Origin of the sequence: Butyrivibrio sp. AE3009, from assembly GCF_000420845.1 — a bacterium.
Classification (GTDB): Bacteria; Bacillota; Clostridia; order Lachnospirales; family Lachnospiraceae; genus Butyrivibrio.
In genome coordinates, this window is sequence record NZ_ATVS01000002.1 from 173,015 (window position 1) to 227,349 (window position 54,335).

The following is a 54,335-nucleotide window of genomic DNA, read 5'->3' on the forward strand; positions in this document are numbered from 1 at the left end:
CCTTTGGCAGATGATCAAGGACAAGCTGATCCTTCCATATGTTGATCTTAAGACTGAGTATTATGACCTTGGACTTAAGCACAGAGATGACACCGATGATCAGGTTACTGTTGACAGTGCCAATGCCACACTTAAGTACGGCGTTGCAGTTAAGTGTGCTACAATAACTCCCAACAATGAGAGAGTTGAAGAGTACAAGCTCAAGAAGATGTGGAAGAGCCCTAACGGCACAATCAGAGCAATTCTTGACGGAACAGTATTCAGAACTCCTATTATGGTCAAGGGAATCGAACCTAACGTCAAGACCTGGGAAGCACCCATCACTCTTGCAAGACATGCCTACGGCGACGTATACAAGAATGTTGAGATAAGAGTACCCGGACCCGGCAAGGCAGAGCTGGTATTTACCGGAGCAGACGGAACCGAGATCCGTGAGACTATTCATGAATTCGACGAGCCCGGAATCATACAGGGTGTTCACAACAAGGATTCATCCATCAGAAGCTTTGCAAGAGCCTGCTTTAAGTATGCACTTGCTGAGAAAAAAGAGTTATGGCTTGGAACCAAGGATACCATCAGTAAGACCTACGACAGAAGATTTAGAGAAATCTTCGATGAGATTTTTGAGACAGAGTTTAAGGCTGATTTCGAGAAGGCAGGAATAACATATTTTTACACACTTATAGATGATGCCGTTGCCAGAGTAATGAAGTCTAAAGGCGGTTTTATCTGGGCTTGTAAGAACTATGACGGCGATGTTATGAGTGATATGGTTTCTTCAGCCTTTGGCTCACTTGCTATGATGACTTCCGTGCTTGTTTCTCCTACAGGTGTATATGAGTACGAGGCTGCTCACGGAACAGTTCAGAGACATTATTACAAGTACCTCAAGGGAGAACCCACATCCACCAATCCTGTTGCAACAATTTTTGCCTGGACAGGAGCCCTCAGAAAAAGAGGAGAGCTGGACAATCTGGCTGACCTGTCAGCATTTGCCGATAAGCTTGAGAGAGCAACACTTTCAGTTATCGAATCAGGCCGCATGACAGGAGACCTTGCGCTTATCACAACTCTTCCTAACCCTCAGAAGCTTGGCTCAGAGGAATTCCTTGATGCCATTGCAGAGGCTTACGAGGCACTCTGATAGTTAGAAACGATCAGAAGATAAAAATAACAGTGCAGAGACCGTATTACCGGCGAACCTGCACTGTTTTTTTATTGTTCGTTATTGTTTAATCCATGTCGGAAGAGATGCTTTCCCATTCATCGTAGAGGGTTGAGAGCTTCTCTGAAATCTCTGTCTGCTCGTCGCTGAGCTTACGGAGCTTGGCCAGATCTGTTCCGATGGAAGGATCTGCGAGAGCTTCGTTTATTTCAGAATCACGCTGCTCTAATTTGGCAATTTCATCCTCACATTTCTTAAGAGCTGCTTCCAGCTTTCTCTTTTTGGCCTGGGCCTCCTTCTGGACCTTCCAGTCCTGGGCGCCGCCGGAGGGCGCTGAAGAAACTGTTGAAGCTGCTGTGGTAGGAGATGAAGTTGTAGCTGCCATGCCCTGGTATTTGTAGCTTGTATCGGTGACAAGGTCTTTGCCGGCAGCAGCGGGGCTTGCAACTGAACCTACGCCTTCGCCGAAGAGTCTTGCATTCTGTTCATCCACATGCTCCAGATAATAGTCGTAGTTGCCGATATAGTTAACCAGCCTTCCGTGGGTAAGATCCAGAATACGTGTGGCGGTTTTGTTGATGAAGTAGCGGTCATGGCTTACATACAGTACTGTGCCTTCATAGCCTGAGACAGCCGATTCCAGAATCTCCTTGCTGGTGATGTCAAGGTGGTTGGTGGGCTCGTCCAGGATAAGGAAGTTGGCGTCAGAGAGCATGAGCTTGGCAAGGCTGACACGTCCCTTCTCACCGCCGGATAGATCTCCGATTCTCTTAAATACATCGTCTCCGGTAAAGAGGAAGGCTGCGAGTGTGTTTCTAATCTCGGTGTTATTTAAGGATGGATAGTCATCCGATATCTCATCGAAAAGAGTCTTCTCATCGTGGAGTACATGGTGTTCCTGATCGTAGTAGCCGATGTGAACCCTGGTTCCCAGCTCAATTTCGCCGGCATCCATTCTTTCAACACCGTTAAGGATCTTGAGAATAGTGGTTTTGCCGGTTCCGTTGTCGCCGATGATGGCAACGTGCTCGCCCTTTTTGATGCTGAAATCAAGTCCGGAGAACAGATGCTCATTGCCAAAGGACTTGGTAAGACCTGTTACCTCCAGCACATCATTGCCGCTTTCGCAATTCGGCTTAAGGGATATTTTCATACGGTCGTCAATATCTATGGGTTTATCGAGAACGTCGATCTTAGCCAGCATTTTTTCGCGGGATTCAGCTCTTTTTATGGATTTCTCCCTGTTGAAGGATTTGAGCTTGGTGATGACCTCCTCCTGATGCTTGATCTCCTGTTGCTGCTTTAAGTAGGCATTCCACTCATTCGCGCGAAGCTGCTCTTTTTTGGCTGCGTAAGCAGAGTAGTTGCCTATAAAGGAGGTGACTTTTTTGTTCTCTACTTCGATGACCTTGTCTGCAATCTTATCAAGGAAATATCTGTCATGGGATACGATAAGTACTGCACCCTTGTAGTTAAGAAGATAGTTCTCCAGCCATCTGATGGAATTCATATCAAGGTGGTTGGTGGGCTCATCCAGGATGATAAGATCAGGACTCTGTAAAAGGAGCTTACCGAGGGCAACTCGCGTTTTCTGACCTCCCGAGAGAGTTGAGATGCTCTTGTCAAATTCCTCGTCGGTAAATCCGAGACCTCTGGCGACGCCGGTTATCTCGCTTTTCCAGGCGTAACCTGACAGCCTCTGGAACTCATCGTGCATTCTTGCGTAATTCTCCATGTGCTTTTCAAGTTCTTCTCCGGAGAGGATATCCATCATGGTCTCGGCATCTCTGATGTTCTGCTCAAGGTCGATGACATGCCTCTTGACCTCCTTGAGCTCTTCGTAGATGGTGTTGTCGGAATCGATGTTCTGATTCTGGGCAAGATATCCGTAGGTAAGCCCCTTGGAAAAAGTTACCTCGCCCTCATCCGGCGCAAGATCGCCAATAAGAATCTTGATGAGTGTGGTCTTACCGGCACCGTTGATACCGACTATGGCGGTTTTCTCGCCGGCTTCTATATGAAAAGATGCGTTTCTTAAGATGTCTTTGCCATCAAAGGATTTAGTTATATTAACTGCTGAAAGTATCATTTTATATCTCCGTTTTATACCCAATATCAATTTCACATTTTAGCATGAGAGGGAAAATATGTAAAAGCTTATTGACCGAAAAGATTAGCGTATATATAATAAATACGGCGTTTGTCTTTATTTTACTATGAATAATGAAGGAGTCAGTTTTGAAACGTTTATATATTCCGTTTGCGTGGGAACTGCTATTTATTATTGCAACGATACTATTGCCTAAGCAGGCTTTTCATTTATATTTTGTTTTTTACTCGGGTTTACTTATCTATTTTTATTATTTTTACAAGCAGTTTTCCTTCCGCAAGTTAGGTAAGAACATGACCAGATTCGTAAGATTCTGGCTTCCGGTGGCGGCCACCTTCTGTGGTCTTGTGCTCGCCAATTATATCAAGAATAATTTAATTCAGGCCAATTTACCGCTGGTTAAGGACGGAACCGTCAGCATCATAACCCATAATGATATTTTGCCGACTGTGTTCTATGCCATCATGATGATAGTCATGAAGCCGGTGGCAGAGGAACTGTTTTTCAGGAAAGCGATCATCAAATTCGGCAGCGATAAGAGGGTATTTGTTATGTGCATAGTGAGCCTTCTTTTATGTGCTGTTACAAGGGCACACGGCCTTTTGGGGATAGGCGAGTGGGTGCTCATGGCGCTGCCGGTGACAATAGCCTATGTGATCAGCAGGAACATCTACATTTCCGTTATGGCACATGTGGCATTTGAGTTCTATGACAATATTTATTCAGTTGTATATGCTATCGGAAGGATTCTTAACAGATGATCATCCGACTTGTATATAGAAACCATTAACGCACAGCGAGGAGAAAAAAGTATGTTGGAGAAGCTATTCAAACTCAAGGAGCACAACACTACAGTCAAAAGAGAGATCCTTGCAGGTCTCACCACATTCCTTACCATGGCCTATATTCTGGCTGTTAACCCTAACATTTTGGGAACCGTCATGAACAGGAATGGTGTATTTGTTGCAACAGCACTGGCATCAGCCATTGCAACCTTTATCATGGCATTTCTTGCCAATTATCCTATCGGACTTTCAGCAGGCCTTGGACTTAACGCTTATTTTGCTTATACAGTCTGCCTCGGAGAGCTGGCTAATGAGGCTGAGCCTTTTAGAATCGCTCTTACAGCAGTTTTTGTTGAAGGTATTATTTTCATCCTTCTTTCATTCTTCAAATTCCGTGAACAGATCATCAATAGCATTCCTCAGAACCTGAAATTCGGTATCTCTGCAGGTATCGGACTTTTCATCGCATTTATCGGAATGCAGAACGCAGGCATCATTGTAAACAGCGATGCTACACTGGTTGATCTCGGAAGCTTCAGAAATCTTGACGTTGTTCTTGCACTTATCGGTGTTATCGTTATCGCAGCACTGGTTCACTATAACGTTAAGGGTGCTGTTCTTATCGGTATCCTTGCAATCTGGATCGTTGGTATGATCCTTCAGGCCTGCGGCATTTATGTTCCTGCTGAGGGAACAAGCCTTTTCCCTTCCTTCGAGGGTGGCCTTGCATTTGATGGCATCAAAGAAACAGCCTTCAAGCTTGATTTTGGATGGGCTGCTTCACATATCATTCAGTTCCTTGCCATCACCTTCAGTTTCCTCTATGTAGATCTGTTTGATACAGTCGGAACAGTAGTAGGTGTTGCCGACAAGGCAGGACTTCTTGATGAGAAGGGCAACCTTCCCAGAGTTGGTAAGGTATTCCTTGCAGATGCTGTTGGTACTACAGCAGGTTCACTTCTTGGTACATCAACAATCACCAGCTTCGTTGAGTCAAGCGCAGGCGTAGCTGCAGGCGGAAGAACAGGACTTACAGCCCTTACAACAGGCGTTATGTTCCTTGTATCCCTGATCCTTAGCCCTATCTTCCTTGCTATACCTTCATTCGCTACATCTCCTGCACTTATCTATGTAGGAATGCTGATGCTTATGAGCATCGGTAAGGTTAAGTTTGACGGAGACATTGCTGATTCTGTAGGTGCATATCTTGCAGTAGTTATGATGCCTCTTGCATATTCAATCGCTACAGGTATCATGTTTGCGGTTATCGCATGGGTTATTCTTAAGGTTGTTACCAAGAAGGCCAAGGATATTTCACCTGTAATGTGGGTAGTATTTGTATTGTTTGCACTGAGAATTGTAGCACTGGTTACTAATTTCCAGTAATCGGTATTACATATATGTAACCATAATTGCCGGCCTGCAGTCATAATATGTGGGCCGGCATAGTTTTTTAAAAGGAGAATATTATGAATAACAATGGTCAGTTTTTTCAGGGGAATTTTAACAACATTCCCAATGGAGGGGGCGGTAAAGGCTCCGCAGCAAAGGGTGTCAAAAGAGGCATCATTATCGGAGCTATCGTTCTCTTTTTACTGCTTTGTCTGGGACAGAGCTTCTATCAGGTAAAAGAGCAGGAGCAGGCAATCCTTACCATGTTCGGTAAGGTAATAAGGGTCGATACCGCAGGACTTTATTTTAAGGTTCCTTTTATCCAGAAGGCTCATCTAGTTGATATGACAACCCATGGCATAGGAATCGGATATGTCATCAAGGACGGTCAGAACATCACGATTGATGATGAGGGAGTTATGATCACCTCCGATTTCAATTTTGTTGATATTGATTTCTACCTTGAGTACAAGGTAAGCGATCCGGTGGCTGCTTTTTATAACACCGAGAATCCGGCAGAGGTCATGAAGAATATGGCTCTTGCCAATATCAGAAATACAGTGGTTAATTACACGGTTGATGATGTTATAACCACAGCCAAGGGACAGATTCAGTCCGAGGTTAAGGAGAAGCTTCAGAAGGAGCTTGCGGACAACAACATAGGCATAACTGTTGTGAACCTGTCAGTTCAGGATGCAGAGCCGCCAACACAGGAAATCGTTCAGGCCTTCAAGTCTGTTGAGACTGCCAAGCAGGGCAAGGAGACAGCTGTTAACAATGCCAAGAAGTATAAGAGTGAGGAGCTTCCCAAGGCAGAGGCAGAGGCTGATAAGATCGTTCAGGACGCAGAGGCTTCCAAGCAGGCAAGAATCGCAGAAGCCGAGGGTCAGGTAGCCCGTTTTAATGAGATGTATGAGCAGTACAAGCTTCAGCCCTATATCACCAAGAAGAGACTTTTCTATGAGACCATGGAGGATGTACTTCCTGATCTCAAGGTTATAATCACTGACGGAAACACAGAGCAGATGCTGCCTCTGGATAGTTTTAACAATTAAGGGAGGCTGAGTATACTATGAAAAAGAATGGAATTATCAAAGCAATTATCATAATAGCTGTAATAGCGGTGATCGGAGTTATCTCCTCCGCAGGTTACGTTGTACATCAGAACGAGTATGTTACCGTAAGAAGATTCGGTAAGATCATAGCCATCGCCACTGAGCCCGGTCTTCACTTCAAGACTCCTTTCGTGGACGATACACAGTCAATCAGTGCCAAGATAGTACTGTATGATATTCCTGCATCTGATGTTATTACCAAGGACAAGAAGTCAATGATCACTGACACTTATGTCCTTTGGAAGGTATCAGAGCCTCTTAAGTATGTGCAGACTCTTAATGCCATCAGCGACAGGGCAGAGGAGAGAATTGAGGCTTCTGTGTACAATGCTACCAAGAATGCCATCTCTTCCATGACTCAGGATGAAGTTATTGAGGCAAGAGGAGAGCAGCTTACATCTCTTATCACTCAGGAAGCCAACTCTGATATGTCAGGCTATGGAATTACCATTGTACAGGCTCAGATCAAGTCTCTGGATCTTCCGGATGACAACAAGCAGGCTGTATATGAGCGTATGATCTCAGAGAGAAATAATATCGCAGCAGCTTATACCGCTGAGGGTGAAGCTGAGGCCCAGAAGATTCACAATGAGACAGATAAGCAGGTAAGGATCATCACAGCTAAGGCTGAGAAGGATGCTGCAGTTCTTGAAGCTGAGGGTGAATCTGCTTATATGGCTACACTTGCCAAGGCCTATGATACAGAGGAAAAGGCTGAGTTCTATAGTTTTATCCGCGGACTTGATACACTTAAGCAGTCACTTAAGGGAGAGAAGACGATAATACTCGACAAGAACTCAGAGCTTGCAAAGATATTGTATGGAAATTTCTGATATTTATAATGATTTTCAAGAATTTATGTGATTAACAGACAGGCGTCAGCGGGCAATAAGGTCCCTACTGATGCCTGTCTGCTTTTGATTTATCTGTCTTTTTAAAGTCTATGTTGATTTTTGTCTCCAAATGGTGTATTTTTTATAATATAGCTGATTATTTATGGTTCTTAAACAAATGCATTTATGCAGTCGTTTATTATTCCCACTTGTGCTAACAGAACATAGTAGAGAGAAACATAGCTTAAACATATATGCAACAGTGCCTTTAGGCGCAGAATGGAGTTATTTTGAGAGAGAGATATGAAACACTGAAACTAACTGACCTCAGGGAGATTGCCAAGAAGAGAGGCATCAAGGGAGCCACCGCCCTCAAGAAGTCTGAGATCATCGACCTGATGTGTGAGCTTGACCAGAAGGAAGCAGAGCAAAGTGCCGCTGCCAAGAAGGAAGAGCAGCCCAAGGAAGCTACAGAGGAGAAGAAGTCTCTTAAGAAAAAGAAGGTTATCGTTACCACTTCCGGAACGAATAAGTCTGATAAGAAGGAGATGGCAAGACCTGCAAGACCGGAGGGGAGATCCGAGAACAGATCAGATAACAGATCAGATAACAGATCAGATAACAGATCAGATAACAGATCCGAGAACAGATCAGATAGCAGATCTGAAAGCAGATCAGATAGCAGATCCGAAAACAGACCTGAGGGAAGACCCGAGGGAAGATTCGATAAATCACAGGAGACAGTACAGAAGACTGAAGATGTTAAGAAAGCTGAATCCGCTGATTTTGAGGATGAGGCAGACGGAGATAACGCAGACGGAATTCTTGAGGTAATGCAGGACGGTTATGGTTTCATCAGATGCGAGAACTACCTTCCGGGTGAAAATGATGTCTATGTGGCACCCAGCCTTATCAGGAAGTTCAACCTTAAGACCGGTGATATCCTTAAGGGAAGATGCAGAGCCAAGAAGGAGACAGATAAGTTTGCTGCTCTTTCCAGACTTGATACGGTTAACGGTTACAAGCCCGAAGTTGCCATGGGAAGATGGAACTTCGAGAATATGACACCTATTTTCCCTAATTCAAGGATCAGACTCGAGCAGCCCGGCTGCAGCGTTGCTATGAGAATCATGGATCTTATCAGCCCCATCGGTAAGGGCCAGAGAGGTATGATCGTATCACCTCCCAAGGCAGGTAAGACAACACTTCTTAAGGAAGTTGCCAAGTCAATCCTTAAGAATAACAGCAATATTCACCTTATCATCCTTCTTATTGATGAGCGTCCCGAGGAAGTTACGGATATCAAGGAAGAGGTAGAGGGACCTAACGCAGAGGTTATCTATTCAACCTTCGATGAGCTTCCCGAGCATCACAAGAGAGTTGCCGAGATGGTTATGGAGAGAGCCAAGAGACTTGTTGAGCACGGTCAGGATGTAGTTATCCTTCTTGACTCCATCACAAGACTTACAAGAGCCTACAACATCGTTGTCCCTCCTTCAGGAAGAACACTTTCCGGTGGTCTTGATCCTGCAGCCCTTCATATGCCTAAGAGATTCTTTGGTGCAGCCAGAAACATGAGAGAGGGCGGCAGCCTTACAATCCTTGCCACAGCTCTTATTGAGACAGGCTCCAAGATGGATGACGTTATCTACGAGGAGTTCAAGGGAACAGGTAACATGGAAATGGTTTTGGACAGAAAGCTCCAGGAGAAGAGAATTTTCCCTGCTATCAATATCCCCAAGTCCTCCACCAGAAGAGAAGATCTTCTTCTTTCCGCAGAGGAGCTTGCAGCTATCAACAACCTGCGTAAGGGCTTTAACGGCATGAAGGCAGATGATGCTGTAGACCAGTGCATCAATCTCTTCTCCAAGACAAGAAATAACGTTGAATTTGTCAGAATGGTAGAGAAGCAGGTTCGCTTCTGATACAGTATCAGTGATATAACAATAGAAAACGATTTGTGAACATCAAAAGACCAAGGCAATCACATCACTACATGTGACATGCCTTGGTCTTTTGATATCATTACATATTTCGAAGATCCAGAAGGTTGGCAATCTCTTCAGCTTCCTTGGCCTGACGTTCCTCCCTGCGCTTCTGCCTAAGAGTCTTCTCGGCGGAGACATGTTCAAGACGCTCCGGTGCGAAGGGATTCTCATCGGTGATCCTGACGGCGCCGGACTTATTCCTGGCGGGAATTGTCTGAGCGGCCAGATCCTGCTCAACATGCTCTATCTGCTGGCTCTCGCTGATCTCAGGATTAAGATCTGTGCCGGGAGATTCTCCGAGGGGAGTGTATTTCTCCCTGCGCTTGGTGGTAAGAAGGCTGATGAGATCCACGTTGAGATTGGAGATTGCACAGCCCACGGCGGTCTTGTCCTGAACCATGAAATGCCTTACCACGATGGTGCTGACCTCATAGCTGTGAAGGGTGGCGCCATAGCGGAACCTGATATCCAGCCTGTCGCCTATCCTTAGCTGTACCGATCTGTCCACGATGACGGATATTCCTCGCATGGAAAGGTCGTGAACGATACAGTTATAAAGAGTCTTAGTGTTGCCGTTAACGGACAGAAGCCCCAGCTTTTCAATATAGAAGCGTTCTGATTTTCTGGAATTCTCCGGTTCAAGTTTGGAGGAACATCTGATGAGATGGAAATTGCCGTAACGGGTTTTGACCGGAGTTATGGTGGTTGACATGAATTTGTAGATTCGCCCGTCTCTTTTGTTGCGGATTTCAATCTGAGAGGGTTCCAGGAACTGCATGTATTTGCCAAAATACTCCATGGGCTTTACCAGAAGGCCTGCCGACACACCAAAAATAGCCTCAGTCATAAGTACAAGGCTGTGGCCGTTTATCGAAGCATGGATTTTGACTTCCGAGCCGTTGGAAATATCGTTTACATTCATGCAGGATACCTTTTGAATTGTAACATTGTATCAATTCTATGATATAATATCCTGATAAAAAAGGAAACACAAAATGTAGTATTTAAACTGCATTATATAACAAAAAAATACATTAAATAGTGATTGGAGCAGCCATGATAAAAGAAAATCTTGAATTTGTGGAAGAAAACATACAAAAGGCCTGTGACAAGGCAGGAAGGAACAGAAGCGAGGTTACCCTTATTGCTGTCAGCAAGACCAAGCCCGTTGAGGCTTTAAGAGAGGCTATGGAATGCGGAATAAGGGTCTTTGGAGAGAACAAGGTTCAGGAGATGAGGGACAAGCATGCTGAGATCACCGAGGATCTTGACTGGCACATGATCGGTCATCTTCAGGCCAACAAGGTTAAGTATCTGCCGGGGATGGCCTGCATGATCCACTCCGTTGACAACATCAAGCTGGCGGAGGAGATTGAGAAGCAATTTGCCAAGCACGATCTTAAGATAGATGTTCTTCTTGAAGTTAATATGGCTCATGAGGATACCAAGTTCGGACTTGCTCCGGAAGAGGTTATTCCTTTTGTGAAGGAAATAAGCTCTCTTTCGCATCTTAATATCCGAGGACTTATGACAATAGCACCTTATACCGATGATCCGGAGAGTAACAGAGTATACTTCAAGGGACTGAGAGAGTTAAGAGACAGTATCAATGAGCAGAAACTCCTTCCTGCTCCGATGGACACACTGTCAATGGGTATGACAGGCGATTATATGATAGCCATAGAGGAAGGTGCCACCTTCGTAAGAGTTGGAACAGGAATCTTCGGTGAGAGGGATTATTCCAAAAAAATGTAATGTAAAAACACAGAATCTTAAATAAATATAAACGAATTTACACTAATAAGGCCAGATAGTATAATTATTCTATATCGGGAAGAATATAGGAATAGGAAGTCTGAGCATGCAAAGAACGGAACTGTTGTCAAAAAAGGTCTCTATTGAAGACCTAAATCACCTGATAGATACCGGCCATGTTTTTGTGACTCCCTTTGGTCTTAACAGGCAATGCTACATTGTGGTTAATCACAAACCCTTTATGGTTATAGCTACAGACGTTTCCATAAGGGGTGTGCAGCTTAGCGGAGCCTGGTACACCTGGGAGGATCTGGATGCCATGGGCGGTGTTTATGATTCGGAATTTGAGGCTCTTAAGGCTATAGCCGGCGGAGCATAACATAATAGCATTATTACGAGGATGTAAGACGAAAGCCGTGACGGCCTTCGTCTTATTGCATTCATGGGAAATTATAAAGAATGTATAAACTCTTTGCAGATAATGATAATTTTAGCCTGTTTCATGTTAAAATAAATGTTACGCACGATTATTTGGAGGAGTAGTTTTGGGGTACGTTAATTTCTATATTGAAGCACACATAGCATGTATACTTTTGATCGGTCTTATCGGAATCAAGATTGCCAAAGGCGTCAATAAGCAGTTTACACAGATGATATTGGGGAATATCGTCGTTGTTCTGATTGCGTATTACTGCGCAGAGATTTTCTGGGCCCTGGTGGATGTGGGCTATCTGGGAGAATCCAAGTCACTTTTGTACTTATCCAATTTGTTTACTTATCTGCTTTTGAGTGTTGGCGCGTATTTATGGTATATTCTCTCGGAAGCGATTCAGAACGATAAGTCTGTGGAAAACGACATCACCAGGCTTATTCTCAGCATACCGGTATGGATATCCGGAATCCTGTGTGTCTCCGCTTACAGGACAGGTCTTGTTTATTATATTGATGAAAACGGCAAACTGGTGGGGGGTAAGCTCTATCTGATCCTTGTTATCGTTCCCTTCAGCTATATGATAGCGGCTTCAGTCAAGGCTTTTTACAGAGCCTTCAACAAGGATAAATATGCTGACAGAAATATATATTTCATGATCGGTATGTTTCCGCTCACACCTATCGTAATGGGAGCGCTTCAGGCCAAGTACTGGAGAATCCCCATGGTATGTTACGGAACAGTTGTGGCGGTCTACTATGTTTACATTACTATGCTGGATAATCTCATATCTCTTGATCCTCTTACCCAGATCAACAACAGACATCAGATGTTCAAATATCTGGCTCAGAAGATGAGAAATGAAGAACCCGGCATGTCTCTTTTTGTACTGATGGTGGATATTGATGATTTCAGAAATATCAATGAGACCTATGGGCGACTTGAGGGTGACAGAGCCCTTGTAAGAGTTGCCAATTCCATTAAGAGTGCCTGTCAGGGTCCAAGAAACAGATTTTTTGTATCAAGATATGGTGGAGACGAATTCGTGGTAATTGCACAGATGGCCTACAAGGCTGAGGCTGTCTGGCTCTCAGATCAGATCAAGAACAATATCAAGAGAATGACACAGGATCTGGGACTTAGCTACAATATCACCGTTAGCGTTGGAATTGCCCAGTATGACTACGCTGCTCCGATCTCTCTTAAGGCATTTATATCAAGAGCTGATCTTGATCTGTACAATCAGGCAGCGAAGGAGTGACAACAGAATATGCAGAGTTTAAACGTGGTCTAGAACAAAGAGCTGACCACGTTTATTATTATTCCGGCAAGTATAAATGCTGCGAGTATGGATATTGCATAAATGAATTTCATTCTGGCCATTGTATTTCCCCCGTATATGTACTCTTTATCTAATCATACTATATATTTTTCTTGTATGAGAAAAGAATTTTGTATGGAATATATTGTATAATTAATTTGGTGCGTGTTGAGGCAAATTGACTATAAAGGGATAAAAAATGAAGGTAAAGATGATAACCTCTCCGACCATGGAGCTATACAAAAACATGATAATGCCGGATGTCTATCAGGCTATCGAAAATGGTGCGCCCATGACTGCGATAGGTCTTAGTAAGGACAATATTGCTGTAGGTGCGCTGGTAGGTGCGATAACAAACGGAGATGTATTTGAGGTACAATCGCTATACGTTGACGAGAAGTACAGAAGGCAAGGAGGCGGAACCATGCTGGTTAAGGCTCTGCAGTCTCTTTTGGAGAAGAGGGAGCTTCCGGCTGTGCTGTCCTGTCTTGAAGGTTATGATGAGAGCGATGCGTTAATGTCGTTTATGGAGTCCATAGGAGCCGCCCGGGATACTGAGCTGGAAGGAATCTATCGTGGCCGGCTGAGATCTTTCTGGGAATCGGGACTTTTTAGCAGGGATTACAACAATCCCGATATTAAGAGGTTTACGCAGCTAAGTGATACGGAATTGGATGATGTCACGAAGATCATTTCAAGGTTTGAGGTTCCGATAGAAGGCGACTTTCTTCAGTCCGGGGGGATACTTAAGAAAGCCAGTCTGGCTGCAACCAAAAATGGAACTGTGCAAGGCATAATGCTATATTGTTCCGATGGCAGCAGTGAGCCAATTATCCTTGTTTCCAAAATTGAGGATGCTTCAGTTCTGGCGGGGCTTATAAATACCGGACTGATTGTCTGCGAGGAGGTTCTGGGGGCAGATGCCTATGTCAGAATACCGGTCTGGGCCGAACGTTATCACAGATTGCTTGAAAACATAGATGGAATGACGAACCTGCAACATAACTATATATTCTAAAATCATTTTTCTTATATGAGGGGGAAAAATGGATACTAAGAATCTATACGAGAAGAGTCTAAGCAAAAAGGTAACAGAGGTAAATAAGGGCGGTATCAATACCGGTGCCGACCAGAGTCAGGAACTTCTTAAAAACATCATGACAGTTCCGAAGCTCCGGGAGTCTAATAATAAGACTCTTGAAAAAAAGTCAAACAAGATAAGCGAAGATGTAAGCAAGGACGCTTTTTTAAGTGGTCTTCTCAAGAAAAACGAAGATCTGTTTCAAGAAGGATTGAGCATTTTGGGGGAAGAGGATGAAAAAGACTTAAGTCTTGATGAGTCCCTTTCCGGAATTGATAAGGAAATCTTAGCACCGCTTCATGACAAGACTACGAGATTTAAGAGATATACGGACTATCCTTCACTTGTTCAGAAGGATAAGATCAAGGTGGGAAATTTACTTAATAATGCCGGCACCGTGGTTAAAAAGGGCGCTTTTGATGACCAGATGCTGGAGACCGGCAGGCAGTTCATTCAAAAGATCAACCAGCATTTCGGCATTGATAGCAATCCCACAGGTACAGAGAAGAAGTTCTTCCGGGAGATAGGATCAAAGGAGACCGTAGATTTTCTGTATGTTGACGGAAAACCTATTAAGAAATACGTTTCAGATGAATACGGCTACAAGGGTTCTGGAAACAAACAGCAGGAGAAGCAGATTCTGGGAGCCTATGCGGCCATGATAGCTGCAAGGCAGAACCATGCCATTACCCTGGTGCGCCCTGTTATCATCAACGGCGTAGCTGAGGTGGACATACAGAATGTTGGTACTTACACCGGCGGGAATCTTAGCCGCTCTGATAAGGTTAAGGCCATCGGCTATGGATTAAAAGGAAATGAGTACGTAAAGTATTGCGAGAGTGCCTTCAGAATTGATATGAGAGCCAAGGCCGGAAGGGCTCTTAGGCGTGCCACCGGCAAAAATGTGCAGGGGCTTGATAAGCTTTTGCAGCTTAAGACTAATCTTGAGGAAGCCGGAAGGGGCTCCCATGAGGACTACAACGCATTTTTGAGAGCCTTTAACAATTATTTTAAGGCGGTTGAATTCATAGGTCTGAATCCTGACAATATGGAAGTTGACGCCAAAGACCTTAAGAAATTGCATAAGCTCAGCGAAAAAGTCACCTCCACTGCTATAGACTATCTCAAGGGAAAGAAGATGAATCTTCCCAGACACCTGGCTGTCAGGGACATCAGAGACCTTGTATCTACTCATTCAGGCACTATGTGGGGCTACCTGCGTGACGGAATAAAAGACAATGGCACCATATCCCTTAAGGACATTTTGGACAAAGAGCAGGACGGCTTTGCTATCTACGGAATGCAGCAGGAGATCGATAACCTGAAGGAAAATAAAAAAGCCGGTGATAAAAACGAATATCAGAGGCTTGAAGGCACCGTAAAGATGGAGACCGGGCAAAAGAGCCGAATGAACGTCAAGACAGCTCTTTTAGCGGATGTAAGTGTAAATGACACCTATAAAAAGCTGGTGAAAGCGCAGAATGACAACAATGTCGGGGATGAGGTAAGAACCCAGTATGCAAGACAGTTTCTGCAGATGGCTGCAACCTGTATGGTACATAGTGAAACCTATGGACAGCAGCTGCGAGACAGATATGCAGAAGATGCCGGAAGTGAAGATAAGCTGATCTTCAGAACAGCTCAGGATCAGGTCTTCAAGGCCTTTAGCAGTGAATTTAAGAATATTCCTGCCCTTAAGAGCGCTCTTGATTTCATGAAGGAGCAGTATAACTCGCAGGTGGCTATGGAGATGACTTATGCTACAAATACAGTCGGTAACAATATCACCTTTGAGGAGTTCAAAAAGTACGGCGGTTCTGCGGAGCATACCTATGTAACGGAGAAGGAAGCTGCAGAGATAGTCGCTACCAGCAGCGGTTTTCTATGTACCAAGAAGGTTCAGGGTAAGGACGGAATTGTTGAACTTAGACCGTCACTTCCTGAATTTGCAGTACTTGATAAGGGTAACCCCATCGAGAAGCCCGTTCCCTTAAGGAAGACCATGAAGACAGTATTTAAGGCTATAGCCTATTTCGCAATGGATGAAAACGGTCAGATGAAGCTGGATGTGGGCAAAAAAGAGGAGGAAAACCTGATCTATTGGCTGGACAGGCTTTTTACCTTGGAACAAAAAAGATCTGATAAAGAGAAATTTGAACTTACCTGTGATGAGGTTCTGTTCGATGCTGTGAAGACTATGCTGACTGCGGAATACAGGCGCAAAGGCAGAAGGCATGCTGAGCATTATGCCCATAATGATGCAGTTGATATTGTCGAGGACTTTAAAAAGATCTATCTGGGTAATGAGGACAATATGGTTAGCTCTCCGGATGTAGGAGTTTTGGGACTTGCTGTTGGCGCAGACGTTATGAAGAAGATCAATGTAGATGAATTCTTTAACGACCCGAAAGTACAAAGCATTAAGGTTGCGGGGCAGCCCATAACAAAAGCTGAATATGAAGAGATCATCAATGAGATGAAGAAGGAGGTGACTCAGGCAGAAGCCGAGTTTAAACAGATAAGGGATATGGATCTTGATGATGAGGAGATGCCATGTTTTTCGTCCTGTTTTGATAATGTGCACTATCAGAAGGACTTATATTACAGCCATGTGGGAAGGCAGCCCAGACAGAGTTTTCTGTATAAATTAAACGCCCTGGCCAAGGCAGATCCCAATGGGCTTCTTGATGCGATGTTAAGTCACCTGGACTATATGCTTGATAGCTCAGGAAAAGAGCAGGAGGTTAAGGACGCAGATCGCCAAAAGCTTATGCAGCTGGATCAGCAGAGAAAGAAAAACGGCTCCCTTACACCGAAAGAGATTGAATCGCTTAAGGAAACATACAGGGAATATTCCAAATATGATGCTCATAAAGGAGCAAATCTCGGAACAACAGGCAAGACAACTTATACCATTGAGACCTATGCCTGCACACCCGATAAGCTATATCAGTCACCCTATACCTTCAAGGCCCGCATCGGAAGATACAATTCAAACAAGGCCCAGCAGAAATTAGATGGTGATACCAACGAAATAATGCATGACGGAATGGAAGCATTTTATAACAAAGATAACGGATTAGTTCATTGTGAGAGCAGAAAAAATGCGTTGAGATGTCTTGTCAAAGAAGCTATCAGGACTAAGTATGTTGTTAAGGAAATAAACAAGCAGATCTAAGGAATATGTAGATATTAGAAAAGCAGATTGGAGGGGCGTATGCAGATTTATGTAGCGGGTAATGTACTAAGAAGCGGAGACGGATCTATCAAGCATCCCTTTAAGACTATTCAGGAGGCTGCGAATATTGCAACCCCCGGTGATACTGTTTTTGTGGCACCGGGTATTTACAGGGAACATGTCAGACCCATGAACTCCGGCACTGAGGATAAGAGAATAACCTATGTCAGCACCGCAAGAGGCGAGGCTGTTATTACCGGTGCTGAGGAACTTACCGGGTGGGAAGCCTTTGAGAACCTGTACAGAGTAAGGATTCCGGACAGCTTTTTTGGGAGCTTCAACCCTTATGCAGAGGCAGTAAGCGGCGACTGGTGCTGGATGAAAAATAGTCCCGCACACCTGGGGGAACTGTACCTTGATGGCAAGTCCATGTATGAAGTTCAAGATATTCCGTCCTGTATGCATCCCGAGAAGAGCAAAAAATCCTGGGATCCTGAATTTAGCGTGTATACATGGTTTACAGCAAGGGAGAATGGTGAGACTATTATTTATGCTAACTTCCAGGGCAAGGACCCCAATAGGGAAAATGTGGAGCTCTCTGTCAGGAAGGCATGCTTTTTCCCTGAAAAATCAGGAATAAACTATATCACTGTGTCCGGCTTTTGCATCAGACAGGCTGCAACTCAGTGGGCGCCTCCAACTGCATACCAGGAGGGAATGATAGGTCCTAACTGGGCCAAGGGCTGGATAATCGAGGACTGTGATATCTATGAGTCCAAGTGCAGCGGAATTTCCCTTGGAAAATACTATCAGAGAGGCAGTAACAACAAGTGGACCACCACCTTCGTCAAGGATGGAACCCAGACCCAGAGGGACGCCGTATGTCAGGCTGTCAATGAGGGCTGGAGCAAGGAGACGGTGGGCTCTCATATTGTAAGGCGCTGCGATATCCATGACTGCGGTCAGACCGGAATCGTGGGCCATATGGGCGGTGCTTTCTCAATCATTGAGGATAACCACATACATCACATCAACAACAAACATGATCTGGCAGGAGCGGAGATAGGCGGTATCAAGCTCCATGCTGCAATTGATACAATCATAAGGCGCAATCACATTGACCATTGCACAAGAGGAATCTGGCTGGACTGGGAGGCCCAGGGTACGAGAGTAAGTCAGAACTTTTTGCATGACAACGTGCCGCCCAAGGGGACTCTTATCGACAACGGACTGTCCCTTGGTGAGGATATATTTGTGGAGGTATCCCACGGGCCTACGCTTATTGACCACAACCTTATGTTGTCGGACATTGCGGGCAGGATCAGTACACAGGGTATAGCCTTTGTTCACAACCTGATCGCAGGCTCCTTTAGCTATGTGGGACAGGGGTGCGATAACGGCGGCAAGAAATTTGCCAGCGACAGATATACGCCCTATCATTTGACTCACTCTACCAAGATTGCGGGCTTTATGACCATACTTCACGGAGATGCCAGATTCTACAACAATATTTTTGTGCAAAAGACCGTGAGACAGGACCTGGTGGATTTTTGCGTGGAGAACAGAACAGATACCATGGACAGAAACAATTTCATCTGCGGTACAGTGCCCTACAACAGTTTTCCGTCACCTTCTGAGTATTTTAAGGGATTTGACGGGCTTAATGTTGAGGAACACTGTCCAAGAGATGTATACTATGACAGACTGCCTGTTTATTTTGGCGGCAATGCATATTTTAACGGCGCAAGATGCTGCACAGGTGAGACCGCTCATGTGGACAATGACCATAAGATCAGCTTCTATGTGGACGAGAACGAAGGCAGATACACACTTCACACCAATCTCTATGAGTTCCTGCCAAGGAACTTCACAATACCGGTGAATACCCAGCTCCTGGGCCTTGCCTTTGAACCGGAGCAGAGATTTGAGAACCCCGACGGCTCCGAGATATCCTTTGACACGGATTACTTCGGAAGAAAAAGAGGGAGATATCCCGTTGCCGGACCTTTTGAGGAGTGCGGAAGTGACAGATTTACGGTGCAGACTCCGGGCTTTGGCTCTTTTCTTGTAAACAATGCGCCAAAGGGCAGGATTGAGAAAAAGGGAGATAACAAGTCCGATGCGGGCTTCGAGGAAGCAGACGAAGTCTATGAAGAGATCAGGGATGAAGAACCTGCGGACAGCATTTTTGGCGAAGAACTGAAACAGGCCTCAGCACCCAATTTCACAATAGATGAGGATGATTTTGAGAAAAAGGATCTGGTGAGCGAAGTAAATGCAAACATACTTCTCACCGGCTGCGATAATGTGGGCATCAAATTCCCCTTTGAGGATGAGCTTTTTATCGTCAGTGACATGTTCGTCAAGGGCAATGAAGTATGGCTCTATGACAGCATCAATGAAAAGCTGGTGGAGCTGGACTGCGAATACGGTATCTACAGAAACCTGAAAAAATGGTCTGTGGGAGCCATGCAGTCAATTGACGTATCTGACGATCCCAACTGCGAGGGCTTCGTAAGAACTGCCGGGACACTTCTGTGTATCTTAAGTAAGAGCCTGGCTCACGACCCGGCAGACACCTGCGCAACCATTCAGGACAAGGTTAATGCAGGCATTGAACCTAAGGGTATTAAAATGCGTTTTACGCCCAGATACCTTAAGTTCATAAGGAATAAGAAATTCATATCCCTTGAGGATGTAATATATCGAATGAGTAAAGGTGCCATGGACATAGTTACGGAGCGCCTTGAACATCTATAAACTTAAGTGAGGAAGATATTTTTTAATGGCAGCAAGTACAAACTGGTATGAACTTGATAATGCGGCAAAGATAATACCCGCATCGGCGAAGGGGGCCAACACCAGAGTTTTCAGACTCTCCTGCGAACTCAAGGAGAATGTGGATCTGGAGACTCTGCAGAAAGCTCTGGATGAGACCATAGAGGAGTTTCCGTTTTTTAACTGCGTACTTCACAGAGGAATCTTCTGGTATTATCTGGAGGAGAGTAACCTAAGGGCAGTGGTGGAGGAGGAACATACTCCCGCCTGTATGCCGCTGTATATCCCGGGACATAAGAACCTGCTATACAGAGTAAATTTCTATAAAAAGAGAATAAATCTTGAGATGTTCCATGTGCTGGCGGACGGAACAGGAGCCTTCATGTTCTTTAAGAGCATGGTGACCAGGTATCTTCAGCTTCGTCACAATCTTGATGAGAACATCAAACCCACGGATGACTTCTCCGTCGAGGAAAAAACGGGAGATGCTTTCGGGGATTATTACAGCAAGCAAAAGGGGCTTAAGCAGCTCAAGGAAATGTCATCCACCAAGGCCTATCAGGTCAGCGGTGAGCTGGATGATTACCTGCTTCCACATCTTGTGGAGGGCTGCGTTTCCGCAGGTAAATTCCTGGAACTGGCTCACAGTTACAACACCACAGTTGGTGTTCTGTGTGTGGCAATCTATATCAAAGCCGTTATTCAGGGCATGAACAGACTCCAGAAGAGAAGACATGTGGTTGTGAGCGTGCCGGTTAATCTCAGACAGTATTTTAACAGCGGAACCACCAGGAACTTTTTTGGCGTAATCAATATTGATTACGATCCGGCGGACTACAACGGCGAGCTGGAGAGCATCATAACTCCCGTTGCCAGAGACTTCAAGGAGAAACTTTCCTCCGACAGCATAGAGAAGACTATGAATTCCTATGCCGCTCTGGAGCACAATTTCGGAATCAAGATGATACCCCTTCCCCTTAAGGATATCGGTATCGGTTTCTTTGACAGATCGGCGAAAAAAGGAGTTACCAGTTCCATGTCCAACCTTGGTCAGATCAAGATGCCCAAGGAGGTGGAGGATTATATCGAGGGTTTCTCAGCCTTCATGACAGCCTCCTCCCAGCAGGTATGCGTATGTTCTTTCAAGGACAGAATGGTATTTGGAGAGGTTTCGCCCTATAAGACCCACAAGATCATGCTCAATTTCTTCAGATGCCTTACGGAGCTGGGAGTTGAGGTGGTTCTTAGCAGTAACGACTATGACGAGGAGTAAGTTAGTATGCAGTATTGTCCCAAATGTAAGGTTAATATAAGAGGAAACAAGAGGTGCTGTCCACTGTGTCAGGGCCAGCTCAAGGACTCGGAACTTCAGATGGAGCCTCCTTTTCCCAGGATAAAAATGAATAAGGTCAGCAATATCACTTTTATGAAGATGTGCACCTTTCTTTTCATAGCGCTGGAGATCATTTTTGAAACCATTAATATTATGACCCACAGAGAGCACTCCTTTATCGGAGTTGTAATGCTGGGATTAGTGGCAGGCTGGGTTACGATCATAACCACCTTGTATCTTAGGAACAACCTTCTTAAGGTTATAACCTGGGAGGTATTTGTTGCTATTGTTGTTGATATTTATATCGATATGAAAACGGGGTTCCTGGGTTGGAGCCTTGTGTGGATGGTGCCCGGAACTCTGATAGGGCTGGCGATCGCCACAATAATCATAGCCAAGGTGCTTAAACTCAGGCTTGATGAGTACGCACTGTACATCGTATTTGATATTCTGATGTCTCTTATCCAGATAATATTCATCAGAAACGGAATGAACAAATTTCCATGGCCTGCGGGCATCAGCATTATGATCTATCTGATCCTGGGGGTTGCCATGGTGATTTTCAGATTCAGGGATCTGAAGAATGCATCACAAAAAATGTTTAACATGTAAGGTTGACCTATGAGCATAAAAAACCGACTCACCAAAAGGAATTTCAAAAGAGGAATTGTTTTTGCCGAGGGGCTTGGAGATTTTGTGGAGAGCAGGCTGGGGAAAGCTGTGGAAGAGGGGCGATTCAAAGCCCATGATCTTCCGGAGGAGCCTGAGAAGCTGACCTGGTACAGAGTGCCTCTTGAAAAGGGCCTTTCCGGGGATGGCTCGGAATATTATATCTATGTAAAGCTTGGGGACCCGGATAAGCTTTGCATCTTTTTCTCGGGGGGAGGAGTTGCGTGGAATGAGTACACCGCCGCAAGGCCTGTTACAGGCGGCAAGGTGGCGGCAGGACTTCCCAATTATTATTGGAATAACCTAAGACCCTTTACCCAGATCATGAACATCAACGTGGGAATCACGGATGTCTTTACGGATAAGAATCCCTTTAAGGAATGGAGCTTTGTGGTAATAACCTATGCCACAGGGGATTTTCATATCGGAAACAACGACTATCCCTACAAGACCGAGGACGGCAGGGATGAGGTTCTTCATTTTCACGGTTATGTGAACTTTCTGCAGAGCATGCAGGTGGCAAAAAAGCTGTTTCCTAAGCCGGATACCCTTCTTATAGCCGGTAATTCCGCCGGAGCCTTCGCTGTACCGGCTCTTGCGGGAGAAGTGGTGGAGGACTACTATCCAAAGGCACGAAACATCACGCTTTTTTCCGACAGCGGACAGCTCCTATACAAGAATTGGAGGAAGACCGCCAAGAACATCTGGATGAGCAAAGAGTCCCTCTGGAAGTCTATCCACGGGGACAATATTACCCTGGAATGGTACAAGGACCTCTACAGCAGGTTCGGAGACAGGTTCAGGTATCTGTATTCCAGCTCCAGTCATGATTATCTTCTGAGCGCCTATTATAACGATATTGTACACAAAAAGTACAAGACCGATGCAGATGTTCAGGAAGAATATTATCAGCAGCTTAAGGTCATGGTGGCAGAGCTCAAGGCCATCACTCCGGCCTTTGGAATATTCATAAATGACTGGAGGATTCCCCTGATAACCATGGGGGGAACGGTTCATACCAGCGTCAGGGAGCCCCATTTTCTTCTTTTTAACCAGGATGGGATAACCCAGGCTGCATGGCTCCATGATGCAGTGGAGGGCAAGGTATATGACGTCGGGATGGATCTTCTTAAAAAAGATAAGACTAAAGGAAACACGAAATAACCGTAATATGGAATAACGTAAACAATAGAATATTGGTAAAACGGAGGTTATATGGCTTACACAGCGGATTGGAACTCATTATCAGGATACAGAGTACCACAGTGGTATCAGGATGCGAGATTCGGAATATTCATCCATTTCGGAATCTACAGCGTCCCTGCTTATGCCAATGAGTGGTATTCAAGAAACATGTATATTCAGGGAACCAGGGAGTTTGAGCATCATGTCAAGATCTATGGTCCCCACAAGGATTTTGGCTACAAGGATTTTATTCCCATGTTCAAGGCGGAGAAGTTTAACGCCGATGAGTGGGCAGAGCTTTTTGCCAAGGCGGGAGCAAAATATGTAGTTCCCGTTGCGGAGCACCACGACGGCTTCCAGATGTACAAGAGCAGCATCTCCAAGTGGAATGCCTATGAGATGGGGCCCAAGGTGGATTATCTCGGGGAGCTTAAAAAGAGTGTTGAGAAGAAGGGCATGAGAATAGGTGCTTCCTCCCACAGGATCGAGCACTGGTTCTTCATGAGTCATGGTAAAGAGTTTGACAGTGACATCACCGAGGATATCGGACCTGACAGCCTCTATTGGCCTGCAATGAAGGAGCCTGAGGATCATTACAATCTCTATGCGGAGCCTGCACCCACAGCAGAGTTTATGGAGGATTGGTTTAACAGGACCAAGGAGATCATTGATAACTATCATCCGGAGGTTCTCTATTTTGACTGGTGGATACAGGAAGCCTGCATGAAGCCTTACCTTCAGAGAATGGCAGCATATTATTACAATGAGATGGAAAAAATCGGAAAGTGCGGCGTTATCAACTACAAGCACGATGCCTTTGCCTTTGGATGTGCCGTTCCTGATGTGGAAAGAGGACAGCTCCCCACAGCCCAGCCCTATGTATGGCAGACTGACACGGCAATAGGAAGACATTCCTGGTGCTATACTACCGACAATGAATATAAGGACGCAGAGGAGATTGTATTTAACCTGGTAGATGCAGTATCCAAGAACGGCAATCTGCTCCTTAACGTTGGACCAAAGCCTGACGGAACCATATCCGAAGAGGATAAGAAGACCCTTCTGGGAGTGGGAGAGTGGCTCTCTAAGAATGGAGAAGCTATCTACGGCAGCAGATGCTATAAGTTCACCTGCGAAGGCCCCACCAAGACAGAAGGCGGTCAGTTTACCGATAAGAAAAAGCCCGAGTATACTCCCGAGGACTTCAGATTCACACAAAATAACGGCTGCATCTATGCAACAGCCCTTAAGTGCGCTGACAACGGTGAGTATCTCATTAAGAGCTTTGAGACAGAAAAAAACGCCGCTAACAGCGGCGGGTTCTCCGGAATCATTAATAAAGTTACAGTACTGGGAGATGGATCGGAAACAGTGTTCAAGAGAGATGAAGCCGGGCTTCATATCAAAACAGAGTATAGGAGCGATCTCCCGGTAGTATTCAAGATTGAAGTTCTGTAAAAGGAACAGATATCAATCAGTCAACAAAACATTCCTCGATGCGGGCTTCGTATTCTTCACGGAGCTCCTCGGGGATATCGTATTCATCAAGTGCCTCGGCTACGGACCAGTGTTCATTGGCCATAGAACGAAGAATGTTGCGAATTACATGAGAATCCAAAGCTTCTAAAGTAGCAGCGTTATTCATAATTTCATACCCTCCACACAATACATTAAAAACACTAAATAACGTTAACAAAATTTATGTTTTTAACTACAATATATTGTAGTATTAATTTTTTTTGATACAAGTATTGACATTTATTTTGAAATAATTTTTGTAGAAAATGCACAGAAAATGAGAGGAAATTGGTGCAAATGGTGGTTCTTGCAATTGTGCTTTCTATATGTGGACTTCTGACATCTTTTGGAGTTATCGGAATAATTCCGTCAATAATTGCATTTGGTCTGAGTACTTTTCTTTTTGTGCGGGAAAAGTCTATAAATGCTGCCAGAGCCATGGCAATTTCCGCTGTGGGTATTATTCTTCCCTTTATCATGTATTTCAACAGCTATGGGCTGGGACTTCCCAGGGTAAAGGATGAGAGACTTAATTTCCTCACCCAGATAATCTACGACAATTATTCAAATATGGGCTTTGATATGGATTTCCTTCTGAAGGAAAACGGTCTTTTTGCTGAAGGCATTTTTGAAAAGAGTAACAGAGGCCTCGACGGAGATGAGATCTATTATGTTTCAGATGGCGCGTCTGTTGATTCACTGGCAGAGGCCAAGGAAACAGCCAGAAAGGATGCAGCTCAGGTGGCAAGTACTGAGGACTATGGTTATGCATCAGGTGATGGAAGCCTGGACGAGAGTTCAGAAGGAAGCTCCGGTAAAAAGGGCATACTTAACGAGGTGTTCTTTGCAGATGTGGATCCGGACAGTATCTTTGAGAGCATAGACAGCAATGGTGATAAGAACAGCGGCTACGGAGCCGACAGGGTAGGACCCTCCGATGATACTATTCCCTCCTATGGCGGCCTTCCCATGGGAACAATGCTTCTTGGACAGTACTTCAGAGAGGATGATCATAACTGTAATCCAATTTTGGTCTTGCAGAATAAGACTGATGAGGAGTATCGTTATGAATGCCGGTTTATTGCCAGGGACGAGGAGGGCGATGAACTGGCAGTTTCCGAAAAGACTGTTGAAGTTGTAAAAGAAGGGGCCAAGTTCATATTTGAGGGAAGGTTCGACAAGGCAGAGCTAGCCGGTAAGCTTCCCGATATGTATGAGTTCTCAGTGACGAGAAGAGCACCCTATGAGAAGGATATGTCCGAACAGGTGGCGGTATCTTCCAGGGTTGAAGGGGGCACGACAGTGCTTACCGCCAACAACGTAAGTGATAAAAAAGTCAAGGTGGATGCCTATGTTCTGTTTTTTGACGGAAATGAGCTGGTGGACTGTATCTGGATGATTCCCCAGAATAACGGCTTAGTCTCCATAGAGCCCGGAAGCGCCGCATCCATTAAGGGCGATGCCTATTACAGATTTGACAGGATTGAAACATACTATACCGCCTATGAGGCAGTGGGAGAATGAAGCGATGGACAAAGCCCGTAAGATGGACTACAGAAAGTACGAGATATATGATTTTGACAACAGCAGCGCCTTCAATATGTCCTCCGGTTACAAGGAGAGAAGTTATAAGACTCATTGGCACTCCTATGGGGAGATCATTCTGGTGGGCCCCGGAGACACCAACGTGTTTAAGGTCAATCAGAGTACCTACAAACTGGTGGAAGGGGATTTTGTGATCGCCTGGCCCATGGAGATGCATGCCATAGTGGATGCGGACAGGAAAGATTCCCTTGTGATGCAGTTCAGTAATGCCTTCCTGAATACTCTTTTTGACCTTCAGAGGATAATGCATATCTACAGAAATCTGCATGTTATCTGTATCAACACACATCCTGAACTGGCTGAGAAACTCAGGAAGGTCACAATGCAGATGCGAGACATCTTTTTCTCAGGCGGAGCCAACAGGGAGCTTAAGTGCTGTATGCTTCTTATGGAGTTTATGCTGATTCTGGATGAGCACAGAGAGGAGTTGTCGCCGGAGCTTAACCTTAATTCCCAGAATGCCTATGAAGATGACGTCATGAGACGCATGATGATGGTCACGGATTACATCAAAAATAACCTGACGGCAGATGATCTGTCTCAGGGAGCAATGGCCGAAATGGCAGGTATAAGCAGGGATTATTTCTCAAGGATATTCAAGAATATTACCGGGATGAACTACAGCAAGTGGCTCAATATGATCAGAATGGAGAAGGCCACGGAGCTGCTATCCCATAACAATATGACTCTTACTGAGGTGGCAATGTACTCCGGATTTAAGAGCATTCCCAGTTTCAACAGAGTTTTTCATGATGAGAAGGGAATGGCCCCGGGAGAGTACAGGACGCTGTTTGTGGAGGATAAATGATCATTCGCCCTCGGGCTTGGAGCTGTCCACCACCATGCCGATGGATTCCATGGCAACTTCATAGAGGCTTGCAAGCTGCTTGGCGCCTTCATCGTCTTTTTCCGCAAGTCTTCTGTACTGGGTGGTAAAATAGCTTTTTGCCTGTTCGATGGTAGCTTTGGTTATTATATGACCATTGCAGTACATTGCTCCGGTCTCGGCATTGTATTTGCCTGAGCTGAAGCTCTTTTTCTGAGCATCACCCATACCCATGGATTTGGCAAGTGACTGGATAAGATCTTCTCTTCCTTGTGGCATAACTACCTCCAACGTTGTTAACAGTTTTGTATATATACTAATAACATTATAACGTATATCAGGGCTTTTGTACCAGAATTTTGGCAATTGGCAAATAAATTATACGCAATTAAATTTTGCAATTGTAATTTAAACCGATATGGATTATACTCCAAAGAAGAATGGAGGTACGATTATGGCATTTTCAATATTTGTTTTGATAATCGGATTAGTATATATTGCAATACTTGAGCTGTCCAAGAACATTATTGCCGGCTGGATCGTGGCTATTCTGGCAATGGCAGCCATGATAATAGGCAGGGCATATCTTATTAAGAAGGACAGGTATGACAAAAAGACCCCCTTTATCCTGTGGGCATGCTTCATACTTGTGCTTATCGTGAATCTCAAAGTGACAGAGCCTCCCATTAAGAGAGTCCCTGCCGTCGATAACAAAAATCCCGATGTGACAGACGTAATAACAATAGATCAGGGGGATCTGACCGGGGTATATAACGCCGATCACTCCGTTAAGGTATATGCAGGTATTCCCTACGCTGCAGCTCCCGTTGGCGACTTAAGATTCAGGGAACCCCAGGCTCCCGAGAGCTGGGAGGGAGTAAGAGCCTTCGACCATTTCGGACCTATGGCAATGCAGAAAAGAGACTCGGAACTATATAGTTCTTTATCCCATATCGTTGGCTGGAATGAATACAATTTCAGATTCGGAGATGAGTACAGAGAGGAAGTCAGTGAGGACTGTCTGTATCTCAATGTCTTTTCCCCGGAGAACAGGCAAGAGGATGAGCTTCTTCCTGTAATAATCTATATTCATGGAGGTTCACTTACCACAGGTACGCCCTCTTATTCAGAGTACAGAGGTGAGGACCTGGCTAAAAGAGGAGTGGTATTTGTTAACTTCGCTTATCGACTCGGTGTTTTTGGCTACTATACCGCCGACGATCTCAAGGCGGAGTCTCCAAACGGGACAACAGGTAACTACGGACTTCTTGATCAGATAGCAGCTCTTCAGTGGGTATATGACAATATCGAAGCCTTTGGCGGAGACAAGGATAGAATAACAATTGCCGGAGAATCAGCCGGTTCTTCAAGTGTGAATGCGCTGTGTGTTTCGCCTTTGTCTGAAGGGCTTTTCCAATATGCCATAGCAGAGTCCAGCGGTATTTCCATGAAGGTGCCTTTCCATACCTTCAGAAGCTATGAGGATGCAGTTGAGACGGGAAATAAGGTGAGAGAGGAATTTAACGCAGCTTCTTCCCAGGATCTTCGAAACATCCCCGCAGAGGAACTTGTTAAGACAGCAACCCATAACGGCTCCATGACAGTTGACGGCTACGCCATAACAGAGCAGCCCTATCTGACATATCTTAAGGGTGAAAATCATGAGAAGGCTCTTTTACACGGCTTCAATGTTAAGGAGTCTGATGCCTTTATGCTGGGTACAAAGGCAACTAAGGAGAACTATGTTGAACTCCTGGCAGAGGATATCGAGGACTACGCCAAGGAGATGGCACAGGTGGTTCCCTATGATACACCTCAGAGAGACCACCACTACATTGTTGATGCCATGGGAGAAGCCAAGGGAGCCCTTAACGTGGCCTACAGCGCCATGTGGTTCTCATATTCCCACCATGTCTGGAACAGATGGATGGTGGAGCAGGGGCGCCCAAGCTATGAATATTACTTCACCAAGACCAACAGGTCCCTATCCAATTATCACGCCGGCGAGCTTCCCTATGCCTACGGCAATCTCTGGAGACATCCCGGCCTCTACGATGAGGAGGATTACAAGCTCTCTGAGATAATGCAGAGCTACTGGGTGAACTTTGCCAAGACCGGCAATCCCAATGGAGATGGGCTTCCTGAATGGGAGATGAGAGATGAGGATCAGACTAAGGTGCTTCAGTTGGATACGGAGATTAAGATGGTAGATGATCCCAATGAAGCTATATATGAGGTAATTGATAAGTTCCAGGATAGTAAATAATGAAATTCATCAAAGATGAATTCATAGTGAGTATAGAAAAATTTGGAGAGAATTGGTACTACATGGAGGCGCGTTACTAAAGAGATGTACAAAAATGAAGAGTAGAATTTGTTAGATATGTACAAAAATTGTAAAGAAAAGCGGAAACTATTCTATATCCATTGCGTTTTTATAAGCAAAAGTATATTATAGTGTCATGAAATTAATGATGAGACTTGAGAAGAGAGTGTACAGGTGCACGGGAGAGAATCCCGATGTATTCGTGCGCTCAATTTTTATGCAAAAAACTGCATAAAAATTGAAAATATTATATGCACACTCGCACGATAGGAAGATGTTGCTTGTCGCAACCGTGCTCGGTGCATGAATTTCGCAAGCAAAATTCAAATATATTTGTGCGATAGGAATAATATATGACCAACCGAGAATTCATTGAAAAAGTGGAAGCCTGCCCCATAATCGCGGCGGTGAAGGACGACGAAGGACTGGAAGCGGCCCTTAGGGAGGAAGTGGAGATCATCTTTGTTTTGTATGGAGATATCGTTACCATTCCTGGGATCGTGGACAGGATAAAGGCAGTGGATAAGGTGGCAATGGTCCATGTGGATCTACTTACCGGTCTTAATAATTCCAAGGACGTTTGCACCGACTTTATCAAGAACAACACCAAGGCAGACGGCATCATAACCACCAAGAGCGGGCTGATCCAGCATGCCAAGGAGCTGGGCCTTAATACGGTGCTGAGGTATTTCATCCTGGACAGCATGGCGCTTACAAACATAGAGAAGCAGGCTGCCAATAAAACCATAAGACCCGATCTCATCGAATTTCTGCCGGGAATAGTACTTCCCAAGATGATCAAACGCATCAACAGAGTCAGCAGAGTTCCCATAATCGCAGGGGGACTGATCTCAGACAAAGAAGATGTAATGAATGCCCTGGACGCAGGAGCAATCGCCATTTCCTCCACCAACGAGGAAGTATGGCAGCTGTGAACTGCAGGGCAGACAGACAATAAATAAGCTAAGCAATGGTTTCCAAGCAAACCGTTCATATAAAAGGAGAAGTGAGTATGGCAAAATACGTAATGGCCTTGGATTCAGGCACAACCAGCAACAGATGTATTCTGTTCAATGAAAAGGGAGAGATGTGTTCTGTGGCTCAGAAGGAGTTCACACAGTTTTTTCCTCAGCCCGGATGGGTTGAGCACGACGCCAGTGAGATATGGCAGGTGCAGCTGTCGGTGGCAAGGGAGGCAATGAGCAAGATCGGCGCCACCTACGAGGATATAGCCAGCATCGGAATTACCAACCAGCGAGAGACCGTGATCGTCTGGGACAGAAAGACAGGACAGCCCATATCCCACGCCATAGTATGGCAGTGCAGACGTACAGCGGACTTTGCTGAGGAGATGAAGGCCAAAGTCCCCGGAATCGTTGAGAAGTTCCAGCAAAAGACAGGACTTAAATTCGATCCTTACTTCTCAGGAACCAAGATCAGATGGCTTCTGGATAACGTTGAAGGCGCAAGAGAAAGAGCGGAAAAAGGCGAGCTCTGCTTTGGAACCGTTGATTCCTGGCTTATATACAAGCTCACCAAAGGCGCCGTTCATATTACAGATTATTCCAACGCATCTAGAACTCTTTTGTTCAATATAAATACCCTGGAATGGGATGAAGAGTTATGCGAAATTCTTGATATACCCATGAACATGCTTCCTGAGGTTAAACCCTCCAGCTGCGTATACGGTGAGACCGATGAGGAGTTCTTCGGAGGCCCCATCAAGATCGCAGGAGCGGCAGGAGACCAGCAGGCAGCCCTCTTCGGACAGACCTGCTTTAACGAAGGAGATGCCAAGAACACCTATGGTACAGGGTGCTTTATGCTGATGAATACCGGTGACAAGCCGATCTTTTCCAAGAATGATTTGCTGACCACCATCGCCTGGGGCATCAACGGCAAAGTTACCTACGCCCTTGAGGGGTCGGTATATGTGGCAGGAGCCGCAATTCAGTGGCTTAGAGACGAGCTTAGAGCTATCGACTCAGCTCCCGATTCTGAATATTTTGCCACAAGAGTTGATGACACCAACGGCTGCTACGTGGTTCCCGCATTTACAGGCCTTGGCGCACCCTACTGGGATCCTTACGCAAGAGGAGCAATCGTGGGACTTACACGAGGCGTTAACAAGTACCACATCATAAGGGCAACACTGGAGTCACTGGCATTCCAGACCTACGATGTGCTTCACGCCATGGAACTTGATACAGGCAAGAAACTCACCTCCCTTAGAGTGGACGGCGGGGCTTCCAAGAACAACTTCCTGATGCAGTTCCAGGCAGATATCATCAACACCAATGTAATAAGACCAAGCTGTGTTGAGACTACAGCCCTGGGAGCTGCCTACCTTGCAGGCTATGCGGTGGGCTTCTGGAAGGACAGAGACGATGTGTGCAGCAACTGGTCCATAGAGAAGACCTTTGCCTCACAGATGCCCAAGGAGAACAGGGAAAAAGAGCTTAAGGGCTGGCAGCAGGCAGTTGCTTCCACCAGAGGCTGGGCTAAAGAAGTGTAATAATAGATTTATATAGATACAGCCGGGGGGCTGTAAAGGAGAATGACGATATGTATGATGTGATTGTAATCGGAGCCGGTGTTAGCGGCTGCGCGGTAGCAAGAGAACTCTCACGCTATCAGGTAAATGTATGTGTCCTTGAAAAATGCGAGGACGTCTGCGAAGGAACCTCCAAGGCTAATTCAGCTATTGTTCACGCCGGATTTGATGCCGATGAAGGTTCACTTATGGCTAAGCTCAATGTCCGCGGAAATGAGATGATGGATCAGCTTGCAGCAGACCTTGATATTCCCTTCAAGAGAAACGGCTCAATGGTAGTCTGCATCCATAAAGAGGAGCTGGACGGTCTTCAGAAGCTCTATGACAGAGGTGTAAAAAACGGTGTTAAGGGCCTTAAGATACTTTCCAGAGAGGAAGCTCTTACCATGGAGCCTAACCTCTCAGATGACGTGGAAGGCGCTCTCTATGCACCCACAGGCGGAATCATCTGCCCCTTTGAACTGACAATAGCCATGGCTGAGAATGCCAATGTCAACGGCGTGGAGTTCAGATTCAACACAAGAGTTGAGGATATCAAAAAAGGCGAGGACGACCTTTGGCACCTTCGTACCAACAACGGTGAATACGTGGCTAAATACGTTGTCAACGCAGCCGGTGTCTACGCTGACAAGATCCACAACATGGTAAGTGCAGACAAGATGCACATCATCGAGAGACGAGGCGATTATTGCCTTCTTGACAAAGAGGTTGGCGGATATGTTTCTCACACTATTTTCCCTCAGCCTACCAAGTACGGTAAGGGCGTTTTGGTAACTCCCACTGTTCACGGTAACCTCCTTGTAGGCCCCACAGCCATCGACATCGAGAACAAGGAAGGCACAGCCACAACAGCAGAGGGCATTAACGAGCTCCAGGCCAAGGCCAGCGAGAATGTGAAGAACCTTCCTCTTAGAAACGTCATCACCTCCTTCGCAGGACTTCGTGCTCACCTTGAGCAGCATGAATTTGTAATTGAAGAAGTCAAGGATGCACCTCATTTCATTGACGTGGCAGGTATCGAGTCTCCCGGACTTTCCGCTTCTCCAGCCATCGGCGAGATGGTAGCAGGAATGCTCAAGGATAAGATGGGGCTTAAGGAAAAAACAGATTTCATCGCCACACGAAAGGGCATCACAAGAACTGAAGGCCTTACTATAGAAGAGATGAATGAACTTATCAAAAAGAATCCAGCCTACGGAACCATCGTCTGCAGATGTGAATCCATCACAGAGGGTGAGATTCTGGATGCAATCCACAGACCTCTTGGCGCCAGAAGCCTTGACGGTGTTAAGCGCAGGACCAGAGCAGGAATGGGAAGATGTCAGGCAGGCTTTTGCTCACCCAGGACCATGGAGATCCTTAACAGAGAGCTGGGCCTTACCTTTGAAGAGATAACAAAGAGCGGCGGCAAGTCCAACATTGTAATAGAGAGAACCAAAGGGGAGGTATCAGGATCATGAAGACATACGATATTGTAATAGTAGGCGGTGGTCCTGCCGGCCTTGCAGCAGCAGTAGCCGCTAAAGAAGCAGGAAATGACAGCATTTTAATATTGGAGAGAGACCACGAGCTGGGCGGAATCCTGAACCAGTGCATCCACAACGGCTTCGGTCTTCACACCTTCAAAGAAGAACTTACAGGCCCTGAATATGCCTACAGATTCATCAAGCAGGTTCTGGACCTGGGAATCGAATACAAGCTTAACACCATGGTAATGGACATAGCAGAGGACAAGACTGTTACCGCCATGAACAGGGAGGACGGAATGTTCCAGATCCCTGCCAAGGCAGTTATCCTTGCCATGGGCTGCAGAGAAAGACCCAGAGGAGCCCTGAATATCCCCGGCTACAGACCTGCGGGAATCTTCTCAGCGGGAACAGCCCAGAGACTTGTTAACATCGAAGGCTACATGCCCGGAAGAGAAGTTGTTATCCTTGGCTCCGGCGACATCGGACTTATCATGGCAAGACGCATGACCCTCGAAGGCGCCAAGGTCAAGGTAGTGGCAGAGCTTATGCCATATTCCGGCGGCCTTAAGAGAAATATCGTACAGTGCCTTGACGACTATGGAATTCCGCTCAAGCTCTCACATACAGTAGTTGATATTGAGGGCAAAGAGCATGTGACCGCAGTTACCATCGCAGAAGTAGGCCCCGACAGAAAGCCTATTCCCGGCACCGAGGAGAGATACACCTGCGACACACTTCTTTTATCCTGTGGACTTATCCCTGAGAACGAGCTCTCAAGAGCAGCCGGCGTCAACATGAGCCCCGTAACCTCAGGCCCTGTTGTAAATGAGTCCCTTGAGACCAACATCCCCGGCGTATTTGCCTGTGGTAACGTGCTTCACGTTCATGACCTGGTGGACTATGTTTCCGAGGAAGCTAAGAGAGCAGGTCAGAACGCGGTTAAATACATTAACGATGGTTGCAAGACCCTGGGCTCCGATAACATCATTGAACTGGTGGCAACACAGGGTGCAAGATACACCGTTCCCAGCACCATCAATGTTGACAGAATGGATGACCTTCTCACAGTTAGATTCAGAGTTGGCGATGTGTACAAAGACTCCTTTGTCAGCGTATATTTTGACGATGAGAGAGTGATGCACAACAAAAAGAGAATCATAGCCCCCGGCGAGATGGAGCAGATAATACTTAAGAAGACTCAGCTCACAGAGAAACCGGGCCTTAAGAAGATCACCGTCAAGATCGAGCAAGAGTAATCAGGAATCGGAAGGAGCTTAAATATATGGAGAACAGAGAACTTACCTGCATAGGCTGTCCCATGGGCTGCCAGCTGACGGTAACAATGGATAACGGAGAGGTTACCGAGGTTAAGGGTAACACCTGCCCCAAGGGCGATATATATGCAAGAAAAGAGGTGGTTAACCCCACCAGAATTGTCACCAGCACTGTTAAGGTAACAGGCGGAGACAAGGAGAGAGTATCGGTGAAAACAGCAAACGATATTCCTAAGAGCAAGATTTTTGAAGTGATGAAGGATATCGACGCAGCTACCGTAGCAGCTCCCATCAGCATAGGAGATGTTCTGGTAAAAGATGTTGCCGGAACAGGCGTAGACGTTATCGCCACAAGAAACATCCTTGCTGTATAATGTGACTGCACATGTTATTACTGTTTTTTGCCATAAGCGTTTTTTATTCGTATATAATTATAGAGTAGGATATAACGGATTACGGGAGGGTATAATATGGCCAAAAACAATGAAAAGACTAAGAAACAGAAGGATGAAAAGCTTACCGGCAAACAGCTTTCCAAGGTAACCGGGGGAGTAATGGGTGGCAGCGGAGCAACGACGAGGATTGGTGGAAAGTCTATGGGGGCTGGTAGCACCGGCCTTGTTCCCGACAATCCTCCGGATGGCAATGGGCCGTACCTGTGAAGATGAAACAGGCTTCTCAAAATAAGAATAATTCACTTCAGAGGGTAGTACTTGAGGCTATCCTCTTTTGTGCGTGCATAATTCTGGTAATGTTCATAGTGCTTGATGGCCTGATCGTTATAGGACCAACTTTGAGGGCCTATAAACGAGAAGCTAAGCATTTGGGGAATTTTGTTACCTCCCTCATCGGCAATGAGTATCTGGAGCAGTGCTACGCTGTGGTAAAAGATGTATATTACTCTACACCTGAAGAAATAAGAGCTGACCAGTTCGCAGACGATTATGTACAAAGAATCATTGTCAATATTGATAATGAGTACAAGGCTAACAGAAATATGATCTCTGTCTGCAGAAGCGATGCGGAGCTTCAGAACATTTATTATGTTTTTTACGATGAAGAATACGAACGAATGGTCATAGTTTTTGACGGAAACGAAAGATCCAGGGCTTTTCTGCCCGGACAGTGGATTTCCAATGAGAACGGCAGTATCGAGAGCCTTCCTGTCATTAACAAAACTATTTCCTCTGAGTGGTTCATGCCGATCTCTTATGGAGAACAAATTGGTTTTGTGGGAACCGATTATGAAGGGATATATGACAGCGAGGGTAACCTAATAGGCTACCAGGCAATTACCATAACAATCAACACTATTTCCCAGAGAATCAATACATTCCTTGCTCTGGTCATTCCTGTCCTGACCATATTCATGATTCTAATAGGCATCAGAATCAACAAATGGATAAAAAAGAGATTCTTAAGCCCTATAGAACGACTTACGGAAAGAGCCGGTATCTACAATGAACTAAGTAAAGCTAAGGAGGGCAAAGAGAAGGGCGGAGTGTTTAAGGACCTTAACATCAACACAGGAGATGAGCTGGAGGTTCTCTGGAGAACTATGGTGGACATGGAGGATGATATTGATGATGCCATGAAACGGATAGCAGTGGAAGCTGCCGAGAGTGAGAGAATGGCCACCGAGCTGGAAACCGCCAGAAATATCCAGTGCGGTATCGTTCCGCTGGAATATGAGCTTAAGGGCGAAGGCTTTGAGGCCTTTGGCTGCGGACATCCCGCCAGGATGGTAGGAGGAGACTTTTACGATATCTTCCAACTGGACAGTGACAATACCTGCGTCATCGTAGGTGATATCTCCGGAAAAGGAATCTCCGCCGCACTCTTTATGATAATGGTCAAATCCACCATTAGAGAAAAGCTCCGAACCGGAGAGTCCCTTTCAGAGGCCCTTAACACCGTCAATAAAGAGATCTGCAAGAGTAACCCCGAGTCCATGTTCGCCACAGTATTTGCAGCCAGACTTGACACAAAGACCGGAATCCTCACCTTCGCAAACGCAGGCCACAACCCACCGGTGGTTCTGGCGGATACGCCTTCATTCCTTGACGTCGACAGCGGAATCATACTTGGCCTCTTCGACGACATGAACATTCAAGAATCAAGCATCACCCTCAAACCAGGGCAGGGTATCTTCATCTACACCGATGGTGTAACTGAAGCCTTCAACAAGAACGACGAGGAGTACGGAGGCGACAGACTCATTGAGACTATCAGCACAAGCTATAGCCATTACAATAACTCCTACGATTCCAAACTCGTAGTATCCGATGTAGTTGACTCCGTCAACCTCTACTCCCAGGGCCTTGACCAATCCGACGACATCACCTGCGCAGCAATTATCTATAATCCAAATTAGCACGTATAGAAAGGCCCACAAGATGATCAGTCTTGTGGGCCTTTCATTGTTTAGCCTTACCAGGATGTAATCATATTAGTTTAGTTAAGTGTGTATCCGATTGTGCTTCCGATGGATCCGCTACCCTGGATTCCGAAGTAAGCAGCATCGCCTGCGTAGATTATAGAGTTCCATGACTCAGGAGTGATCACATAATAATCACCTACGGATGCAACCTTTACACACCAGCTGTTGTCAATCTTAACATCGCTCTTCTTAAGCTTAAGTGTCCAACCGTTAACAGCAGTCTTGGAATTGTTAACAACCTTAAAGTTGATTGTGTAGTTACCCTGACCACTGATTGTGTACTCAAGAGTAAGGTCGTTATCTACAACGATAGGCTCGGGTTCGGGCTCGGGTTCAGGCTGAGGTTCGGGTTCGGGCTCAGGCTCGGGTTCCGGCTCAGGTTCAGGCTCTGGCTCAGGAGTGGGCTCAGGCTCGTCAGTAGCTTCACCGACTGCGAAGAGCTCGATCTTATCCTTTACGTGTGATGAACCCTGGAAGCCAAATTCTACGGATCTGCCGGGATCGATCACTGAATTCCAAACAACAGGAGTGATTACGTAGTAGTTGCCTTCTTCAGTAACATTTACATTCCAGATAGAATCGATACCAACATCGTTCTTGTTAACCTTAACTGTCCATGTCTCAGCCTTAGCTGTTCCATTGTTGGTAACCTTAACATTTACCTGATATCCTGATCCCCAGTTATTAACTGTGTAAGAGGTTGAAAGACCGGTCACTACAGGCTGAGGTTCGGGCTCGGGTTCGGGCTCGGGTTCGGGCTCGGGTTCAGGCTCCGGCTCAGGTTCGGGCTGAGGATCGGGCTTAACTGGAGCCTTCTTGGAGTACCAGGAGTCAATGTTTACTGATGTGCCGTCAAATACTGATACGAAGTAAACATCATGAACACCTGCAACAGAAACCTTGGGCTGAACAGACTTGGTATAGAATGTATCTGTAGCATTAACCTTGATGTTGCCTACGAATGTTCCGTCAGGGCTGTCAAGTCTTACTTCAACAACAGCGGGTTTGCTGGACTTGGCTGTTATAGCTATGAAAGCTGTATCCTCAGCGAACTCAACGTTCTTGAAACCGATATAGCCGTTAACCTTCATAGAAGCATATGAAACACCGTCAGCTGAAAGAACCGCAGCGCCCTTCTTTTCAGTAGCGGACTCGGCCTCTACGGTTGTGTAAGGATCGATAGTGTCGTATACAGGTGTAGGCTCTGGCTCGGGTTCGGGCTCAGGTGTAACATCTGCGGGAGTTGCTGACCAGAAGTCTACATCAACACTTCCGTAGGTTCCTACAAAATAGAGAGCGGAGTAATTCTTGGCACTTGTGAGTGCGTTGGCTGTGAAATCCTTGAATTCTCCGTTAGTGTTTCCAATTCTGAATTTAGCAAGTACGGGGCCGTCAACGGAGCCAAGTCTGGCTTCTACGATGGAAGCACCTTCTGAACTTGCATTAAATGTAAGTGACTTAACATCCTGGCTAAAGTCTACGTCCTTAACCATGAAGTAGTCGTCCTTCTCAAGACCTGTAACGATGACCTGTCCGGGAATTCCTCTGGCTGTTGATACGCCTGAGCTTCCGAAATTGGACTCAGCCTGGATGGTCTGATAAGGGATGAGCTTAGGAGCAGCATAAGACGTGAAAGACGATAAGCTGCTTGTTACTACCATGAATCCTGCGAGAGCAAGACTCGTCAATAAAGCAAATTTTCTTCTCATAAAATACCCCCAAATGATGTTCTGTAAGGCTTGGTTAGTGGTTTGCTCGAGCACTTAAATAGTAACATTAAACGATTAAGGGCACTTTCGAAAACTTGCACACACGCTATCAAAAATTGTCCAATATTACGGCTTTTGTAAAAAAATGGCGAAATAGCCAAAACCTTGAAAGGTTGCATGGTTCCTTTTACTTAATAAAATTTGTGACCATTTCGTGAACTGTAATTTTGAAATATACATTACAGATACAGTAATATGTGTCCGCATCACAAAGACATTTGTCTTTTTGCCTAAAGAATGATATTATTCTCAATAACATTTGTGCAATAATATACATTGTTTTTCTCATTCAAGTATGTTAAATTCTGATTATAATTTTTTTTGCTTTAATGAGTCAACGTATTAAACACTGTATAAATATCCAGTTTATACTGGAATTATCCACTAATATTCATCTTTTATACAACATTTTTCAACCGATTTTACTTAACTTACTTAACACTTACATAATTACTTAGATATTGGAGATTTACGATGGCACAGTTATGGGGCGGTAGATTTACCGGAAATATCAATGAACTGGCATGGAATTTCAATGCTTCCATCACCTTTGACAAGAGGTTTCTGGAGGTGGATGTCATGGGTAGCAAGGCTCATGCAGCCATGCTGGCAAGACAGGGCATCATCACCAAGAAGGAACAGGAGCAGATTACAGAGGGACTTGATTCCATCCTTTCCGATGTTAAGGCAGGGAAACTTGAGATTACCACCAAATATGAGGATATTCACAGTTTTCTCGAGGCCAATCTCATAGACAGGATAGGAGATGCCGGCAAGAAGGTTCACACAGGCCGCAGCCGCAACGATCAGGTGGCTCTGGACATGAGGCTATATGCAAGAGGCGAGGTCGAGCATACCGCAGATCTTCTTATGAATATGCTTAAGACCCTGAATGATATCATGAAGGACAACCTCACCACCTACATGCCGGGCTTTACTCATCTTCAGAAGGCTCAGCCCGTTACACTGGCTCATCACGTAGGTGCCTACTTCGAGATGTTCAGAAGAGACCTTCTTAGAATGAAGGATATCAGGAATAGAATGAACTATTGTCCTCTTGGAGCAGGGGCTCTTGCCGGAACCACTTATCCTCTGGACAGAGAGTTCACAGCTTCCGAGCTTGGCTTTTTTGGCCCAACACTTAACAGCATGGATTCGGTAGCCGACAGAGACTACCTTATAGAATACCTGTCAGCACTTTCTACTATAATGATGCATCTCTCCAGATTCAGCGAGGAGATCATCATCTGGAACTCCAACGAGTACAGATTCGTGGAGATTGACGATGCCTATTCCACAGGCAGCAGTATCATGCCTCAGAAGAAGAATCCGGACATCGCAGAGCTGGTAAGGGGCAAGACAGGAAGAGTATACGGAGATCTCACATCTCTTTTGACAACCATGAAGGGTATACCTCTTGCCTACAACAAGGATATGCAGGAGGACAAGGAGGCGGCCTTTGATGCCATAGATACAGTGGACAACTGCCTCACACTTTTCACCGACATGCTCCGTACCCTCAAATTTAATAAGGACAACATGGAAAAGAGCGCAATGATGGGCTTTACCAATGCGACAGATGCAGCAGACTATCTGGTAAACAAGGGAATGCCTTTCAGGGACGCACATTCCGTTATCGGACGTCTGGTGCTTTTTTGTATTGATAAGAAGTGTGCGATTGATGACCTTACATTGGAGGAACTCAAGGAATTCTCAGAGCTCTTCGATAAGGATATATATGATGCCATCAGTCTTGAGACCTGCGTTAACAAGAGACTTACGATAGGAGGACCAAGCCCTTCCAAGATGCAGGAAGTTATAGCATTCAATGAGGAGTTCATGACATCATTTACCATGGAGTAACAGTTTGCATTAGTGTAAATTAGTGACATATGTCACCATCAATATTTATAAGAAAGAGGAGAAATATTATGAGCGAGAAGTTACAGGTAGCGGTTCTTGGCGGAACAGGTATGGTAGGACAGAGATTTATTTCTATTCTCAACAACCACCCCTGGTTTGAGGTTAAGACTATTGCAGCAAGCCCCAGGTCAGCAGGACAGACCTATGAAGAGGCTGTAGGCAGCAGATGGAAAATGGATGGTCCTATCCCCGAGTCTGTTAAGAATATCGTTGTTAAGGATGTTACAGATGTTAAGGCTGTTTCAGAGGACGTTGACTTCGTACTCTCAGCTGTAAACATGTCCAAGGATGAGATCAAGGCCATTGAGGAAGAGTATGCCAAGACTGAGACTCCCGTTGTTTCCAACAACTCAGCTCACAGATGGACTCCCGATGTTCCCATGATCATTCCCGAGATCAATCCCGAGCACATGGATGTCATCGAGTTCCAGAAGAAGAGACTTGGAACCAATGCAGGCTTCATCGCAGTTAAGCCCAACTGCTCAATTCAGAGCTACACACCTGCTCTTACAGCATGGAAAGAGTTCGAGCCCTACGAGATGGTAGCAACAACCTACCAGGCTATCTCAGGTGCCGGCAAGAACTTCGAGGAGTGGCCGGAGATGGTTGGTAACGTTATTCCTTTCATCGGAGGAGAAGAGGAGAAGTCAGAGAAAGAGCCCTTAAGAATCTGGGGTAAGGTTGAGAACGGCGTTATCGTTCCTTCCAATGACATGAAGATCACCTGCCAGTGCATCAGAATTCCTGTTCTTTACGGTCACACAGCAGCTGCCTTCGTTAAGTTCAGGAAGAACCCTACCAAGGAGCAGCTTGTTGAGAAGCTCGTTAACTTCAGCGGACTTCCTCAGAAACTGGAGCTTCCCAGCGCACCTAAGCAGTTCATCCAGTACATGGAAGAGGAGAACAGGCCTCAGGTTACTCTTGATGTCAACTACGAGAACGGCATGGGCGTAAGCATCGGAAGACTCAGAGAAGACACAATCTATGACTGGAAGTTTGTAGGACTTTCACATAATACACTTCGCGGCGCAGCAGGCGGTGCAGTAGAGTGTGCAGAGCTTCTTAAGGCCAGCGGATATATCAATAAGAAGTAATGTAATTGTTCACAATACTATTTAAAGAAGCGAGAACCTATTATGGAAGCCCAGAGACAGATAGATCTTAATTTTTTAAACAGATATTATGAGAGCGGACTCAGCAATATTCTTGTGGTTTACGGCCACAGGAATATTGCTCTTGATCCACTTCTTACCAAATTCCTCGAAAACAGACGAAGCGTTTATTACTGCGCCCGCTCGGTATCATTGAGAGAGCAGCTTTTTTTGTGGGCCAAGGAGCTTAGTCTTTCAGGAATAAATATGAGTAAAAAACCTGATTTTCAGGAGATTCTTGATGTGTGCCTCAAGACTGCAGGCCACAATCCCATCATTCTTGTAATAAGGAACTTCGAGCATATTGTTAAGGCTTCCGCGGATTTTATCAAGGAACTGTCTGACTATGTGACGGAACACGGCAAGCTCAGACAGATCCTTGTTCTTCTTGTGAGCAACGATATCAACTGGGTGGAGAACAGCATGGTTGCGAGCATTGGGAATACGGCCGGCAGTATCTCAGGCTTTCGCAAGATCAAGCCCCTTCCTTTCTCGGAGATGAGGGCATATTATCCCAAGATGTCCTACAGAGATGCGGTTCTGACCTATTCGGTTTTGGGCGGTCAGACGGGCCTCTGGAGATATTTTGACGAGAACCTCTCCTTCAAGGAGAACATATGCAAGAACATGCTTGATCCCGGCTCCTTTTTGCACGATGAGGCCATGAGGCTGACTTCGGAGAACCTCCGTGAGACAGCCGTATATCACACCATCCTGGCTCAGATGGCAAGGGGCATCAACAAGCTCAACGATCTGTATCATGCCACCGGTTTTTCCAGGGCAAAGATTTCTGTTTATATTAAAACACTTATTCACCACGATTTTGCCTACAAGGCTTATTCCTTCGGAAATGCCGGTAGGGAAAATGTCATGAAGGGAGTCTACAAGATAGCAGACCCCCTGCTCAATTTCTATTTTAGATTTATTTTTCCAAATGAAAGTAGTCTTTTGCAGATGCCTGCGGATAAATTTTATGATATATTTATATCTGCGGGAATGCAGAATTATGCCAATGAATACTTCAAGTCCGTTTGCCGCGAATATCTCTTCAGACAGGAGGAACGGGGATTATTTCCTTTTGAGATCGGAGATGAGGGCGAGTGGCTTGGCAAGGATGGTAGCATAGACATCATTACCCAGAGCGATACCGGGGATACCGCTTTCGGAATGTGTTTCTGGCAGAAACAGGCCACCCATTCAGACTTGGACAATATCTACTCCTGCGCACAAAAAGCAAGACTTGAGGGAGATATAATCTATCTCTTTTCAACTTTCGGCTTTGATGATTATCTGCAGGATGCGGCTATGAAATCTTCAGGGAGCCTTAAGTTGATCGGAATAGATGAACTTACGAATGGCTAAAAAATTAATTATTACCGAGAAACCTTCTGTTGCCAGGGATTTCGCCAGAGTTCTGGGGGTATCCGGAGGCAACAGAAATTCAGGTTATATAGAGAATGATAATTATGTAGTTTCCTGGTGCTACGGACATCTTGTTGAGATGGTGTACCCGGAAGTCTACGACGAGAAGTACAAGAAATGGAAGCTGGAAGACCTTCCCTTTCTACCTGAGAATTACAAATATGGCGTGGTGGAAACCGCCAAGGATCAGTACCATACAGTCAATGCTCTTTTGCACAGAGACGACATCGATACCGTCTACTGGGCAGGAGACTCGGGAAAAGAAGGACAGACAATTGAAGAGAATATCAGGAACTATGGCGGTGTAAGACCCGGCATGACTGAGCTTCGCGTATGGATCGACTCTCAGACCGATGAGGAGATCAGACGCGGAATCAATGAGGCAAGGCCCATGAGCGACTACGCGCTCCTTGGAGAGTCAGGTATCATGAGAGCCATAGAGGATTACAGCCTTGGTATCAATTTTTCAAGAGTCCTTTCCGTCAAATACGGCAAGCTAATCAATGACGCCGCAGCAACCACATCCTACACAGCAATTGCATTAGGAAGAGTTATGACCTGCGTTCTGGGCATGGTAGTTCAGAGAGAGCGTGAGATCAGGAACTTTGTTGAGACCCCTTTCTATCGAATAGTAGGGGATTTTGGTGATGCTCATTTACGTGCGGAGTGGAAGGCAGTTCAGGGTTCCAAATATTTTGAGTCCCCTCTTTTGTACAAGGAGAACGGCTTCAAGAAAAAAGAGAGCGCCGAGACCCTTATTCAGGAACTTACAGGCAAGCAGGCTCTCATCGAGAATATCGAGAAGGGTAAGAGCAAGAAGAGAGCGCCGCTGTTATTTAACCTGGCGGAGCTTCAGTCAGAGTGCTCCAAGATATTCAAGATAAGTCCTCAGCAGACTCTGGAGGTGGCTCAGGAGCTCTATGAGAAGAAGCTTACAACCTACCCAAGAACAGATGCCAGAGTTCTCACAACGGCAGTTGCCAAGGAGATAACCAAGAATATCAGAGGCATTACAACCTATGAGGATGTCAAGAAATTCGCTGAGAACGTACTGACCCATGGCATGTACAAGAATCTGGAGAAGACCTCCTATGTGGACGACTCCAAGGTTACCGACCACTATGCCATCATACCTACGGGACAGACGGGGGCTGTCGGCTCTTTGTCACCCCTTGCCAAAAATGTTTATACCCTTATCTGCAAGAGATTTCTGGCGATCTTTTATCCCCCTGCGGAGTATGACACCGCCAAGATCCAGATAAGAGTGGGAGATGAGCAGTTTTTTGCATCAGCCAAGGTCCTTACAACTCTTGGATATATGGAAGTGTCGGGTAAGCCCACAGAGAAGCCTTCCGAGGATAACGGTGAAGAAGATGTAAATATGTCCAAGGAGGACTTCATCGCCTTCGTTAACAGCGCCAATAAGGGCGATGTCATCACCGTCTCCGGCTACGACATCAAGGAGGGCAAGACCTCACCGCCCAAGAGATATACTTCCGGTAACCTTATTCTTGCCATGGAGAATGCGGGTAACCTCATAGAGGACGAAGAACTCCGCGAGCAGATCAAGGGCTCCGGCATCGGAACCTCAGCCACAAGAGCTGAGATCATTGCCAAGCTTGTCCGGATCAAATATCTTAATCAGAACAATAAAACCCAGATAATAACCCCGGAGAATCTGGGAGAGATGATATATGAAGTCGTAAGGCTCACAGTGCCTACGCTTCTGAACCCCGAGATGACCGCCAGCTGGGAGAAGGGCCTTGAGGGAATCGTCAACGGCTCAGTCAACGGCGGCGAGTACAGACGCAAGCTCGAGGACTACATAAGGCGCGAGACCAACAAGATGATAGGAGGGGACCTGACTAATGCCATCGTCTCCAACATCGGTCAGTTCACAGGCAAAAATGCCAAGGGAATCGCCGCAAGACGCCCAATAGGTGTCAAATGTCCCGCCTGCGGAGGAGAGATCACCACCACCTCCTTTGGCTACGGCTGCAGCAATTACTTTATAGATGAGATCAAATGCGGCTTCAGCATCGGCAAGATCGCCGGAGTTGACCTGTCCGAGGAGGATGTTAAGACTCTTCTTACTGAAGGTAAGACAGGCGTTATCTCAGGTTTTGTCGGTAAGAATAAGAAGAAATTCAGCGCAGTTCTTGTACTTAATAAGGATGAGAATGACAAGCCTTCCATCGGATTTGATTTTTCAGAAGTTCCTCTTGAATATGTGGAGGACCTTATCTGCCCTGTCTGCGGCGGCAGGATCGTCAAGACCGGCTACGGCGTAACCTGCGAGAACAGAACAAGGCAAGAGAATCCCTGTTATTTCAGTATCGGCGAGATCGCAGGCAAGAAACTGGATGATAACACCATCAGAACTCTTATTACAGAGAAGCAGACTGATGTCATCAAGGGCTTCAAGTCCAAGAATAAGAAGAGCTTTGATGCCAAGCTTAAGATCCTGGAGCAGGAGGGAAGGCTCTCCATAGTATTTGACTTCGAAGGAATAGAGCCTGACTACCTTGCAGATGTGGTCTGCCCCGACTGCGGAGGCAGGATTATGAAAAAGAGTATCGGCTTTGGTTGTGAAAACTTCAAGGCGGACGATCCTTTTTCATGTAAGTTCTTCATAGGTAAGATAGCGCAGAAGCAGCTCACTGAGGCCAATGTCCTTGAGCTTCTTAAGGAAGGTCATACTCAGACCATCAGAGGCTTCAAGGGTAAGAGCGGCAAGAAATTCGATGCCTGCCTTGTTATGAAGAAGAATGAAACCGGTAAGGCAGAGGTTGCCTTCGACTTTGAAAATGTAGAAGCCAAGACCGTCAAGGATGTGAAGTGCCCCATCTGCGGTGGCGATATTGTGGTAACGCCCTTTGGCTATGGGTGCAGCAATTACAACAGGGAAGATCCCGACAATAGCTGCAAGTTCAACCTTGGCAAGATCGCAGGAGTTAAGCTTAAGGAGGCTCAGGTCAAGGCACTACTGACCAACGAGATCACCGATACCATCACAGGCTTCAAGTCCAAGGCCGGCAATCCCTTTGAGGCCAAGCTGGCACTTGCTAAGGATGAAGAGGGCAAGGTTACAGGTGTACGGTTCGTCTTCGAGAGTGAGGATGAGACCCTTGAAGGGCTTAAGTGTCCCAAATGCGGCAAGAGTATCATCAAGGGGCATCTTGGCTATCGCTGTGAAGACTATTCAAGAGAAGAGGGTGGCTGCAAGTTCTTCATAGGTAAGATCGCAGGAGTGGAGCTATCCAAAGAGCAGTTCACCAAGCTCTTAAATGATAAGATCACTGATACCATCACAGGCTTTAACAGCAAGAAGGGAACCACCTTCGATGCAAGACTCAAATTTGATGATAATTTCACTGTGGTATTTGACTTCGATCAGCAGTAAGATTAATTGAGGTCATATTGCTAATAGGTTATCGAAATGAAGAAGATTATATCAGCCAGAAAAGGGTTCTACTACGAACTCTTTGTACTGGTAATTCCAATTGTAATACAGAATCTAATAGCATCCGCCGTAAGTATGGCGGATGTTGTTATGTTGGGCCGGGTTGACCAAACGTCAATTTCCGCATCGAGTCTTGCCGGTCAGGTGATGTTCTTATTAAATGTTGTTTTCTTTGGTCTTAATTCCGCCCTGACTATTCTTGCGGCGCAGTACTGGGGCAAGGGAGACAGGAAGACTATTTCCAAGATCCTGGGAATCGGCCTTATTATCTCACTGGCAATTACGGTCACTTTTGCTGTGCTGGCTTTTTTCTTCCCAAGATATTTAATAAGGATCTGGACCAATGTTCCGGAACTAATTGATGCGGGAGCGGTGTATTTAAGGTATGTTGCAGTTTCCTATATATTCCTGGGAATAACACAGCCCTATCTGACTATACTTAAGAGCTGCGAGAGAGTAAGATTTGCAACAACCCTTTCTGCAGCAACGCTTTTAATCAATGTGTGTTTAAACGCACTGCTTATTTTCGGACTGGGTCCCTTTCCTGAGATGGGGATTGCGGGAGCTGCCCTTGCAACGACTATATCCTGCGGGACAGGGCTGGTTGTGTGCATAATTGATTTTTGGAAACAAAATATTTTACCGAAGAATGTTTTGGACATGTTCAGGATTCCGGGATATCTGGTTTCGGATTTCGGCAAATATTCGTTGCCGGCATTTATCAACGATGCCATGTGGGGCCTTGCCTTTAACATGAACTCCATAATTATGGGGCATCTGGGATCGGACATTGTTGCTGCCAATTCTGTGGTGTCTGTGGCACGTGATCTGGTAACGGTTGTGGGCTTTGGTATCTCCGCAGCTTCTTCTATTATGCTGGGCAAAGAGATAGGGGAGAACCGGTTGGAGGATGCAAGAAGGGATGCTTCTTCTATAATGAGGGCGGCACTGGTATCCTGCCTGATTTCGGGATTGGTACTGTTTGTGATAAGTCCTTTTGTTCCGGGACTTGTGAAGATATCAGAAACTGCGGCGCATTATCTTAAGATCATGCTCTATATCAACTGCGTGTATCAGATGGGGCAGATAATAAATACCGTACTCATCGCATCGCTCTTTAGATGCGGCGGAGATTCCAGGTACGGAATGATTCTGGATATATCGTGTATGTGGGGGTTCGCAGTTCCGCTGGGACTGATCAGCGCCTTTGTGTTGAAGCTACCACCACTTATTGTATATGTTCTTATGTGTACCGATGAGTTTGCCAAGATGCCTTTTGCTATTCATCATTATTTCAAGAGCGATTGGATCAAGAATATTACTAGGGATTAGAAATGAATATTTATGAAAAATAGTCGATAATTTTCGGATTATCGACTATTTTTATTGCAAATATAAAGTGAACTTTTAGAAATTAGTTTCAAAAAACACAGATTGTTCACAGTTTCAATGTTTACGTCGTTTACGGAAATTTAATAAATTTGCTACTATACTAGCGGAAACATGAAAGAGTTTCAGAGTTTCCTAAAAATGATTAAGTATTACAGATGAATGTAATGAATGGGTGTTACGAAGGAGTAAGTTATGAAAGAGAAATTCACCAGAACAATAGCGTTTATACTTGCCATTGTAATTATGGTGGGATCAATTAATTTCACTGCCGTTAAAGCAGAGGCAGCCAGCTCAAGTATAGTAGGTTTTTATGTGAGCTGGGGAGATACTGCCAATGTGTCGGGTAGTGCGATTAAAACATTTTCAAAATCAAAAGTTGTTACAGACAGATGGGGGAAACTGTCTGAGCAGAAGTTGCAGGAAATCAAATTTGATGTTAATTACAGGGACCAGTATAACGAATATGTTCTGGACCTTGGTAAAGCATATTATGGTTTTGAGGTTGACCATATTGCTATCAAGTTCAGAACGGATAATTCGAAAAATACGATAGACAGAGATAATCCTGGCTTTGGAGTACGTCTTCTTGATACCAATGCTCTTAATGCTACATCTGCTGAGAGCTTAAAGAAGAATAATACCAGTGTATATTATACATGTAAGACCATGCGTAGATCTGATTGGATTTCTAAGGAATTAAAGAAATCAAACAGCTATGAGCTTAATATTTATCCAGGTAGTTATACACCTCCTGTAAATATGGGCGATTGGAGCGGTGAATTCAGCGGACATTTTAAAGCCATCAGCTTTTATCGTGACGATGAAATCAAAAGCTCAGCTTCTTATAACAAGGGCACTTTTAAAGTTGGAATTGAGTCTATCATTATTTACGGTAAGCCATCTGCTACTAAAAAACCTGTATATTCTGATACTAATAATACATATAAAATCACCTATGATTGCACATCCGGAAGCGAAGATAACGTTGAATTTTATAATAGAATCGAAGGCGGAAAACATTGCACAGATGGTTACTTGACATTTACTCATGATTTTCAAGAGAAATACTTCCAGATGAAGAAAGAAGGTAAGAAAAACGAGGTTGATTTAAGCAGGCTCGTAAGTATGGAAGTTGATATGGAAAACAGCTACGATATAAATGTACCTGCATCTTATCCAATATTTACCTATAAGCTGCTGGATGAGAATCAGAATGAGATTTTCTCTTATGAGGATGCATCACGTAAAGGTGTGAATTATATTGAACCTTCAACCGGTATTGCTAAATATTTCGATATTATGGTAAATAACGGTGATTATTATGATTATGATCATCCAACATGGGGAAATAATTATAAATACTCGAAGGATATCAGGATCAAGTCAATAACTTTCACAATGGCCAAAGAGGTCAACCCTTATTCCGGTGGTTCAACAGAAACGCAAGGCAATTCTTCAACATCAGAAAGTACATATTATTATGATGATAAAACATTACAAGAAATGTATGATGCCGCAAATGAAGCATTCAGTGCATATATGAACGCTTTAGCAGCAAAAAGAGATGTTGAAAGTACCCCCACAGCAGCTAATATTAAAAAGGCAAAGGATGCTGCTGATAGAGCAGCAGCAGCAGTAGAGCCTGCTAAGAAAGCAGCTGAGACTGCAAAAAAGATTTCCGAGAATGCACCTAGTTGCCAAGACCGTGATGCGGCGAAAGAATGGATGGAGTACGCAAAACAATTTGGGGAATTAGTAGGTCCCGCCGGAGAGGAAGCTGATGCAGCAGCAGAAACAGCAAAGAAAATCTTTGATAATGCGGCAATAGAGGCAGGAAATAAAGCATCAGATGTTGCTTCGACAACATATGCATTAGGTGGTGCTGCTAAAACCGCCGCTGATGCACTTAAGACAACAGTAAATATCATAACTATAGACGCAGCCAAGAAAGCTGCTCAAGAAGCCAAAGACGCAGCAGGTGTTAAAACAAGTACTAACGAAGAAACAGCTTACGGTGCAGCGCAGGCAGCACATACAGCAGCAGAGCAGGCTTATGCGGAAACAGCCAAGAATACAGCAACAGCCGGTGAAAAAATAGCTAAGGAAGCTGCAGAATATGCAATCGCGCAGGCTAATAGCGCAGAGACAGCAGCAGAGGCAGCGCTGACAAAATTAAATGGCGATGCAGAAGATGCTACAACTGCTGCCAAAAACAAAAAAAGCACTGCAGATACAAGAGCATCAGAAGCGATAACTGCAGCTGCCAACGCAATGACAGAAGTTGCAAAAAAAGAACCTTCTATAACTGAGTTGAAGAGTTTGGCTGATAGAGCAGATGATAAGGCAAAGTCCGCAGAAAATGCAGCCAAGGCAGCAAATAATGCAGCAACTGCTGCAGAAGAGGCAGCAGCACTTCTTATCAGGAAAGATAAAACAGTAGATAATGATTCTGTAGAAGGCAAGGCTCAGCAGGCAGCAAAAGATGCAAAAGAATCGGCTGACAAAGCCAGTGTGGCAGCGGATGCAGCAAGAGCAGCAGCTGCTGCTGCAAGAGCAATAAAGGCAGCTGAGGAAGTAAATGTTGCCATAAAGAACCTTGAGAATAATCCCTCAACAGAGAATGTTGCAGCTGTAAGAAGCGCTGCTTCAGCTGCTTCAACAGCAGCTACTGAGGCAGAGACCTGGGCAGGTAAGAAATCAGTATCAACAACAGATCAGGATGTAGCAGATGCCGCTGTTAAAGCTAAAAAAGCAGCAGCTGCTGCAGCAGAGGAAGCAAAAGATGCAGTTTCAGCTGCAGATATTGCAGCGGGAAATGCAGAAGAAAACATGGATGCTGCAGCAAAGGAAGCTGCAAAAGCAATCAGAGAAGCAAAGGAAGCAGCAGAAGCAGCAAAAAAAGCAGCAACAGCTGCAAAAAATGCATCTGAATCAGTTGATACTAAAGCGGAAATTGAAGCTGCATATAAGGCAGAAAAAGCAGCAACAGCCGCAGCAGCAACTGCAAATGCAAAAGCTGCAGCTGCAAATACTGCAGCAAGTAAAGTTGTTGATAATGCAGACTTAAAGCAATCTGTTATAGATGCTGCAACCGAAGCTACAAAGCAGGAGAGCGAGGCAAAAAAACAAGCTACAGCAGCTAAGAATGCAGCAGATAATGCCAGAAAGGCTCTTGATTCTGCCGCAAATACTCAGACAGGATCTGACATTACATCAGTTGCCAGCTTAAAAGAGCAGTTAGAAAGTGCAATGACTGCATTAAGCAATGCAGTTGGATATCTTAATGACGATAAAACAGCAGGTAACATCGCCGCAGTTTATATGAGTGCAAATACCGCTGAGTCTACTGCAACAACAATTAAAGCTACTGCAGAAGGATATAAGGCAGCAGCGGAGAAAATAATAAATGAAAAGCTTCTTATAAATGAAGACTCTGAAAACGAAGCTTTTTACAGTGAAAAGACTATTGAAATTGCCAAGCAGCTTTTGGAAGCAGCTAATAGCATTATCAATGAAGCAAATACTGCTATAGATACAACCATTCCGGCAGCACGTCAGGTAGCAGATAATGCCCAGAAGGATCTGGACGACAAGGCAATGAATGATGCTATTTATGCTGCAAAAAAAGCAAATGATTCTATGCAGCTTGCTAAGGATGCAGAAGATGCTGCAACAGGTAAGAATAATGCTCTTACAAAAGCACTTAATAAGCTGGGAGAAGAGCTTACTTACGACAATATAAATGCAGTAAATAATGCCGCTACCGATGCACAGACCGCAGCAGGAAGCGCTGCAACCAAAGCATCTGAGGCAAGTACTGCCGCAACTAATGCCAAGAATGCTGCTGAAGCAATTTCACAAGAAAAAGCTGATGCAAATGAAGATTATAATAATGCCAAAACTGCAGCAAGTAATGCTTCGGAAGCTGCAAATAGCGCAGCTGAATCAGCTAAAAAAGTAGCTGATGAGGTATCCAAAGCTGCTATCGATGCTTTGGCAGAAGCGGAGAAAGCAAGGAAAAAACTGAACGCACAGAGCGCAGTAGATGCATTAAATACAGCAAAAGGAGAACTTGATAAAAAAGTAAAAACAGAGAATGCTGATGAGAATGATACATTGGATTTAGCCAATGATGCTCTCACAAATGCAAATAATGCACTTGAACAGGATGAAAAGACTTCAGAAGAAAAAATTGCTGACCTAAGTGATGCAGCTATTGAAGCCATAAATCTGGCTCTGGATATCATTAATGCAGCAGAGGCAGTAATAAATGCAGCAGATGCTGTAATCAGCGCAGCCGAAGAGATGGAAGAAGGCGATGCTAAGAATAATGCTATCAGCGCTGCTAACGAAGCTAAAGGGCAGGCAGAAAACATTAAGGCAAAAGCACAGGAATTACTGGAAAATGCTGAAAAAGCACAGGAGATTGCAGAAGATGCTCAGACTGCTCTTGACCTTGCCAAAAAAGAAGGAGCTCTTAGAATAGCGGAAGAAACCGACAAGGCAGCAGAAGATGCCCATAATAAGGCAATTATTGCAGAAAATGCCGGTAAAAAACTTAAATCCGAAGAAGAGCCGACAATAGAAGATGTACGTGCTACCAAAAAAGCAGCTGAAGAAGCAGAAGAAGCAGCCAAAGAGGCCGAGAGACTTCAGGAATTGGCAGAAACAGCAGCTAATGCAACTTTAGATCCCGATGCCAGAAAAGCAGCTGAGGATGCAGCCGGGAATGCAAAGGATGCAGCCAAAGAAGCGAGGGATGCAGCCAAAGATGCAAAGGCAGCTGCAGATAAAGCTGCTCGTGAAATTATTGATGATCTTATCAAGAAAATAATTGATGCAGCTGAGGTTGCAGAAAACAGAGCAGGTGATGCAGCAGATGAATACGGAAAAGCGCAGACAGCTGCAGCAAAGAATCCTTCCGAAGCTACAATAAAGGAAGTTCAGACAGCTGCAGACAATGCACAGACCGCAGCAAATGAGGTGCATGACAAGGCTCTTGAAATCTCTGATGCTTATGAGAGAGCCATAGAAGCAGCTAAGGAAATCAGTGATCCCGACAAAAAGTCCGCAGCAGCTGCAGCTATTGAAAAGGTTGCAGATGATAAAGATGCAGTATTGGGCAAAGGGGATGAAAAGGGCTTCGATGCTCAGGCTGCCGATGATGCAGCAAATGCTAAAGCTATGCTTGATGAAGTTAAGAAGAACTTTGCAAGTGATGCAGTAAAAAATGCAGGGATTGCAGTAAGTAGTGCCAATACAGCAATACAGGCCGCAAAGGATGCAGCTGACAAGGCAAATAAGGCAGCTCAGGTAGCAAGAAAGGATCCTTCAAAGGAAACAATTGCAGCAGCAAAGACAGCTGCCGGTGAAGCAAAGACTGCATATGATAATGTAATTGCAACAGTACAGCCCGCCAAGGAGGCAGCTAAGGCAGCAATTTCAGCTGCAGCCGTAACTGATGATGGTGATATTAGCTCACAGGCAATACAGGCAGCAATTGATGCTGCCGGAATTTCAGCAGATGCCGCAACTGCAGCAGATACTGTTGATAAGGCAATGGAAAATGCCACTACAGCAGCCGGTGAAGCTACGGCTACCCTTGAGAGTGCAGCAACAGATGCAATCCGGGCAGCAAATGATGCAGCATCAGCTATAACAAAAGAGGAAGGCGTAGTTAAAAAGGCAGAGGCAGCCATTGAGGCAACCAACACTCCTTCAATAGAAACAGTTTCAGCAGCTAAAATTGCAGCTGATGAGGCAGATGATGCCGCCCAGGCAGCCATTGACGCCGGGGCTGCAGCAAGAGAACTTGCTGCAAAGATGGCAACAGAGGAAGAGGCAAAAGACGAAACAACCACAGCTTACAAGCTGCTCCAGGCAGCAGAAGCAGCAGAGGCAGCAGCCGGGGAGGCCCAAAAAAAGGCTACAGACGCCAGAACAGCAGCAGAGACTGCACAGGGCAAGCTTGACAAGGATCCTGCAGCCTACAGCACAGTTCTTGTAGAGAAGAACAAGGCAGAGGCAGCAGCAGCGAACGCCGAAGCAGCTAAGAATACAGCAGTTTCAGAGAGCGATACTGCCA

37 protein-coding genes (1 of these 37 cut by a window edge) are annotated in these 54,335 nt (G+C 45.2%); 32 read left to right on the forward strand and 5 right to left on the reverse strand.

Translation table 11 applies throughout. The features are described from left to right. A protein-coding gene (locus tag G588_RS0102030; protein ID WP_022777090.1) for an NADP-dependent isocitrate dehydrogenase crosses the window boundary here: on the forward strand, positions 1-1,144 show its 3' portion. 62 nt of this gene lie to the left of the window's left edge; the window shows 1,144 of its 1,206 coding nt (coding positions 63-1,206); its start codon lies off the left edge, out of view; its stop codon occupies positions 1,142-1,144. Between the two features lie 88 nt (positions 1,145-1,232). Here the strand turns inward: G588_RS0102030 and abc-f are convergent, their stop codons facing one another. Next, positions 1,233-3,254, reverse strand: a complete 2,022-nt coding sequence (gene abc-f, locus G588_RS0102035; RefSeq protein WP_022777091.1) for a ribosomal protection-like ABC-F family protein — start codon at positions 3,252-3,254, stop codon at positions 1,233-1,235. Between the two features lie 314 nt (positions 3,255-3,568). Here abc-f and G588_RS0102040 point away from each other — a divergent pair, with 314 nt between their 5' ends. The 5 genes from G588_RS0102040 (at position 3,569) to rho (ending at position 9,325) form a co-directional block, all read left to right on the forward strand. Continuing rightward, positions 3,569-4,036 (forward strand): CPBP family intramembrane glutamic endopeptidase, encoded by a 468-nt coding sequence (locus G588_RS0102040; protein WP_035787667.1) that lies wholly within the window; start codon positions 3,569-3,571, stop codon positions 4,034-4,036. A 54-nt stretch (positions 4,037-4,090) separates the two neighbouring features. Next, the gene (locus G588_RS0102045) at positions 4,091-5,446 is read left to right on the forward strand and encodes an NCS2 family permease (protein ID WP_026668528.1); all 1,356 of its coding nucleotides are present in this window, start codon (positions 4,091-4,093) and stop codon (positions 5,444-5,446) included. 83 nt (positions 5,447-5,529) lie between these two features. Then, a complete protein-coding gene (gene hflK / locus G588_RS0102050; RefSeq protein ID WP_022777094.1) occupies positions 5,530-6,507 on the forward strand; it encodes an FtsH protease activity modulator HflK in 978 nt (325 codons plus the stop codon). A 17-nt stretch (positions 6,508-6,524) separates the two neighbouring features. Beyond that, positions 6,525-7,400, forward strand: coding sequence for a protease modulator HflC (hflC, locus tag G588_RS0102055; RefSeq protein WP_022777095.1), 876 nt, complete (start codon positions 6,525-6,527; stop codon positions 7,398-7,400). A 290-nt stretch (positions 7,401-7,690) separates the two neighbouring features. Next, positions 7,691-9,325 carry a transcription termination factor Rho gene (gene rho / locus G588_RS0102060; protein WP_022777096.1) on the forward strand — a complete coding sequence of 545 codons (1,635 nt, stop codon included), beginning with the start codon at positions 7,691-7,693 and terminating at the stop codon, positions 9,323-9,325. A gap of 100 nt (positions 9,326-9,425) precedes the next feature. On the opposite strand, the gene G588_RS0102065 is transcribed toward rho, so the two are convergent. After that, complete coding sequence (locus G588_RS0102065; RefSeq protein ID WP_022777097.1) at positions 9,426-10,310, reverse strand: PilZ domain-containing protein; 885 nt, start codon at positions 10,308-10,310, stop codon at positions 9,426-9,428. A gap of 134 nt (positions 10,311-10,444) precedes the next feature. On the opposite strand from G588_RS0102065, the gene G588_RS0102070 reads away from it, so the two are divergent. The 10 genes from G588_RS0102070 to G588_RS18845 all read left to right on the forward strand — a co-directional run bounded on the left by G588_RS0102070 (position 10,445) and on the right by G588_RS18845 (position 24,576). Then, positions 10,445-11,143 carry a YggS family pyridoxal phosphate-dependent enzyme gene (locus G588_RS0102070; RefSeq protein ID WP_022777098.1) on the forward strand — a complete coding sequence of 233 codons (699 nt, stop codon included), beginning with the start codon at positions 10,445-10,447 and terminating at the stop codon, positions 11,141-11,143. Positions 11,144-11,249: 106 nt separating this feature from the next. Next, on the forward strand, positions 11,250-11,522 hold the full coding sequence (locus tag G588_RS0102075; protein WP_022777099.1) for a hypothetical protein: 273 nt from the start codon (positions 11,250-11,252) through the stop codon (positions 11,520-11,522). A gap of 166 nt (positions 11,523-11,688) precedes the next feature. Then, complete coding sequence (locus G588_RS0102080) at positions 11,689-12,834, forward strand: GGDEF domain-containing protein (protein ID WP_022777100.1); 1,146 nt, start codon at positions 11,689-11,691, stop codon at positions 12,832-12,834. Between the two features lie 259 nt (positions 12,835-13,093). Further along, positions 13,094-13,912 (forward strand): GNAT family N-acetyltransferase, encoded by an 819-nt coding sequence (locus tag G588_RS0102085; protein ID WP_022777101.1) that lies wholly within the window; start codon positions 13,094-13,096, stop codon positions 13,910-13,912. A 28-nt stretch (positions 13,913-13,940) separates the two neighbouring features. Continuing rightward, positions 13,941-17,153, forward strand: coding sequence for a hypothetical protein (locus G588_RS0102090; RefSeq protein ID WP_022777102.1), 3,213 nt, complete (start codon positions 13,941-13,943; stop codon positions 17,151-17,153). Positions 17,154-17,192: 39 nt separating this feature from the next. Further along, positions 17,193-19,913 (forward strand): right-handed parallel beta-helix repeat-containing protein, encoded by a 2,721-nt coding sequence (locus tag G588_RS18840; protein WP_081644223.1) that lies wholly within the window; start codon positions 17,193-17,195, stop codon positions 19,911-19,913. Between the two features lie 25 nt (positions 19,914-19,938). Beyond that, positions 19,939-21,204 carry a hypothetical protein gene (locus G588_RS0102100; RefSeq protein WP_022777103.1) on the forward strand — a complete coding sequence of 422 codons (1,266 nt, stop codon included), beginning with the start codon at positions 19,939-19,941 and terminating at the stop codon, positions 21,202-21,204. Positions 21,205-21,210: 6 nt separating this feature from the next. Then, positions 21,211-21,876 carry a DUF6320 domain-containing protein gene (locus G588_RS0102105; protein ID WP_022777104.1) on the forward strand — a complete coding sequence of 222 codons (666 nt, stop codon included), beginning with the start codon at positions 21,211-21,213 and terminating at the stop codon, positions 21,874-21,876. Positions 21,877-21,885: 9 nt separating this feature from the next. Next, positions 21,886-23,097: a pectin acetylesterase-family hydrolase gene (locus G588_RS0102110; RefSeq protein ID WP_022777105.1), complete on the forward strand. Its 1,212-nt coding sequence runs from the start codon at positions 21,886-21,888 to the stop codon at positions 23,095-23,097. Between the two features lie 51 nt (positions 23,098-23,148). Continuing rightward, positions 23,149-24,576: an alpha-L-fucosidase gene (locus tag G588_RS18845; protein WP_022777106.1), complete on the forward strand. Its 1,428-nt coding sequence runs from the start codon at positions 23,149-23,151 to the stop codon at positions 24,574-24,576. 16 nt (positions 24,577-24,592) lie between these two features. On the opposite strand, the gene G588_RS22335 is transcribed toward G588_RS18845, so the two are convergent. Beyond that, positions 24,593-24,763, reverse strand: a complete 171-nt coding sequence (locus tag G588_RS22335) for a hypothetical protein (protein WP_022777107.1) — start codon at positions 24,761-24,763, stop codon at positions 24,593-24,595. Between the two features lie 188 nt (positions 24,764-24,951). On the opposite strand from G588_RS22335, the gene G588_RS0102125 reads away from it, so the two are divergent. Together G588_RS0102125 and G588_RS0102130 are read left to right on the forward strand one after the other, a co-directional pair. Continuing rightward, entirely contained in the window at positions 24,952-26,160 is a 1,209-nt protein-coding gene (locus tag G588_RS0102125; protein ID WP_196804925.1) for a hypothetical protein, read from the forward strand. Between the two features lie 4 nt (positions 26,161-26,164). Continuing rightward, on the forward strand, positions 26,165-27,049 hold the full coding sequence (locus tag G588_RS0102130; protein WP_022777109.1) for a helix-turn-helix domain-containing protein: 885 nt from the start codon (positions 26,165-26,167) through the stop codon (positions 27,047-27,049). Here the strand turns inward: G588_RS0102130 and G588_RS0102135 are convergent, their stop codons facing one another. Next, on the reverse strand, positions 27,050-27,346 hold the full coding sequence (locus G588_RS0102135) for a hypothetical protein (protein WP_022777110.1): 297 nt from the start codon (positions 27,344-27,346) through the stop codon (positions 27,050-27,052). It lies immediately after the preceding gene. 175 nt (positions 27,347-27,521) lie between these two features. On the opposite strand from G588_RS0102135, the gene G588_RS0102140 reads away from it, so the two are divergent. From G588_RS0102140 to G588_RS0102175, 8 genes are all read left to right on the forward strand, one after another. Further along, complete coding sequence (locus G588_RS0102140; protein ID WP_022777111.1) at positions 27,522-29,333, forward strand: carboxylesterase/lipase family protein; 1,812 nt, start codon at positions 27,522-27,524, stop codon at positions 29,331-29,333. 413 nt (positions 29,334-29,746) lie between these two features. Beyond that, on the forward strand, positions 29,747-30,328 hold the full coding sequence (locus tag G588_RS0102145) for a glycerol-3-phosphate responsive antiterminator (RefSeq protein WP_022777112.1): 582 nt from the start codon (positions 29,747-29,749) through the stop codon (positions 30,326-30,328). 77 nt (positions 30,329-30,405) lie between these two features. Continuing rightward, positions 30,406-31,908 carry a glycerol kinase GlpK gene (glpK, locus tag G588_RS0102150; RefSeq protein WP_022777113.1) on the forward strand — a complete coding sequence of 501 codons (1,503 nt, stop codon included), beginning with the start codon at positions 30,406-30,408 and terminating at the stop codon, positions 31,906-31,908. A 50-nt stretch (positions 31,909-31,958) separates the two neighbouring features. Beyond that, positions 31,959-33,407, forward strand: a complete 1,449-nt coding sequence (locus tag G588_RS0102155; RefSeq protein ID WP_022777114.1) for an NAD(P)/FAD-dependent oxidoreductase — start codon at positions 31,959-31,961, stop codon at positions 33,405-33,407. Further along, positions 33,404-34,672 (forward strand): NAD(P)/FAD-dependent oxidoreductase, encoded by a 1,269-nt coding sequence (locus G588_RS0102160; protein ID WP_022777115.1) that lies wholly within the window; start codon positions 33,404-33,406, stop codon positions 34,670-34,672. Before G588_RS0102155 ends, G588_RS0102160 begins: the two co-directional genes overlap by 4 nt. Positions 34,673-34,698: 26 nt before the next feature. Then, a complete protein-coding gene (locus G588_RS0102165; RefSeq protein WP_022777116.1) occupies positions 34,699-35,064 on the forward strand; it encodes a DUF1667 domain-containing protein in 366 nt (121 codons plus the stop codon). A gap of 96 nt (positions 35,065-35,160) precedes the next feature. Beyond that, on the forward strand, positions 35,161-35,352 hold the full coding sequence (locus G588_RS0102170) for a hypothetical protein (RefSeq protein ID WP_022777117.1): 192 nt from the start codon (positions 35,161-35,163) through the stop codon (positions 35,350-35,352). Positions 35,353-35,354: 2 nt separating this feature from the next. Then, positions 35,355-37,064: a SpoIIE family protein phosphatase gene (locus tag G588_RS0102175; RefSeq protein ID WP_196804926.1), complete on the forward strand. Its 1,710-nt coding sequence runs from the start codon at positions 35,355-35,357 to the stop codon at positions 37,062-37,064. An 80-nt stretch (positions 37,065-37,144) separates the two neighbouring features. Here the strand turns inward: G588_RS0102175 and G588_RS22670 are convergent, their stop codons facing one another. Beyond that, complete coding sequence (locus G588_RS22670; protein WP_022777119.1) at positions 37,145-38,839, reverse strand: cellulose binding domain-containing protein; 1,695 nt, start codon at positions 38,837-38,839, stop codon at positions 37,145-37,147. A 534-nt stretch (positions 38,840-39,373) separates the two neighbouring features. On the opposite strand from G588_RS22670, the gene argH reads away from it, so the two are divergent. From argH to G588_RS0102210, 6 genes are all read left to right on the forward strand, one after another. Beyond that, on the forward strand, positions 39,374-40,762 hold the full coding sequence (gene argH / locus G588_RS0102185) for an argininosuccinate lyase (RefSeq protein WP_022777120.1): 1,389 nt from the start codon (positions 39,374-39,376) through the stop codon (positions 40,760-40,762). A gap of 68 nt (positions 40,763-40,830) precedes the next feature. Further along, the gene (gene asd, locus G588_RS0102190; RefSeq protein ID WP_022777121.1) at positions 40,831-41,916 is read left to right on the forward strand and encodes an aspartate-semialdehyde dehydrogenase; all 1,086 of its coding nucleotides are present in this window, start codon (positions 40,831-40,833) and stop codon (positions 41,914-41,916) included. A 42-nt stretch (positions 41,917-41,958) separates the two neighbouring features. Then, the gene (locus tag G588_RS21170; protein WP_022777122.1) at positions 41,959-43,335 is read left to right on the forward strand and encodes an ATP-binding protein; all 1,377 of its coding nucleotides are present in this window, start codon (positions 41,959-41,961) and stop codon (positions 43,333-43,335) included. After that, positions 43,328-46,798 (forward strand): DNA topoisomerase III, encoded by a 3,471-nt coding sequence (locus G588_RS18855; RefSeq protein ID WP_022777123.1) that lies wholly within the window; start codon positions 43,328-43,330, stop codon positions 46,796-46,798. The genes G588_RS21170 and G588_RS18855 overlap by 8 nt, the downstream gene beginning before the upstream one ends. A gap of 36 nt (positions 46,799-46,834) precedes the next feature. Then, entirely contained in the window at positions 46,835-48,190 is a 1,356-nt protein-coding gene (locus tag G588_RS0102205; RefSeq protein ID WP_022777124.1) for an MATE family efflux transporter, read from the forward strand. A 252-nt stretch (positions 48,191-48,442) separates the two neighbouring features. Continuing rightward, the coding region (locus tag G588_RS0102210) for a hypothetical protein (RefSeq protein WP_022777125.1) at positions 48,443-54,335 on the forward strand (5,893 nt) is incomplete at its 3' end.

Bases quoted from the DNA above. Each gene is read 5' to 3' on its own strand.
- abc-f (WP_022777091.1), bottom strand. From the start codon at position 3,254: ATGATACTTTCAGCAGTTAATATAACTAAATCCTTTGATGGCAAAGAC.
- G588_RS0102040 (WP_035787667.1), top strand. From the start codon at position 3,569: ATGACCAGATTCGTAAGATTCTGGCTTCCGGTGGCGGCCACCTTCTGT.
- hflK (WP_022777094.1), top strand. From the start codon at position 5,530: ATGAATAACAATGGTCAGTTTTTTCAGGGGAATTTTAACAACATTCCC.
- hflC (WP_022777095.1), top strand. From the start codon at position 6,525: ATGAAAAAGAATGGAATTATCAAAGCAATTATCATAATAGCTGTAATA.
- G588_RS0102065 (WP_022777097.1), bottom strand. From the start codon at position 10,310: ATGAATGTAAACGATATTTCCAACGGCTCGGAAGTCAAAATCCATGCT.
- G588_RS0102070 (WP_022777098.1), top strand. From the start codon at position 10,445: ATGATAAAAGAAAATCTTGAATTTGTGGAAGAAAACATACAAAAGGCC.
- G588_RS0102075 (WP_022777099.1), top strand. From the start codon at position 11,250: ATGCAAAGAACGGAACTGTTGTCAAAAAAGGTCTCTATTGAAGACCTA.
- G588_RS0102085 (WP_022777101.1), top strand. From the start codon at position 13,094: ATGAAGGTAAAGATGATAACCTCTCCGACCATGGAGCTATACAAAAAC.
- G588_RS0102090 (WP_022777102.1), top strand. From the start codon at position 13,941: ATGGATACTAAGAATCTATACGAGAAGAGTCTAAGCAAAAAGGTAACA.
- G588_RS18840 (WP_081644223.1), top strand. From the start codon at position 17,193: ATGCAGATTTATGTAGCGGGTAATGTACTAAGAAGCGGAGACGGATCT.
- G588_RS0102100 (WP_022777103.1), top strand. From the start codon at position 19,939: ATGGCAGCAAGTACAAACTGGTATGAACTTGATAATGCGGCAAAGATA.
- G588_RS0102105 (WP_022777104.1), top strand. From the start codon at position 21,211: ATGCAGTATTGTCCCAAATGTAAGGTTAATATAAGAGGAAACAAGAGG.
- G588_RS0102110 (WP_022777105.1), top strand. From the start codon at position 21,886: ATGAGCATAAAAAACCGACTCACCAAAAGGAATTTCAAAAGAGGAATT.
- G588_RS18845 (WP_022777106.1), top strand. From the start codon at position 23,149: ATGGCTTACACAGCGGATTGGAACTCATTATCAGGATACAGAGTACCA.
- G588_RS22335 (WP_022777107.1), bottom strand. From the start codon at position 24,763: ATGAATAACGCTGCTACTTTAGAAGCTTTGGATTCTCATGTAATTCGC.
- G588_RS0102130 (WP_022777109.1), top strand. From the start codon at position 26,165: ATGGACAAAGCCCGTAAGATGGACTACAGAAAGTACGAGATATATGAT.
- G588_RS0102135 (WP_022777110.1), bottom strand. From the start codon at position 27,346: ATGCCACAAGGAAGAGAAGATCTTATCCAGTCACTTGCCAAATCCATG.
- G588_RS0102140 (WP_022777111.1), top strand. From the start codon at position 27,522: ATGGCATTTTCAATATTTGTTTTGATAATCGGATTAGTATATATTGCA.
- G588_RS0102145 (WP_022777112.1), top strand. From the start codon at position 29,747: ATGACCAACCGAGAATTCATTGAAAAAGTGGAAGCCTGCCCCATAATC.
- glpK (WP_022777113.1), top strand. From the start codon at position 30,406: ATGGCAAAATACGTAATGGCCTTGGATTCAGGCACAACCAGCAACAGA.
- G588_RS0102155 (WP_022777114.1), top strand. From the start codon at position 31,959: ATGTATGATGTGATTGTAATCGGAGCCGGTGTTAGCGGCTGCGCGGTA.
- G588_RS0102160 (WP_022777115.1), top strand. From the start codon at position 33,404: ATGAAGACATACGATATTGTAATAGTAGGCGGTGGTCCTGCCGGCCTT.
- G588_RS0102165 (WP_022777116.1), top strand. From the start codon at position 34,699: ATGGAGAACAGAGAACTTACCTGCATAGGCTGTCCCATGGGCTGCCAG.
- G588_RS0102170 (WP_022777117.1), top strand. From the start codon at position 35,161: ATGGCCAAAAACAATGAAAAGACTAAGAAACAGAAGGATGAAAAGCTT.
- G588_RS0102175 (WP_196804926.1), top strand. From the start codon at position 35,355: ATGAAACAGGCTTCTCAAAATAAGAATAATTCACTTCAGAGGGTAGTA.
- G588_RS22670 (WP_022777119.1), bottom strand. From the start codon at position 38,839: ATGAGAAGAAAATTTGCTTTATTGACGAGTCTTGCTCTCGCAGGATTC.
- argH (WP_022777120.1), top strand. From the start codon at position 39,374: ATGGCACAGTTATGGGGCGGTAGATTTACCGGAAATATCAATGAACTG.
- asd (WP_022777121.1), top strand. From the start codon at position 40,831: ATGAGCGAGAAGTTACAGGTAGCGGTTCTTGGCGGAACAGGTATGGTA.
- G588_RS21170 (WP_022777122.1), top strand. From the start codon at position 41,959: ATGGAAGCCCAGAGACAGATAGATCTTAATTTTTTAAACAGATATTAT.
- G588_RS18855 (WP_022777123.1), top strand. From the start codon at position 43,328: ATGGCTAAAAAATTAATTATTACCGAGAAACCTTCTGTTGCCAGGGAT.
- G588_RS0102205 (WP_022777124.1), top strand. From the start codon at position 46,835: ATGAAGAAGATTATATCAGCCAGAAAAGGGTTCTACTACGAACTCTTT.